The organism is Borreliella yangtzensis (assembly GCF_014201775.1).
Classification (GTDB): Bacteria; Spirochaetota; Spirochaetia; order Borreliales; family Borreliaceae; genus Borreliella; species Borreliella yangtzensis.
Genome location: NZ_JACHFG010000002.1, coordinates 173,014 through 221,356, shown reverse-complemented (window position 1 = coordinate 221,356; position 48,343 = coordinate 173,014). Strand labels below are relative to the sequence as shown.

The window sequence follows — 48,343 nt, the reverse complement described above, 5'->3', positions numbered from 1 at the left end:
AAATCCAAAAACACGTCAGCAAGCTATTAAAGATCTAAATGAATTCTTGACAACCAGTCCCAATGACACCCATGCCTCTAAAACTTTAGCTCAAGCTAATAAAATGCAACACTTAAAAGACCTTAAATCTAAGGTTTATTCAATAAAACCTATCGATCTTGAAAATCCAAAAACACGTCAGCAAGCTATTAAAGATCTAAATGAATTCTTGACAACCAGTCCCAATGATACCCATGCCTCTAAAACTTTAGCTCAAGCTTATGAAAATAATGGGGATTTACTAAAAGCAGAAAATGTATATGAAAAAATTACTAAACTCAAAAATACCAAAGAAGATTACTATAAACTTGGAATCATTAGATTCAAGCTTAAAAAGTTTGAAAACTCAATAAAATCATTTGATCAAACAATAAGACTAGACCCAAAGCATAAAAAAGCACATAATAACAAAGGAATAGCTTTAATGATGCTAAACCAAAACAAAAAAGCAATAGAATCTTTTGAAAAAGCAATACAAATTGATAAAAATTATGACACTGCCTACTACCAAAAAGGAATAGCAGAAGAAAAAAATGGAGATATGCAACAAGCATTTGAAAGTTTCAAAAATGCCTACAATCTCAACAAAAAACTCAATTACGCGTTAAAAGCTGGAATAGTATCAAACAATTTAGGCAATTTCAAAAACAGTGAAGAGTATTTAGGTTTTTTTAATGACAATACAAAAAAACCTAACGAAGTTGCTATTTATAACCTATCAATAGCAAAATTTGAGAACAATAAATTTGAAGAATCTCTTGAAACAATAAATAAGGCCATCAATTTAAATCCAGAAAAAATTGAATATTTATATTTAAAAGCATCTATAAATCTTAAAAACAAAAATTACCCAAATGCTATATCACTTTACAACTTAGTAATTGCAAAAAACCCTGAAAATACTTCAGCATATATAAACCTAGCAAAAGCATACGAAAAATTAGGAAATAAGACTCAAGCAATTTCAACTCTTGAAAAGATAATAAGCAAAAACAATAAATTAGCCTTAAACAATCTTGGAATACTTTACAAAAAAGAAAAAAATTATCAAAAAGCAATTGAAATTTTTGAAAAAGCAATAATCAATTCAGATATTGAAGCAAAATATAATCTTGCAACAACTCTAATTGAAATTAATGATAACGCAAGAGCTAAAGACCTTCTAAAGGAATATACGAAATTAAAACCAAACAATCCAGAAGCCCTACATGCACTCGGAATAATAGAATATAATGAGAATAACAATGACCAAACACTAAGAGAGCTTGTCAAAAAATTTCCAAATTATAAAAAAAATGAAAATATTAAAAAAATCATAGGAATATAAATTTCAATGAACAAAATAAGATTCTTAGATAAATACTTAGTTCAAAAAATAGCAGCAGGAGAATCAATAGACAGACCATGTTCAATATTAAGAGAATTACTAGACAATTCAATAGATTCTGGAGCTACTAAAATTGAGGTCTTTCTTGAAGAGGGAGGAATTCACAAAATTTTAGTAATAGATAATGGAAGCGGAATAAGTCAAGAGGATTTAAAAATTTGCTATCTACCACACACTACTTCAAAAATATCCTCAGAAGAAGATTTAAGAAAAATAGAAACCCTAGGATTTAGAGGAGAAGCTCTATCCAGTATTGCAATTTGCTCCAACATTTCAATAACAAGCTCAACAACTAGCAATGAGAGCTATCAAATAGAGGTAGAAAATGGAACTGAAAAATGCTTTAAAAAACAACCAGCCATAAACGGAACAATAGTAGATGTTACAAAAATATTTCACAACTTTCCAGCAAGAAAAAGATTTCTAAAACAAGAGCCCATTGAAACAAAAATGTGTTTAAAAGTTTTAGAAGAAAAAATAATAACCCATCCCGAAATCAATTTCGAAATTAATTTAAATCAAAAATTAAGAAAAATTTACTTTAAAGAGTCATTAATTGATAGGGTACAAAATGTATATGGAAATGTAATAGACAATAATAAATTTAGGATCTTAAAAAAAGAACATGAAAATATAAAATTAGAAATATTTTTAGCACCAGCTAATTTTTCTAAAAAAAGCAAAAGACATATTAAAACATTTGTTAACAGAAGACCTATTGATCACAAAGATCTCTTAGAAGCAATAACTAATGGACACAGCAGAATGCTTTCTCCAGGCAACTTCCCAATATGTTATTTATTTTTAGAAATAAACCCTGAATATATTGACTTTAATGTTCATCCTCAAAAAAAAGAAGTAAGATTTTTCAATCTTCCGTTTTTATTTAAACTAATCTCTGACAATATAAATAATTTTTTCAATGAAGACATAAATAACTACAACGACATAATAATAAAAAGACAATTAACAGAAGATCGTAATTTAATAGAAATGATAAGCCAACCAGAAAACTTTAATAAACTTGACACATATGACGTTCCACAAAACAAAAATTTAGAAACAAAAGATCATAAAAACGAGCCAAACAAAAACATAATACAAAACGATATTAACCTTATAAGGTATAATTCAATCATACAGAACAGACCATCACTTAAGGAAAACATTACAAACATTTTCTCTGACAACTTTTTAGAATCTGAAGAGCTGGACAAACCTGAAAAAGAAGAAATAAAATTTAACTACATTGGGCAAGTATTATCTGAATTTTTGATTGTTGAAAAAGTAAATGAAATTTACTTCATAGACCAACATGCGATTCACGAAAAAATAATATATGAACAACTTAGAAATTCAAAAAAAACTGTTCAAAAGCTTCTAATACCAATTGAATTCACAATAGCTGATAAAAGTATAGAAGAAATTGTAGATAGTGAAATAGAAGAATACAAAAAAATAGATATTATAATATCTAAAATAGGCCCTACAAAATATCAACTTGAATCTATTCCTAACATTTGCAATCAATATGAAAATACTCTTATTAGCTTTTTTCAATCAAGAAGAAGTAGAACAATAAATTCTCTTGAATCTGATTTATATGCAACTATTGCCTGCAGAAAAGCTGTTAAAACAAATGACATATTAAGTGTTGAATTTAGCAAATTCTTAATAAATGAATTTTTCAAACTAGAAATCAAACATTGTCCTCATGGACGAAAAATTTATTATAAAATATCTAAATTTGAGCTTGAAAAAAAAGTTGACAGAGCATAAAATAAAGCGGGGCTTCCATGATAAAAAAAATCAAATCAGAAATCAGCTCATTAAAACTAGAAAAAGAAAAAAGTTTAGTTGAACTTGGAAAAATATTAAAAAATAATAATATAGTAGAATTAAAAAATTTAAATCACTATCCTAATCTAAAATTAGCAGAAAAAGAATTATACCAAATGACAAGCAATTTAAGCAAATCAGAAGAAAATGAAAACACATTAAAAAATTTAAACAAAAAAATTTCTATTCTTAAAACAGAATATAAATCTGTCAGCAAATTATATAAAATAAAACTTAAAGAAATTGCTAAAACAATAATAAAAATTTATCCTCAAAATTTAGAATTAATATCAAAATACAATATGAATTTTTCTAAATTGAAACTTGAAAAATACAAAAAAATAGAATTGATAAGTGATTTTAAAACAAAAAATTCTTTACAAAAAGTAATACTTAAAATCAACTCAACAATAAACAACATTATAAATACGATAAATGTATATAAAATATCAAAAGAATTCGAAAAACAAATACTCACAAAATATTACCTTTCTGAAAACCTAGAAAGCATAATAAATGAATTTTCATTAAATAACGCAATTATTAAAGAATTTAAATTAATAAATGAAATTAACACAAATATAAAAAACATAAAAGAAGAAATAAGACAAATAATATATATAAGTAAAAAAGAAAAAACATACAAAAAAAATCAAATTAAAAATGAAATTAATGTTATTATACAAAATAAAGAAAATATTTTAAAAAAAATTGCTGAAGAATTTATTGAAACCATAAAAAAAGATAAAATTATAGCTAAAAACAATGCAATCGGCTTGTCAATCCAAAAAATAGAAAAAATAAACCAAAAAATATTAAGCTTGGATAATAATTTAATAAAAATAAAAAAACAGGAAGAAATAAAAAACATTCAACAAAAAATGCAAGCTCTTGCAAAAGAAAAAGATAAAATTAATAACAAATTAGATGCATTAAATTCTAAAATAAAAGTTATTCAAACCGAACTTGACAATGAATAAAAAATAAATATAATAAATTAAAGCTAAGGGCCTATAGCTCAGTTGGTTAGAGCACCCGACTCATAATCGGTAGGTCCCAGGTTCAAGTCCTGGTGGGCCCAATTTGATTTTTTTAATTGACCTTAAAAAAAAGGTTTGAGTTTTTTTCAACATAATAAAAACTTATGTAATTATCTAATGTTTTATCAACCTCTAGAGTATCTATCGAATCAATTCTAGTAACTGAAGATGCGGGATGCAGCTTGTCTTTTAAAGTTTTAACAAAAAATACTTTAGAGTTACTTAACTTATTTAACATTGCCATATCTTTAGACTTATATACATAATTGTGAACACCATCTAAATCATATTTTGACATACCCAAAGAAACAATAAGCTCTCTACTGTAAACCCTCATACCCTTATCAAAAAGACGAACACAAGAGGTAAAGTCTTCAAAAGTTGAATCAAAAAAATTAAACCTCAAATCTCTACAATATAGAATATCCTTGCCAAGACTAGAATCAATAAAAAAAGAGCTATAATTATTATTAATCACTTGAATAAACTCATTGGTGTTTTTATTCTCTATTGATAATTTAAAAACATCTTTTGAATTGAAAACTTTAATTGCAAAATCGAAACTCATAAAATAATCTAAACGATTCTCAGTAAAATAATAATTTACCTTATAATCAAGTTCTTTTATCTCCGGATAATTTATTTCGCAAGAACAAACAACACAACAAAAAAACAATATTAATTCAACTTTTAATCCGCTCTGCATACTCTTTAGTTTCAGAATTAACTAAAACTTTATCTCCAACGTTAATAAAAAGTGGAGCTTTTATTACAAGCCCCGTATTAAGAGTAATATTTTTCATTGCATTCGTTACAGTATCGCCTTTAATAGCTGCTTCAACCTCTATAACTTCAAAAGCGACCTTTGGAGCCAACTTAATATCAATAACCATATTGTCAAACATTACAAGAGAATATGTTTCCGACTCCTGTAAAAAAGGCACCTTATCTTGAAAATTAGCACTTTCCTTTAAGTCCAAACTAATCTGATCATAAGTTTCTAAATCCATGAAAACCAAAACATCTTTGTCTTTGTATAAATACTGAACACTAACTTCATAAATTTCAATTGCTTCTGCAGTATCTGCCCCTTTTAAAGTTTCTCTAATTACAAATTTGTTTTTTAAGTTCTTAAGCTTTAACCTTACTATTGCCCCTCCCCTACCTGTTTTTGAGAATTCTCTTTCAAGAACAAGGTGGGGAGTCCCTTTGATAAGTAAAAAAGAACCTTTTTCAATCTCACCAGATTTCACTACAGCCATTTAAACACCTCGCAAAACTTAACATACAAACCTAGTAGTAATTTATACCAAAAAATTAAAATATTTGCTATTATTCCCCAATTACAACTTAATCAATAAAGTTAATTTATAATTGACTTATTTTTAATTAATGCTATTATATACTTAAACAAAGGAGTTTACTTGATGAAAAAATTTATTATCTTAATTTTTATGCTATCAACGAGTTTATTATACAACTGTAAAAATCAAGACAATGAAAAAATTGTATCAATTGGGGGCTCTACAACTGTAAGCCCAATACTAGATGAAATGATTTTAAGATACAATAAAATAAAAAATAATACTAAAGTAACATACGATGCACAAGGAAGTAGTGTTGGCATAAACGGACTATTTAACAAAATATATAAAATAGCCATATCATCAAGAGATTTGACACAAGAGGAAATTGAACAAGGGGCAAAAGAAACTGTATTCGCTTATGATGCTTTGATTTTCATCACAAGTCCTGAAATAAAAATTACAAATATTACAGAAGAAAATTTAGCTAAAATATTAAATGGAAAAATTCAAAATTGGAAACAAGTGGGGGGGCCTGATGCTAAAATCAATTTCATTAATCGCGATTCCTCCTCTGGTTCTTATTCGTCTATAAAAGATCTACTTCTTAATAAAATATTTAAAACTCATGAAGAATCTCAATTTAGACAAGATGGAATAGTAGTAAAATCTAATGGAGAAGTAATTGAAAAAACAAGCCTTACTCCACATTCAATAGGATATATAGGACTTGGGTACGCAAAAAATTCAATAGAAAAAGGGTTAAATATACTTTCTATAAACAGTACATATCCTACAAAAGAAACAATAAATAGCAATAAATACACCATTAAAAGAAATTTAATAGTAGTTACAAATAATAAATACGAGGATAAAAGCGTAACTCAATTTATTGATTTTATGACAAGCTCAACCGGACAAGATATCGTTGAAGAACAAGGTTTTTTAGGGATAAAAATATAATTAAACCAAAGAAAAGATTACTTGACTTGCTATTAAGTCGAGTAATACAATATAACACTGAGATGAGCTTTAAGGGATTCTTTTAAAAAATGCATCTAAGCTTAAAGACAAAAAGAAAGATAATTGGAATTATTTTCAAATCTTTTATTCTTATATCTGCAATAATCAGCTCCCTATCAATAATGTTTTTAGGTGCGTTTATATTAAAAACCGGAATAACACCATTCATTAATAACAAAATTAAAATTTTTAACTTTTTATTTAGCACAAATTGGGATCCTACCAGTAATCTACAAAAATCTTACGGCATCTTATCATTCATTATTAATTCCTTTTTAACTACATTTTTTTCTATTTTAATCGCTTTGCCAATTGGATTGGGATTTGCAATATATCTGCTTGAAAAAGCAAAAGGATTTTATAGAAAATTTTTACAAACAGTAATAGAGCTTTTGGCAGGAATCCCTAGTGTGGTTTATGGATTTTTTGGAAGCACATTCATTGCCGCTTTAGTAAAAAACATTTTTCAAAGAGAAGACAATTTGGGATATAATTTAATAAGCTCATCACTCATATTAAGCATAATGATAGTTCCCACAATAATTAGCGTTTGCTATTCATCACTTAAAGCCGTTCCTAAATCATATAAATTTGCATCTCTTGCATTAGCAGCAACAGACTGGCAAACAATATATAAAATAACAATACCATCAGCCAGTAGAGGCATTTTGGCAGGAACAATATTAGCAATAGGAAGAGCTATTGGAGAAACAGTAGCGGTATTAATGGTTGGAGGAGGCTCTCCTCTTTTCATAAAAAATGTATTTTCTCCCATTAGAACGTTAACTGTAAATATTGCTATGGACATGGGATATGCCTCGGGAACACACAGAGAAGCCCTATTTTCTACAGCTCTAGTGTTATTGTTATTTTCAATAATTACAAATTTACTCAAAAATTTCATACTATCTTCAAATAAAAGGCTAAAGCAAAAGTGACCAAAACTCAAATAAACAAACTGATTAACGGGTTCTATTTCTTTATAATCAATTTTATTGCGTATTTTTTAACATCACTACTAATTTTTCTAATAGCGTATATATTGTACAACTCTTTGTTTTATTTCAAAAAAAAACAAACTTTATTTTTAAACAAAACTCAAAATTTTGTGCCATTTAAAACAGAAGACAACAAAGAAATACAAATTGCTTTTATTGTTAATAAAAATATAAATATAGATAAAATCTCAATAGAAGACATTTACAACATATATAACAATAAAATTTCACACTGGGGAAGCATTTCAGATCAAGGAATCGATATTATACCTATTGCCAATTCACTTGATAGTATATCTAACAAAGCTATTCTAAGAACAATAATCAAAAATAATGAATTTAATAAAAGGTACATAAAAATTGAACCATCTACACAAAAAATACTTCAAACAATAAATAGTACGATAGGTTCTGTAAGTTATTTAACAAAAGAAGAATTCAAATCCATAAATTTTAAGCTATATCCTAACATTAAAACTTTAAAAATAAAAACCATGTCTGTACTAATAAGTAAAAAAACTTTAACAAAAAACGAGAACGAAATAATTAATACACTGGGTATTGATGAGATTGAAAAACTTATTAAAGGTAAAGAAAAATGGGTTAATTTAATATCAAAAGATATTGAATTAAAAATAATAAAATATCTTGATCAAAAAGAAAAAATAATACAAACTATAGAAAAAACAGAAGGTTCACTAGCAATTGTGCCTTGGCATTATTTTCAAAGTATTAAAGCGCCCTTTATTAAAATGCATTACTTTGATAAAAGTAACCCTTTGAATTTAAATTTTATACTATCCATTCCAAGAGATTCCGGTGCATATGGCGGAATTTCTTATTTAATCTTAAATACTTTTTATGTAATATTACTAACAACTGCTATTTCAATATGCATTGGGATAGGGACTGGGATAATGCTTGCCGAATACACTTCTAACAAAATATTTTACAAAATACTATCTATGAGTGTTGACATACTGTCCTCAATTCCTGCAATAATTTTTGGACTTTTTGGACTAATATTTTTTGTACCAATTTTTGGAATGGGAATACTTTCAGGAGCAATAACAAGTTCCTTAATGATATTACCAATGATTGTTAAAACAACCGAAGAAGCATTTAAAACAATTCCAAAATCATACAAGTATGCTTCATTCGCCTTAGGAGCAAACAAAACAGAAACTATAATTAAAATCATGGTTCCAGCGGCTATTCCTGGAATACTAACAGGAATAGTTCTTGCAATAGGACGAGCTTTAGGAGAAACGGCTGTATTGCTTTTTACAATGGGAACAAACTTGGGACTTGCAACAAATTTAAATGAACCATCAAGAACATTAACTGTACACTTACTGATGTTATTCCAAGAAGGACACCTGGACAAGGGATTTGGAACGGCTTCAATACTTGTAATAATGGTACTCATAATAAATTTAACATCAAAATTTTTAATAAACAAATTATATAGGATTAAATAAGTGGTAAAAGAAAAAGATACACCAAAAAATGAAATTATAATAGAAACAAAAAATTTAAATCTATTTTATACAGACTTTAAGGCTTTAAATAAAATAAATATCAAAATACTAAAAAATAGCATTACCGCTTTAATAGGCCCATCTGGCTGCGGTAAATCAACATTCTTAAGAACTCTCAACAGAATGAATGACCTTGTTGAAGGCATTAAAATAGAAGGTAATGTAATATATGAGGGGAAAAACATTTATTCAAATAATTTCGATGTCCTAGAGCTTAGAAGAAAAATAGGAATGGTATTTCAAACTCCTAATCCATTTTTAATGTCTATCTACGACAATATAAGCTATGGCCCTAAAATTCACGGAACAAAAGATAAAAAAATATTAGATGAAATAGTAGAACAATCACTAATAAAATCTGCACTCTGGAACGAGGTCAAAGACAAACTTAATACAAATGCCTTAAGCCTCTCGGGGGGTCAACAACAAAGGCTCTGCATCGCAAGAACTCTTGCAATAGAACCAAATGTAATATTAATGGATGAACCTACTTCTGCACTCGATCCAATATCAACAGGAAAAATTGAAGAACTTATAATAAACTTAAAAGAAAGTTACACAATAATCATTGTAACCCACAATATGCAACAAGCCGGTAGAATATCTGACAGAACCGCATTTTTCCTTAATGGGTGTATTGAAGAAGAAAGTCCAACTGATGAGCTATTCTTCAATCCTAAAAATACTAAAACTGAAGAATATATCAGTGGAAAATTTGGATAATTTCAACCTAATGAAACATCAAGAAACATCATTAATGTAAAACCAATAACGCCAAATATACTTGGCACTTTATTATCAATGTCTTTTCTCTTAGCTTCAGGTATTAATTGTTCAATTGACACATAAATCATAGCTCCTGCTGAGAAAGCTAAAGCAAAAGGTAAAATTCGGGTAAAAGAATAAACCGCATAAGCACCCATAAGGCCTCCTACAATTTCCACTAATCCCGACATTTGTCCATAATTAAAGCATTTTATCAAAGCAACATTACCTCTTCTTAAAGGTAGAGAAATAGCGGCTCCTTCAGGTATATTTTGAATACCAATGCCAAGCGTAAGAAGCATAGCCCCAACTAAAGTTTGAATATCCGGATTCGAAGCCAAGGCTCCAAAAGCAACGCCAACAGCCAATCCTTCTGGGAAATTGTGCAAAGTAACAGCAGTAAAGAGTAAAAAATCTTTTTTACCGTGTTTAGTTAAATCTTCATCAATAAAAGTAAGTTTGTCAAGATCTGGAACAAATACATCTACAATATATATAAAAAATGCTCCAACAAGAAATCCAAAAACAGCCGGCATCCAAGTAATGTATCCAAGCTCTTCAGCTCTTTCTATAGCTGGCTGAATAAGAGAAAAAAAACTGGCCGCTATCATAATACCTGCTGAAAAACCAAGCATAGCGTCCATTATTTTATTATCTACCTTCCTAAAGAAAAAAACTGCTCCTGCTCCAAAAGCTGTAGTAAACCAAGTGAAAGTAGAACCTAAAAGTCCTAGTAGTACAGGGTGCAAAGTCAACAAATAATCTAAAATTGAGTTTATCATAAAGCCTCCTATTACAATAAATCAACAAATAATAAACAATTTTACTTATCAATCAAAATAGCTTTTATTCTTCTTATACCTGAAGATGAGGATTGTTCTTTTTGTATTTTAAAAGTGCCAAGTTCATTGGTATTCTCTACATGAGGACCCCCACAAACTTCAAGTGAAAATCCATCTATCTCGTAAACGCTCACCAAATTATCATATTTTTCTCCAAAAAGAGCCATAGCGCCTCTTTCTTTAGCCTCACTTAATTCCATTATAGATTTTTTTACAGATAAAGAATTTTTTATCTGCAAATTAACAATATCTTCAACTTTTTTTATCTCATCATCTGTCATCTTTTCAGAATGAACAAAATCAAACCTTAATCGCTCAGCAGTAATATTGCTTCCTTTTTGTCTAACATGATCACCTAGTACTAATTGAAGTGCTTTATGAAGCAAATGCGTCGCTGTATGCAATTTAGTGGTTTCATAAGTATAGTCAGCAAGCCCTCCTTTAAAGACTTTGTCACTTCCTTTCTTTGAAATCTTTTGATGATTTTTAAAATACTCATTAAAACCTAACTTATCAATATTAAAGCCATATTCAAAAGCAAGCTCTTCTGTTACTTCGTATGGAAAACCATAAGTATCGTAAAGTTTAAAAACAATATTGCCAGGAATAGTCTTAGAAGGTAAATTTCGTGTTATTTTAATAAATTCCTGCTCACCTTGAAATAAAGTTTTAAAAAACTTTTCTTCTTCTGCACTCAACTCCTTTTTGATAAAATCTTTTTTTTCTGTTAGCTCATTATAAAAAGACCTATAAATAGTCTCTACAGAATCAACAAGATCAGCTAAAAAATGAGATTTTATTCCAAGTTTCTTCGCATATCTAATTGATCGCCTTATTAGTCTTCTTAAAACATACCCTTGGCCCAAATTAGAGGGAACAACAACAGAACTATCGGCAAGGATAAAACAGGCCGCTTTAACATGATCAGAAATTATTCTGATACATCTATCATCGTCTTCTTTTTGTCCATAAATTTTACCAGAAATAAATTCTATTCTCTTTATTATAGGTATAAATGCATCTGTATCATAAACTGAAGATTTGCCCTGCAAGAAAGCAATTGTCCTTTCAAGGCCCATTCCCGTATCAACACATTTTCGATCCAATTCTATGTAATTACCATTTTCATCTTTATTGTATTGCATAAAAACATTATTCCAGATTTCAAAATACTTGCCACAAGAACACGTAATATTGCAGTCAAGAGAACACTTAATTTTTCCAGTATCCACATATATTTCAGTATCTGGTCCACAAGGGCCTTTAGATCCAACAGGTCCCCAAAAATTATGGTCCTTAGAAAGATAGTATATTCTATCTTTAGAAATGCCCAAGCTTTCCCAAACTTTAGCCGTTTCTGTATCGCAAGGAATCTCTTGATCGCCTTCAAAAACACTCACATAAAGACTATCTTTTGGAATATTTAAATAATCAGAAGACGTCAAAAATTCAAAACTACACCTTACAGAATACTCTTTGAAATAAGCTCCAAGAGACCAATTTCCAAGCATTTCAAAAAAGGTTAAATGAGTTAAATCTCCAACCTCATTAATGTCTCCTGTTCTCAAGCATTTTTGAACATTAACAAGCATGTCTCCTGATGGATGTACTTCCCCAAGAAGATAAGGAATAAGGGGCTGCATACCAGCTGTATTGAAAAGAACTGTAGGATCATTTTCAGGAACCAATGATTTACCCCTTATTTCAAAATGTTTTTTTGATTTAAAAAAATCAATATATTTTTTACGCAACTTTTCAAGTGTCATTAAATAAATTCCTCATTTTTTCTATATATTACTAAATCGCCTTTTAAAGTTAAATTTTTAATATAATTAATAAAAGATAATGTCATAGTTTTTAAATCTTTTTTACTTATTTTTCCCAAAAAAGCTTCTTCATCTAAAATAATTTCTTTACGCCTTTTTGAAACATTTGAAAGCATTTTATCCCTAACCTCATCGGTTTTATCTTTAATAATAATTGCAATCTCTTTATCTGTAAACTCTCTTAAAATATTATGTAGATCATTATCCATGATTCTCAATATTACATTGATATCAAATATTTTCTCTCGAATTTCGCTGTCCACAACAGGATTTAAATCTCGCATATTAATCTTATTAAGCAGATTTTTCTCTTCATTAGAATCCATATAGCTTAAAATATCAACAAGTATCTTAGATCCATCAAGCTTGTCTGTCTTAAGACTACCTTGTATTTTAAATCTATCTTTAAGCTTATTTGAAATTGCCTCCACTGTCTCCATGCTTAATTGCCTTGGTTTAGCAAGATCTTTTACAAATTCTCTCCTATCTTTTTCTCCTAGCATCGAAAAAACATACTTTTTTTGATCTTTATTTAAATAATTATATAATATAACAAGCGTTTTAATGTTCTCATCTTTAATTAATGCCCAAAGTTGTTCATGCTCAATTTGAGATAAATAATCAAAAGGAATAAAAATATCATTGCCAGTAACTTTTTTATAAATTGATTTTGCCTTAGATTTTCCTAATGTTTTATTCAATAATTCATAAGCAAAATTATCATCAACCTTAACATACCTCTTTTCATTCTTTAACAATTCTTCAAATTCTTTAATAATATGATCTTTTTCTTCTGGAGCAATATAACTAATCTTTGAAATTTCTCTGGTGATCAATATTATATCCGAATCATCAAGCTCAGACATAATCTTTGCAGATTTTTCAAGTCCAATAGCCAAAAAATATTTTGCAATCTTTGTAACCTTACTCTCTTTGCGAATAAATCCTGGCTTTAAATCATTAATATTGTTAGATTTAGACTCAACAGGTGCTTTATTTTTATTACCCCTAACTAGATTTATCCAAGATCTAAGCATAGAACCTTGAATCTCTGAATCGGAAAAGTTTTTATTTAAACTTAAAGTATCAATTTCTTCAACAGTTTTTTTGCTTAAATTTTTAGTATTTTTATATTTAGAAAGCCTAGGATCCTGCATAACCTTCGTCTCTTTTAATGTTTGTAAGAACCAATAAATTGGGATGCTCTTTAAGGAGTCTGGCTGGACATTCATTAATAGAACTATTAAAACCTAAAAAATTTTCTAAAGCACGCTTTTTGTCAACTCCCATAAATAACAAAACAACAGCTTTTGAATTAAACAAAGATTTTGGCGTCAGGCTTATTCTTTTACTAGGAAATTTAGGAGAATTGTATTCATATTGATAACCTTCTACGTCTGAAAACAACAGTTTGCTTGAAGGAAAAAGAGATGCAATGTGACCATCCTCTCCAGCAGAAACCAAAATAAAATCAAAAATATTAAACCTAGAATTAAATTCAATATTATAATCATAAATAGCTGTGGTTTCGTCTATTTCGTTATAGGTAAAAGCATGAAATTTAGAAATGCTTATTAAATTTTTATCAACCATTTTGGAAAAAAAATTTTTATTTAAAAGACTATAATTGCTATTCTTGTCATTCAATGGAACACACCGTTCATCAACTAAAAAAAAATGTGATCTTTTAAAAGAAAAATTTTGTTTAAGAAAAACACTTAAAAAAGCAACTATGCTTCGACCACCACAAATTCCAATACTTGTATATTTATCTTTATCTATATTCATATTAAAAAAAGCAAAAAATCTATTTTTTAAATAATTTTCTTCATCAGAATATAAAAATTCCATTTAATTTCCTTTAATACATATTAATCTAAATAATAAAAAACGGTAAATAATAAGAAATGGTTGCAACCATTCTTATTATTTTTTGCGGATAAAGCTTTTGGTTACCAAAGCTTCTATCAAATGAAAAAAATTCAAAGTACTTTCGATTTGCATTTTTAATTTTACCTAATTTGGAAACAGAATGCTTTACAAATTCCAAAACTGCCAATTCTGCATTTCTTATTGAATTTGTTAACATTTCGGACCTTATACCATTGATTTTATTAAAATGATATTTTAAACCTCCATTGTTACTAACCAATAAGCCTTGATCATAAAGCTTAATAATATTTTTTTCTACTATTTTCATTTCCTCAACATCAATTTTATTGACAATTAAAGAAAAATACATGCTGTACCTACAACAAAATTTTTTATAACTCTACTCATTAAACATAAGTCCTATTTATTATATGGTCTTCATTAAATTCCCATTTAATAAAAAAGCTTTTAATCTTATTAAATAAATTTAAATTATTTACCTTAATGCTGCCCATACCCGTATTAACATCCAAATCATATTAATTCTAACTTAAAAATGTTAAAAACATTTTTTCCACTTATACCTTTAACTGAAATATAATTACCATTTTCGGTGTTAATGTTTTCTATTATATAAGAAATTATAATTTACAATGCTAGGAAAAGCAGTAAAAAAAATAAATCTTTTCCTCTAAAACAAAGACAATTCCTCCTAAAAACGAGAACAAATAATTGTTAAATTAGCTCGTTTATTTTAACATATTATGTAATGTTAATGAATCGTAAAATATCAATAGCTCCAATGGTAAACATTACAAACGAGCATTTTAGATATTTAATAAGACTTTTATCAAAAAAAGTTACATTATATACACCAATGATTTCTGCAAAGTCAATAATTATGGGTGATGTAAAAAAAATTGTAAAACAAACGACTTTAGAATCACCAATTGCAATTCAAATAGCAACAAATTCTAAAAATGATGCTCTTAAAGCCATTCAAATTCTTGAAAAACACTTCAATTTTGATGAATACAACCTTAATGTTGGGTGTCCATCTCTAAAAATTCAAAATGCAAATTTTGGAGCTTGTTTAATGAGCAATGCTAACAAAGTAGGTGAAATTTTAAAAACAATGAAAGAAAACACAAATAAGCCTGTTTCAATTAAGCATAGATTGGGCATAAGGCTTTTACCTAGTGATTACAAAAATGAAAGTTACTCTGAGGTAAAAAATTTTGTAAAAATAATTTCAGATTTTGGCATCAAAAATTTTATTGTACATGCAAGAGTTGCAATATTAAAAGGATTTTCTCCTAAAAATAATAGAAATATCCCAAAATTAAGGCATGAATTTGTATATAATCTTAAAAAAGAGAATAAAAATTTATTTATTGAAACAAATGGGGGAATTAACAACTTAGAGCAAATTCAAAAACATTTGTCTGTTGTTGATTCTGTTATGATTGGAAGAAGCGCTTTTGAAAATCCATACTTTATTGCAGAAGCCTCAAGAGAATTTCTAAACGAAACTGATGAAATCCCAACAAGAAAAGACATATTGATGCAAATGGTAGAATATGTTAAAGAATACGAAAATTATTTGTCAATAAATATATTATTCAAACATATTATGGGAATAACATTTTCTAAAGAAGGAGCTAAAAAATTTAGACAAAATTTAACAGCACCATTTCCAAAAAACTTTAAAAAACATGAAATATTGCTAAAAGCTATAGAAACATTGTCAGAAAAAATACTAAACTCTAATTCTTAAAAGGAATGTAATCAAACCCTGTATACTTAACCAAACTTTTAGGAATCCTAACTCCTCCCTTTTCATCTTGAAAGTTTTCAAGTATAGAAATGATGACTCTAGTTGTAGCTATCGCTGTTCCATTTACCATATGTGCAAATTTATTTTGCCCATCTTGATCTTTATATCTAATCTTAAGCCTTCTTGACTGATAATCCGTACAATTTGATGTTGAGGTAACCTCCCCATAGCTACCTTTGCCATCTCTTCCAGGCATCCATGCTTCGATATCATATTTTTTATATGCCGGTGAACCAAGATCAAAAGAACAAATATTTAAAACCCTATAAGGAATCTCAAGTTCAGTAAAAATTTGCTCTTGGATACCCAAAAATTCATCATGAATAACTTGAGATTCTTCTGCTTTACAAAAACAAAACATCTCTACCTTGCTAAATTGATGAACTCTATAAAGACCTTTTGAAAGCTGCCCATATGCTCCAGCTTCTTTTCGAAAACAATGTGAAAATCCTGCCATTTTTATTGGCAAAGTTAGATCTATTATTTTATTATAATAGTATCCACCAAGTGTAATTTCAGAAGTACCTACAAGATATTTATCTGTACCTTCAATTTTATAAATATTGCTCTCAATACCACGAGGATTAAAACCAATCCCATCAACTATAAACTCTCTTGCAACATCAGGAGTAATAAAAACATCAAAACCTTTTTCTCTCAATTTATTTAAAGAGAAATTAATTAAAGCAATTTCTAAAAAAACTGCCTCATTTTTTAGATAATAAAATTTATTACCGCTAACCTCACGTGCTCTGTCGAAATCTAAAAGATCTAAATCTCTACCAATCTCTAAATGATCTTTTGGCTTAAAATCAAAATTTGGAATAATTCCAACCTTTTTTATCTCAAAATTACCTTCCTCGCTATCACCAATAGGCACATCAAGCGACAAAATATTGGGTACTTGCCTATTTTCAAGGTCAAAATCAAAAGATACTCTCTTAAGCTCTTCTTCTAGATCAATAAGCTGTTTTTTTAAAATCTTTCCAGTTTCTATTAAAGAAATTTTCAAATCCTCATTAAGATTTTTTCGCATTTTAAAGGAATTTTCATTTCTTTTTGCATTAAGCTCACAAATTTTAGTAATTATTTTTTTCCTTTTATCATCAAGATAAATTAACTTATCAATATCTAAAACAAGGCCTCTTGCTTTAATACTTTTCTTAACAAGATCAAGATTATCTTTAATAAATTTCAGATCAAGCATCTTATCTCCTAAGATATGTCATAAATAAAATTTTTAAACAAAATTACAAATAATATTAATTCATATCAAGGTTATTATATAATATCTTATAACAGGATTAGAATAAATATGGCAGGGAGAAATCGTAGTATGCTAAATCCAATAACAATAAAAGTAACTTTTGTGTTAATATCTACATTAATGATTTTTAACGGATGTGCAAAAAAAACTACCAAAATCAATTTTAAAGATATTAACTCAAATAGCAACGAAATGAATTCTTTAATAATAACTTCAATGAGTTCAAAAGAAGAATCAAAATTTTATGAATACAATATTAGAATACCTAAATTAATAATTGAGGGAAAAGAAAAAGGAAACCTTGAAGAATTTAATACCGAGCTTAACGAATATATCAGTCAAATTGTAGCAAGACTTGATATTGTTAGTAACGAACTTAAACCTGAGGACAAAAAATTTAGCTTAAAAATAGACTATGAAATCCACTATGGTTACAACACTTATACAATAATACTTATTGCAACTCAAGAAATACATGACAGTCCTATTACAAATTACAGAACTTATTACATTCAAGATAATGGGCATTATATTCATAACATTGACGACATAATTAAAACAGATGAAGCATTCCCATTTTTTATAAAAAAAATTAAAGAAAAAATTTTACCTAACGAATTATTATTTGATTTACAGCAAGCAGTAATTTACTTTGAAAACAAAAAAATTATTATTAAATTCCCAGAATACACGTTTAAACTGGACGACTCAGAAGAGCTTCAAAACATATTTGAATTTAATGCCAGCGAAATAGAACAATTTGTAAAATAAGGATTAAAACCGCAAATGAAAAGGAAAAAAATTTTTAAGCTAATTTCAAAAACTTATCTAGAAGAATATGATGCAGAAGGATCTTATTTTAAACACGACAGCGGGCTTGAAGTATTTCACTTAAAAAGCGATTCTTTTAAAGAACATGCATTTTGCATAGCTTTTAAGACAATACCTTCAAACAATACAGGGGTTGCACATGTTTTAGAACATACAATTTTTTGTGGTTCTAACAAATATAAAATAAAAGATCCATTTCTTTATCTATTAAAGGGCAGTCTAAACACATTTTTAAATGCAATGACATTCCCAGACAAAACCATCTACCCAGCAGCATCAACAATCGAAAAAGACTATTTTAATTTATTTCATATCTATGCTGATTCTATATTTCACCCACTGCTTAAAAAAGAATCATTTATGCAAGAAGGATACAATATAAATCCAAAAGACTTTAAAGTATCTGGAATTGTTTTTAATGAAATGAAAGGCAGCTACTCAAATAAAAATTCTCTAATCAACGAAATAGTAAGTAGTTCTCTTTTTGAAGAAGGAGCATATAAATACGATTCGGGTGGAATTCCAACAAATATTATTGATCTTACCTATGAAAATTTTTTAGATTTTTATAAAAAATATTATACACTTGATAACTGCAAAATATTTTTATGCGGAAACACTCAGACTGAAAAAAATCTAAATTTCATTGAAAAATATATAATAAGGCCTTATAAAAAAGAAAAAAGTAATGTTAATATTGAAATAGAAAACGTTAAAAGATGGGAAAAAGGTAAAAAATTAACATACAAAATTCCTAAAGAAAACGATAATACTCTTGGGGTATACACAATAAATTGGCTTTGCACAGAAATTAACAATATTGAAGACAGTATTGGTCTTGAAATTCTCTCAGAAATACTCTTAGATGATTCTTGTTCGTTCATAATCAATATCTTAAAAAGCGGGATTGGCGAAGATATCGCTCACATTAGTGGAATAAATACGGATTTAAAAGAATCCATTTTTTCATTTGGACTTCAAAATGTTGTTGAAAAAAAAGAAAAAGAATTTAAAAATTTAATTTTTAGTGAGCTTAAAAATTTAGTAAAAAATAAAATTCCAAAAGAGCTAATAAAAGGAATTCTTTTTGGCTATGAATTTGCTCTAAAAGAAGAAAAAGGACAAAATTTCCCCATTGCTTTAATGATAAAAAGTTTTAAAGGATGGCTAAATGGCATGCATCCGATCAAAACATTGCAAACAAGCTACTATATAAATGAAATTACAAATAAATTAGAAAAAGGAATTGATTACTTCGAAAATTTAATCGAAAAATATTTAATACTTAACAATCATTACACACTAATAAGCTTTATTCCATCACATGATACAGAAAAAGAAATGGAAGAAGAAATTGAAAAAAAATTAATGACAAAGGAAATTGAAATTAAACAAAATCCAGAAGAATTTTTACAATTTAAAAAAGACTATAATCAGTTTAAAAAATACCAAAATAAAAAGGATTCTAAAGCAGATATAGCAAAACTCCCTTTACTAAAAATAGAAGATTTACCAAAACAAATAGAAAAAAGTTTAGATCTTAATGAAATAAAAGAACTAAATCTACATTCTTTTAAATTTAAAAATAACAATATTTTTAATGTAAACTTATTTTTTAAACTAAATCTTTTGGAAAAAGAAGACTATATATACCTTTCCTTATTCAAAAGAGCTCTACAAGATTTATCTACAAAAAACTATTCTTACATAGATATTAACAACAAAATCCAAAATACTTTGGGACAAATAAATATATCTGAAAATTACGATGAAAATATTAATGAAAAAATTTTAAATTCATTTAATATTAGCTTTAAATCTTTTAATCATAAGGTTAAAGAATCATTTGAACTGATCAAAGAAATTTTAATTAATATTAACTTCCACGATTATGAGAGGTTAAAAGAAATATCACTGAGCTTAAAAAACGATTTTAAATCCTTATTAATCCCCAAAGGACATCTTTTGGCAATATTAAGGTCCAAATCAAAGTTAAAATTAAATGAATATTTAAAAGAATTACAAAATGGGATAACAGGTAGAGAATTTTGGCAAAAAATAAAAATAGATACAGAATCTTTGAAAGAAATCGCAAATAAATTAGACAATTTAAAAAATAAAATAATTTCAAAAAACAATCTATCCGCACTAATAATGGGAAACACTGACGATATTCTTAAAACATTAGAAAATGAATTTTTTAATCTAAAAGAAAACCTAAAAGAAAATAATTATTACGATGGATTGCTCAATATTGAAACAAACAACAAAACATTAAAAGAAATAATAATTATCCAATCAAAAGTAGCCTTCAATGCCATATGTTTCCCTACTTACAAAATCAAAGATGAGAATTACCCAAAAGCAAACTTTTTAGAGCATATATTAAGAAGTGGAATTTTTTGGGAAAAAATAAGAGTAATAGGCGGTGCATACGGAGCAAGTGCATCGATCGCTAACGGAATTTTCTCTTTTGCATCATACAGAGACCCCAATTTTATTAAAACGTACCAGACTTTTGAAAGCTCTTTAGAAGAACTAGCTAATAATAAAATGACAAATGAAGAAATTTACACCTACTTAATAGGCTTAATAGGAACCAATATCTATGTAAAAACTAAAGCTACAGAAGCTTTGCAAAGCTATAGAAGAAAAATGTTAAATATTAGTGATAGTTTAAGACAAACCATTCGAGATGCCTACTTTACAATTACACCCCAAGATATTAAAGAAACATCCGAAAAGATTTTAACACAATTAAGACAACACAATAGCATTACATCTTTAGTAAATAACCAAACATATGAAAAAGAAAAAAACAATCTGGAAAAACTAATAGGAAAAGAATATAACGTAAAAAAAATTTATTAATATTTTTTCAAAATTTCATGCAAAAAACTAATAAATTTTTTAAATTTTTAGGACTTTTTATACCTTTTATTAAATTTATCAATCCTTCCTGCAGCATCAACAAACTTTTGTTGACCAGTATAAAAAGGATGTGATTTGCTTGTAATCTCTACAGTAATCAGTGGATATTCCTTTCCATCAATATATTTAATAGTTTCTTTTGAATTTAAAGTAGACCTGGTTAAAAACATTGCTCCATTTGATCCGTCTTTAAATACCACTAAATTACTTTTAGGATGTATATCTTTTTTCATAAAACTCTCCTTTTAAACCTTCACTAAAGTTTAATTGACATTAAAAATAATGTCAATTTTTTAATTACCATTGCTCATTGTCTTTAAAAAGATCTCATTATTTTTGCTTTTTTTCATCTTTTCTATCAAAACTTCAACTCCCTCATAATCATCAACACCTCCTAGTATTCTTCTAATAAGCAAAATCTTAGAGCGCTCCTCTTCACTAAGAAGTAACTCTTCTTTTCTAGTGCCTGACTTTTTAATATTAATAGCAGGAAAAAGTCTTCTGTCTGCTAAACTTCTATCAAGAATTAATTCCATATTACCGGTACTTTTAAATTCCTCAAAAATAACTTCATCCATTTTACTGCCAGTATCAACCAAAGCAGTAGCTATAATAGTCAAACTTCCCCCTTCTTCAATATTTCTAGCAGATCCAAAAAATCTCTTTGGCTTATGAAGAGCATTAGAATCTACTCCTCCCGACAAAATTTTACCAGAAGTTGGCATAGTTTGATTATATGCCCTTGCAAGCCTTGTAATAGAATCAAGCAAAATAACAACATCTTTTTTGTTTTCAACAAGCCTTTTTGCCTTTTCGATAACCATCTCTGCTACCTGAACATGCCTACTAGCCTGCTCATCAAAATTAGATGCAATCACCTCACCTTTAACGCTACGAATCATATCTGTAACTTCTTCTGGTCTCTCATCAATAAGCAATATCATCAAAATAACATCCGAATAATTAGTAGTTATTGCGTTAGCTATTTTTTGAAGCAAAGTGGTCTTTCCTGCTTTTGGAGGAGACACTATTAAAGCCCTCTGCCCCTTACCTATAGGTGAAAAAAGATTAATAAGCCTTGTAGAAATATTGCAATTTTCATATTCAAGATTCAATTTAACATTAGGATAAAGGGGAGTTAAATTATCAAAAGGTATTCTGTTTTGAGCAAACGTAGGATCTTGATTATTAATAGACTTAATTTTAACCATGGCAAAAAATCTTTCACCATCCCTAGGCGATCTAATTTGGCCATATAAAATATCACCGGTTCTTAAATTAAAAAGTCTAATCTGAGAAGGAGAAACATAAACATCATTACCTCCCGAAAGATAAGAATTTGATGCGGTTCTCAAAAATCCATAGCCATCACTAAGTACATCAAGAACACCTGTAAATAAAACATTAATATTATTTTCACTTAATATTTTTACCAACAAAAATATTAATTCGGTTTTTTTCATTGTTACAGCAATAGTATGATTGGTTCCAAGACCTTCAACAATTTTTCTAACCTCTGTAATTGGCTTGCCATAAAGTTTTTCAATCTCTAAATAATCTTTCCCATTAAAAAACTTAATGATATTGCTTTGCTCTAAGGTTTTAATGTTATTTTCCAAACCTGAAGCAGGAATATCATAATCAAATTCAGGAAATGCTACACCATTTGAATCCTTTGCATTATTTAAATCTAAAGATTTTGTCACGTTAGATGCAGAATCCTTTTTGGCAACAACTTTAATCACTTTTTTTTTCAAATTATCTTCAATCTTAAACTCTTTAGAAACATCCAACCGCCTTATTTCACTTTCTAAATCAAATCCACCATTTTTTTTATCCATAATTTCCTCTACGAATTAAATTTTTGAGAAAGGATTTTATAAAAATCTACTTATTATTAATTAATAAAAAACACCAACCCTATTGCAAAGTATCTTTTATTTGTGAAACGGTGAAAGAAAATAAATCTATAATTTCATTAGATTTTATCATTTCACACTTACCATCAAAAATTATATTATCATTAATAAATATTTTTTTTGTCTTTACATCCCCATATATTTTACAACCACTGTTTAAATAAACTTTACTAGCAGCATTTACATTACCCTTCAAAATTCCTTCTACTATTAATGTATCACAAATTACCACATCGGTGATAACCTTGCTGTTTTTACCAATAAAAAGCACACCTCCTTTCGAAGATATTTCACCTTCAAAAGAAGAATCGAGATACAAAGTTCCTTCAAATTTTAATTTTCCTCTAAAAGTTAAACTAGAATCCAGCTTACAATCCCATTTATAAGAATCTACCACATTAACCGGCATTTAACCTTTAATACCCCAAACTCTCTCTTTCAAATCTTTGCCTGGACGAAAATATGCAACATGATGATCTAAAACTTTAACATATTCTCCTGTTTGAGGATTGCGAGCATTTAAACGTCCCTTTCTTTTTCTAACTTCAAATGTACCAAAAGATCTAAACTCAATAACATTATTTGAACAAAGATTACTCTTAAGCTCTTCAAAAAAAGCATCTATTACAAGTCTTATGTATTTTTTTTCTAATTTTAGATTATTATTTCTAATATTCAAAGATATTTGATCAACAATATCTGACTTAGTAATCTTTGGTCTTCTTGGAAAAGACATAAACTAATTTCCTTACTTTAACAGCAAAACATTTAAACGAGATTTTTTTCTAGCGGCCTTATTTTTATGAATTATTCGCTTTCTAGCAGCAGTGTCTAGTTTTTTTGCAACAAACTTAAAAAATTCAATAGCTTCGTCTTTTTTACCCGATTTAATCATATTGATACAGCGTTTTTCTATTGTCTTTAATTCACTTTTTACACTTACATTTCTAATCTTTCTTTTTAAATTTTGACGAGAGCGCTTCAATGCAGATGCATTTTTTCTCAAGTGATACTCCTTAATTTATTAAACAATGAATTTAATATACCAACTAATTTAAATATAGTCAATCAAAGCTTAAATTAATTCAGTATTATAATTTTGATTAATATACTCAAAAACCTTTTGCATGGAATAAGAAATTTTTTTATTCAAGATATATACTTTTTTTGCCGAATGATTCCTTTTATAGGAAAAACATAAATAACTTTTATTGTTAAATTCAAATTCCCTAGTAACAAAAATTTTTTCAAAAAATTCATAAAAATAAATTTCACCTTTAAAGATTTTTCTTTCATAAATTGAATCTTGCCTAAATTCATAAAACAACACTATATTGCTAATAACCGAAAGATCACCTAATAAAACTTTAATATCAATAAAACAAATAAATAAAAAAATAAATATATTGCTTAATGAAATATAATAAACAAATAAACTAATTATAATACGAGCCAAAAACATGCAAAGATAGACATAAGACAAATAATATCTTATTGGGAAATTTTCCAATTTTGGAATAAATAAATCTTTTCTTCGAAATTTAAGCTCTTTGAATAATTCACTCGAACCATTGCCTATCCAAAAACAAATCTTAATCTTTTTTTTATTTTTTAATTTTAAAATCAAAACATTGTCTGACAATCTTTTTTCAAACGAAATAATATCATTAAAATCAAAATTATAACTTAAAAAATTACTCTTATAATAAATCTTAGAACCCTTAAAAGAAATAGAACAAAAATATCTTAAATAAAAAAGAATTACAAAAAAATTTACTAAAAAAATCCCCAGAACAAAATAAAAAAAAATAGTATCATACAAAAATAAATAAAGCAAACAAATTGCAATATTGAAAACAAACAAACTAACTAATTTTATATTATTTAAAAATAAATAACCCATAATATAAAATAAATCTAAACATTAAATTTAAAAAAGATTACATCTCCATCTCTTACCAGGTATTCTTTACCTTCAATTCTAACAAGTCCTTTCTCTTTTAGTCTTTGAACACTTTGAAATTTAAACAAATCCTCACAAGAATAAACTTCTGCTTTAATAAAACCCCTCTCAAAGTCGCTATGAATTATTCCAGCGGCTTTAGGAGCTTTAGTGCCCTGTTTAAATGTCCAAGCTCTAACTTCTTGCAATCCTGCTGTAAAATAAGTTCTAAGCCCTAAAGTATAATAGGCTTTTTTTATCAAATTACTAAGGCCGCTATCATTTATCCCAAATAATTCTAACATTTCATTTTTATAAGATACATCCTTTATTCCAGCAAGCTCGGCTTCAATTTTGGCACATAATATTAAAAAATCATTTCCTTCTTTCAAAGCAATATTTTTTACAATATCTGTATATTTATTGCCACTAAGTGAATTTTCATCGACATTACAAACATACAAAACTTTTTTAAAAGTCAAAAGATTTAACGATCTAATAAAATTGTATTCGAAATCATCAAATTTAAACTCAATAGCAGGATTCATATTACCTAAATGATCTTCAAGCCTTTTTAGCATTAAAACAATTGCCTTAGAAGATTCGCTAATTTTTTTATCAGTGCTTTTCACATTTTTTTCTTGCTTTTGAAGACTTTTTTGAACAGTTTCAAGATCTGATAGACAAAGTTCAATATTGATTGTAGTTATATCTTTTTCAGGATTAATTTCATTATTAATATGAATAACTTCTTTTTCTTCAAAGCATCTTACAACATGAACAATAAGAGAAACCTCGCGAATATTAGCCAAAAACTTATTACCAAGCCCCTCACCTGTTGATGCCCCTTTAACAAGACCTGCAATATCCACAAATTCCATAACAGCAGAAATAATCTTTTGTGGAACAATACACTCTGCAATTTTTAACAGCCTTTCATCAGGAATCTCTACTATTCCTACATTTGGCTCAATAGTACAAAAAGGATAATTAGCAATCTCAACCTTAGATGATGTTAACGATGCAAATAAAGTAGATTTGCCCACATTGGGAAGTCCCACAATTCCTGCATTAAGTTTCATATCTCAAACCCCTAATAAAATTAAAAAGCAATCTAATTAATAAAATATGCAAATTCTCCCCTTCCCGTCTGTTGATTCATATTTACCTCAACAGATAAATTAAAATATTTATTAGGCTCTTGAGGACCTGGATAATAATATTCTAGCAAATAAGTACCTGTTTTTTGTTCTAAAATTAAATCATAAACTTTAGATACTCCTTCATAAGATGAAAAGGGAATTATGGCGCCACCTGTCTCATTAACTAAATACTGAAGCTTGCTATTAACAGGATCATTGCCAAATAATATTAAGTAAAACCTTATATCATTATTTTTATAATAGCTTACTATTGTATCTAAAGAGTATTTCTCAAAAGCTTTGCGATTTAAAACACCGCCACTAAAATAGACTACTGCTCTTCTTGAGCTTTTTGACATAAGCCCAGAACCTGCCAACTTTAAACTAACATCTGTTTTTATAAAATCTGTACTATAAGGACCAAGAGAACTTGTATTTTTAATACTATTTGTTAAGCTTTCAATATTATCTATAATAGGCACATTTGTTGCATTTATAAAACTAAAACTTTTATTTTTTGACGACTCCATTAAAGCATTTAAACTTACAATTTGATCTAGATCATAATTTTTCATATAAGAAGATTTATCAAAAACAACTGCTATATTAATGTCTTTTGAAGCATTTACATTGTACGCTACTTTAGGATTGACAATGTAATAATTTTCATTTGCAATTGAAAAATTTTCACTTTTAAGTCCAACAACAGGCAGCCCGCTTTTGCTGCTTACATTAAGCTCAACGTAAATTTTAGGGCCCCCAAGTCTAACTATTCTTCTAACATCAACATTTAAACTATCGTAAAGACTTGAATCACTTTTGTAAACTGAAACTTTGGCATTATTAAAATCTGAGACAATCATCTGATTATTAGCATCCAAAACAGATGAAGAAATTTTAGAATTCACTTTATCTGCATTTAAAATTTTTGTAATTGTCTTTTTAGCAATATTGTAGCTATAAACACCATATTTTGAAGATACTATAACATTGTTACCGGTAAAATCGCTACTAAGACCCTCTATCCCTTCAATAGAAGTAAAAACTGAATACAAATGATTGCCACTAGTATCAAAAACTTCAATAGTATTTCGCAAAGAGTCTGCAACATAAATATTCTCATTCAAATAAGTTATACCTGTAGGACCCAAAAGCCCCTTGTAACCTGAAGTTCTATAGCCAAAATGCAAAATAAAATCGCCATCAAGTCCAAATTTGCTAACTCTTTTATTTCCCCACTCGCTCACATAAATATAGTTTCTCTTATCAATAGCCATATACTGAGGAGCAAGCAATTCGCCATCTTTTGTGCCTTTTTTCCCAATAGATTTCCTTTTAACTCCTAGAACTTTGTCGTAAACACCAACTTCATCACTTGAATAAAGAGTAACATAAAGCAAATTATTAGCTTCAATAACATCATAAGGCGATTTTAAATAACTAAATCCATCTTTAACCAAAATATTAACATTATTATTGACATCAAAATACAATATTTCATTACCTACAAAGTTAGCAGCATAATATCCACCGTATTTATCAGCTCTCAAAGATGTAATCTGATACCCGTGCGGCCTTTTGTAAATAGAATTATCAAGAGAAGCCACTTTTACAAGTTTTTTAAAATTAAGTTCGTAATTTGAAAAAATCCCTCTCCTTTGCTCAATAGTAGAAATCAAATGTCTAAGATAAGAAACCTTATAACCTTGATCTTTTAAATTTCTCCATTCCATTAAAGCTTCTTCAACATAACCCAATCTGTAATAAACATTACCAGTCCAAAAATGATAATCAAGGTTATTAGGATCAAAACTTAAAATTTTTTTAAAAGACAAAAGAGCATCATCATAAATTCCATTGTTATAAGAATTAAGAGCCCATTTAAACTCTTCTTGAGCATCTTTATTGGTAACTATTCCTTGAGCAGGTAAACTAAAAAAATTTAAAAAAAACAAACCAATAAAAACAAAAGCTAACATAATCTCCCTTACTCTCTAAAGACCTATTACAAGCATAAATTTCACAAAAAATACAAAAAATTAATACTATTCATATAAAATTATTAATGATAATGTTTTAATAATATTACATCATTATGCTACTACTAATAATAGTAAAAAAGAGGAAAAATGAAAACTAGATACCTTTGCCTAGCCGCATTTTCAGGAATTCTTACAACACTTGCAATTCCAAATGAAATTAAAGAAACCGGATATTCAATCCTGGGATTTGTTGCTTATGTACCGTTTTTTTTAGCCTTAAATAAAATAAAAGATAAAAACACATTAATAGGATTAACCGTATTTTACTTCATAATAGCCAACTGCTTGCAAAATTTTTGGCTTGGATTTTTTCATGCATTTGGATGGATTACATTCATAGGAGTGGTAATAGGATACATTCCATATTCATTAACTTTAGGCTATTTTCTTTATTACTCTTTAAAAAGCTTTAAAAATAAAGCAATAACAATAACAATGCTTTTCACATTTTATGATTACTTAAGATCAATTGGATTTTTAGCATATCCTTGGGGACTTGCAGCTTTTACAGTAAACAACTTCAATAATCTAATTCAAATAGCAGACATTTTCGGTGTATTTTTTGTATCATTTGCAGTTTACTTTTTAAACTCAGGAATTGCAGATTTTTTAATCCATAAAAACAAAACAAATTTGCTAAACACAATATTTCCAATAATGTTAATAACAACATCTTTTACTTACGGAATACTTAAAAAAACAGAACTACAAAGCTTATTATCAAAAGAAATAGATAGCATAAACATTGCAGCTATTCAGCTTAATATTGACCCATGGTTGCCTGGAAATGACGAGAAAGGAATAAGGGATTCTATTACAATTACAGAACAAGCCTTAAAAGAAAACCCACAAATAGAATTTGTAATTTGGAGCGAAGGAGTACTAACCTACCCCTTTAGCAAAGAAGACCAATACTTTAAAAGCTATAACTTGCATAATGAGCTAAAAAATTTTATAAAAGAACATAAAATCCCATTTGCCATTGGTGCTCCCTCAAATGTAGATAAAACCATAAGGATTCAACAAAATTCTATTTATATGATAGAACCGGACCTTAACATTGCAAACATATACTCTAAAATATTTTTAGTCCCTTTTGCAGAAAAAATTCCATTTTACGAATATGAATTTGTAAGAAACTTTTTTTTAAAAAATTTTAGAATCTTGGGACAAATTGAAGGCAATAAAATTGAAATATTGAAATTGAAAAAATTTAAATTTGCTCCCTTAATATGTTATGATGATGCATTTCCAGAACTTTCAAGATTTTATAAAATCCAAGGCGCTAATATATTGTTAAACTTTTCAAACGACTCTTGGTCAAAAACAAATTCAGCAGAATGGCAACACTTTGTTGTGTCTAAATTTAGAAGCATTGAAAATGGAATCAAAACCATTAGAGCTACAAACTCAGGAATCACTGCGGTCATCAACGAATATGGAGAAATTACTGAAAGACTAAAAACTTTTACAAAAGGCTACTTATTATCAACCGTAAAACTGTCTCCAACATTTACAACCATTTATGAAAAAATTGGAGACTCGTTTATATATATATTAATAATGATGTTTGCAATTACAACACTAAGATTTTACTTTATAGAAGATAAAAACCAATTATTATCATCCTCTTTAGTAAAAATTAAAGTCTGACGTTCTTTCCAAAATGGAAAATTTTTAGTAAAATCATTGTTTCTAGTAAATACATTAACAACAAAAGAAGTATCGTTGGACTTTGAAATTTTTAAAGAATTTAAATCGTAATAATCATCAACTGATATATACTCTCGCTCATCCGGATCAATTTTAGATGAAGCACTTGATAAAATTGATATAAAATCATCTTTTGATTCAAATTTACCCATAACATTAACTTTATCCGCAATAACAGATCCAAACAAATCAAAGTTTTGAGAAATTAAAGCCCTTGCAAACTTTCCAAATTGAAATTTAATAATTTTGTCTTGATTTTTACTTCTCTCTCTTTGAGCAATATATTCTATTTTAGGAGCATTTGTAAAATCATTGATTTCTATTTTTTCATGCACTATCCCAGGTATCTCCTCAAGTTTAACATCCTCAAGCATAACAACCTTGGAATTGTCATCCTTAATTCTAGCATCAAGCTCTTTAACTGCAAGCTTGATATTAACTCCCTTTTTCAAATCTGGATAAATCTTTAAAGCTTTTGCTTGGAAAAGTTTTCCCTTTTTAACTTTACCAACATTTATATACCTTTGACCAACCTCATAATAAAAAATAGCAAGCTCTTTTTGCTTATCAACATAAGAAGAATTATCTTGAGCAAATAAATTCAAAAAAACAAAAGAGAATAAAAAATATAGAAGAAATAATCTCCCCATAAGAACCTCCATTAACACTTAACCTTTAAAATAAAAGAATGTCAATCTACTATAAGTAATTATAATACAAGTTTATCTCTAATTAAAGAAATCACTTTATTCTTATCTTCTTCGTTAAAAATATTTATATCATCGTAAGAAAATTTTATCTTTGAAGATAAGCTGTAATCATTATACCACTTCAAATATTTCCTATTAAGACCTTCAAGATAATCTCTGGGAATATTCATTTCAAAGCTTCTATTTCTATTTTTAATTCTGCGTTCAACCTCATCAATACTACAATCAAGATAAACAAGCAAACTTGGTCGCTGAGAATGCTCAAGCATATTATCAAGAAGATCAATATATATTTTATACTCTTCGTCAGAAATATATCCATCGCAATTTAAAAGAGACGCAAAAACACAATCACCATAAATAGATCTATCAAGTATGCCCCCTTTTGTTCTAAACACACCTTTTATTAATTTAAACCTTTCATTGAGAAAATTAATTTGCACTGGAAATGCCCATCTGGATTTATCCTTATAAAATTTACCTAAAATAGCCAAAGTAAAATCATTATTCAGCTCACTGTAAAAAGGAACTTTCAACTCCTTTGATAAAATATTTCCAAGAGTAGTTTTTCCTACTCCAATTAAACCTTCTATTACAATCACCAAGTCTACCTCCAAAAATAACTTAAATAAGTTGCATATAATCTAAAAAAGAATTGCTAAAACATAAAACTTAATTAATCAAAAAAATCCAATGTAAAAATTTTAATATAAAATAAAAAAACCTTAAATAAATTTTTGGAAAAGAAGTCAATAATTTAAAAATTAAAATTTTTAAATTATTGACAATAATATTAATTAGAAATAATATATTAAATATAAAGTTTATAAACTTATAATTAAAAATATTAATTTTTAATCTAGAAAGCTAAAATATAAAAATCGTAACTATTTTTAAAAAAATTCTAAATATGATTGAAAAAATTTAATATATCTAAATTCAAAATTTTAAAATTAAAACTTTTAAAAAAATAAAATTATTATGAAAATAAGGAGATAAAATATGAATTATACAAAATTCCAAGAATTTATATCGGAATTTTTGGGAACATTTATACTATTAGCTCTAGGAACTGGATCTGTCGCAATGACAGTATTATTCCCCTCAAGCCCTGAAATATCAGGAGAAATAATAAAAGGGGGATATACAAATATAGTATTTGGATGGGGATTGGGTGTAACATTTGGTATTTATACATCAGCAAGAATTAGTGGAGCTCATCTTAATCCAGCTGTTAGCATAGGATTAGCAACTATTGGAAAATTTCCCGTTTCAAAACTTTTTCACTATATTGTAGCGCAAATATTAGGAGCATTCACAGGTGCATTAATGACACTTATAGTATTTTACCCCAAATGGATAGAAATAGATCCCGGCCTAGAAAATACCCAAGGCATAATGGCGACTTTCCCGGCTATTCCTGGATTTTTGCCTGGATTTATTGATCAAATTTTTGGGACTTTTTTGCTAATGTTTTTAATTTCTGTTGTTGGAGATTTTGTAAAAAAACATAATGATAATCCATTTCTTCCATTTATTATAGGGGCAGTAGTTTTGGCTATAGGAATAAGTTTTGGGGGAATGAACGGCTATGCTATTAATCCTGCAAGGGATCTGGGACCAAGAATTTTACTCTTATTTGCTGGATTTAAAAATCATGGCTTTAACGACCTAAGCATATTTATTGTGCCAATAATTGGCCCAATAATTGGAGCAATTTTAGGCGCTACAACTTACGAATTTACATTAAAAAATAATAACGATTAAAAGATATCTATCTTTGTCAAAGTAAAAAGGAAAAATTATGAAATATATTTTATCTATTGATCAAGGTACTACTAGCTCAAGAGCAATAGTATTTGATAAAAATGCAAACATAAAAGGACTTGCTCAAAAAGAATTTACTCAAATTTATCCACAGCCAAGTTGGGTGGAACATGATCCTACCGAAATATGGGGATCACAACTTGGGGTCATAACAGAAGCTCTTGCAAATTCAAGGATTTTACCGGAGGATGTTGATGCTATTGGCATAACCAATCAAAGAGAAACTACAGTTGTGTGGGAAAAAAAAACAGGAAAACCCATTTACAATGCAATAGTATGGCAAGACAGAAGAACTGCAAAAATTTGTGACCAATTAAAACAAGAAGGTAAAGATAAAATTATTTTGGAAAAAACAGGCTTGGTGTTAGATTCTTATTTTAGTGGAACAAAAATAATGTGGATCTTGGATAATGTTGAAGGTGCTAGACAAAAAGCTGAAAATGGTGAATTATGCTTCGGAACAATAGATACCTGGCTATTATGGAATCTAACTAAAAAACATATACATGCCACTGATTACTCAAATGCTTCAAGAACATTATTGTTAAACATTAAAACATTAGAATGGGATGATGAACTCTTAAACATATTAAATATTCCAAAATCAATTTTGCCCGAACTTAAAGAAAGTTCTACAATATATGGCAAAACAGACATATCGATACTTGGAGCAAAAATTCCTATTGCAGGAATTGCTGGAGATCAATTTGCAGCAACATTTGGGCAAGCTTGTCTTAAAAAAGGCATGGCTAAAAACACATATGGAACTGGCTGCTTTTTAACAGTAAATATTGGTAAAGAACCAATTATTAACCGTGAAAAGCTTTTAACCTCAATTGCATGGGGAAGAAAAAAATCCGTAACTTATGTTCTTGAAGGAAGTGTTTTTATTGGTGGAGCCGTAATCCAATGGCTAAGAGATGGTCTTGAATTTTTCAGAAAAAGTTCAGATGCAGAATCATTAGCAAGCTCTGTTTCAGATAATGGGGGAATTTATTTTGTGCCCGCATTTGTTGGACTTGGTGCACCTCATTGGGATTCTTATGCAAGAGGAACAATCCTCGGAATCACAAGAGGATCAACAAAAGCTCACATTACAAGAGCTGCCCTTGAGAGTATTGCATTTCAAAGTTTTGACATATTAAATACAGTAAAAAAATCCATTCCCAACTTTGAAATTCAAGAATTAAGAGTAGACGGAGGAGCAAGTCAAAATAATTTATTAATGCAATTTCAAGCTGATCTTTTAGAATGTAAAGTTGTAAGACCCAAAATAACAGAAACAACCGCCCTTGGGGCTGCTTATCTTGCGGGGCTTGCATCGGGTTATTGGCAAAGCGCCGAAGAAATCATAAGCCTTTGGCAAGTAGATAAGATATTCGAACCTTCAATGCCAAAATATCAAAGAGAAACACTTCTTGAGAACTGGAATAGAGCAATTGAAAGATCAAAATCTTGGATATAGGATTCTCATAATCTATAAAAGTTAAAAACAAGGCTTTAAAGATTGTAACAAACAATAAACCGAGGACAAATTATGCATGATTTATTTGATTTTTTAAAATTAAAACAACATATAAAAATACCTGGTAAGCAAATAAATCGATTATACGGGCAAATCTTAACTAAATTTGCTCATCGATATCTATTGGTGTTACACATGGACTTAAAAAATAAAATATTTACACCTTACAAAAAGGGCCCAATTCATTGGAGAAATACAAAAATGGTTAATAATATATTAAAAATCGAAAAATCACAAAAAATTGAAAATTTACCAATGCAATTAATTTACAGTGCTATTTAATAAACTTAAAACAAGTTATCTTTGTGAATTTCTCAAATTTAGCATTTAATTTAAAAAATTTAAAAAAAAGAAATTAACTAAAATGGAGGAAGATTTAAATTTCATGAATAATAACAAAGAAACAAAATTAAAAGATCTTGAAAATCAAGAATTCGATCTTATAATAATTGGAGGAGGCGCAACAGGTCTTGGCATAGCAGTAGACGCAATCACAAAAGGATATAAAACAATACTTATAGAAAAATTTGATTACGCAAAAGGAACTTCTTCTAGATCAAGTAAATTAATTCATGGTGGAGTAAGATATTTAGCTCAATGGAATATTTCTTTAGTTAAAGAAGCTTTACAAGAAAAAGCAATTCTTGAAAAAAATGCACCTCATTTAATTAACGAATGCCCGCTTATTACACCTATTTATAATGTCTTAGAAATACCTTATTATTATTTTGGCCTATGTTATTACCATAATCTTATGGGAAAGGAAAAGAACAGCAAATATAAAACTAAATTACTATCAAAAAAATCTACTATTGAAAAAGCTCCCAATATTAAATCAGAAGGTCTTAAATGCTCTGTTTTATATTACGATGATTCATTCGATGATGCGAGAATGGCAATAACATTATTAAGAACCTTTACCAAAAAAGGAGGCATTGCTCTAAACTACACAGAGCTTAAAAAATTCAACAAGGAAAACGGAAAACTTTCGGGAGTCATCATACAAGATAAATTATCAAAAGAACAAATTTCACTGAAAAGCAAATGTATAATAAACGCAACAGGAATATTTTCAGACGAAATAAGAAAATTAGATGATGAAAAGGCTTTAAACATTATCAAACCTTCCCAAGGTAGCCATTTAATAATCAAAAAAGACAAATTCCCAAAAAATTATGCAATATTGATGCCTAAAACTAGTGATAATAGGATCTTATTTGCTATTCCTTGGTATGACAGTGTTGTTTGCGGAAGTACCGACATCCCCATAAAAGAGATAGACGAAGAACCTAAAAGATTTGATGAAGAGATTGACTTTATAATAAATAATTTAAACAACTATTTAAACATTAAAATAGAAAAATCAGATATAAAAAGCGTATATACTGGAATAAGACCATTAATAATGGATCCAAAAGCTGAAAGCAACACTTCAAAAATTTCAAGAAATGAAAAAATATTTATATCAGATTCAAATCTTATTACAATAGCAGGGGGAAAATATACTACATATAGAAAAATGGCAGAAAAAACCTTGCTCAAAGCCATAGAAAAAAATTTAATACCAAGTATTATATCAACTACAGAAGATTTAAAGTTACACGGGTATCTTAAAAAAGAAGATGCACTAAAAATTCCTGAACCTTTTAGGGCTTATGGAAGTGACTTTGAAATTCTAAAAAATATGGAGGGTTTTGACAAAAAAATACACGAGGGCCTAGATTTAAATGAAGCCCAAATAATTTTCTCAATTGAATTTGAGCAAGCAAAAACTATTGACGATGTTTTAGCAAGAAGAACAAGGTCGCTACCTTTAAATCCTCAAGCTACAATTGAGGCTGCTCCAAAAGTTGCTGAAATCATGATGAAAAAATTAAATAAATCTGAAGAGTGGAAAAACGAACAAATAAAAAGCTTTTCAGAAATAAGTAAAAAATATTTAATTGAAAGTTAATTTAACATTTGCTATTAAAAAAAGGGATTGTTTAACAATCCCTTTTAATTTTAAGTTTCAAGCATTTTATATTTCTAAAACTTAAAACTAATTCACATTAATAAATTCACAAGCAAACCTTGAATCTCCTCAATGCTATCTAACAGTTTAATCTGGGTCATCTGATTTTGTAAAACAGAATAAGCAAGTTTGTCCAATTTGTCGTTAATAATCTTAATAATTCTATACTTGGGCCGCTTAGGATCCCCCAAGCGTCCCCCTTTTTGTTCTTTCAAACAAACAGAAGATGATATAACGATGGATAAAAATTCCGAAATAACTTTTTTGTAAAAAATCACATTTTGCCTAGAAGGCTCGCTCAAAAGTCTCTCCCCAATCTCGTTAATTCCATCTAACATATTCTTAATCAAATCAAGATTAAATTCACCATTTTCAAGTAAAATAAATTGCTTATCCGCTTTAAAACTTTCAATCTCAAACACCGAAGAAAAAACATTACCTTTATCAGAAAATACTTTTTTACCACCTTTTTTATAATCTTTCGAATTAAGATTTAATGCTCCAGAAATCAAATTATTTACTTTCATCTATTTTATTCATAACACTTAAAAAGTATTTATTATCTTCATTCTCTAAAGATTGAAAAGACTTTTTTTCTTCTTGATATTCTTTATCGATTTCAATTAAAAGATCTTCGTTAACCTTATAAGAACCAGTATAAAAAAATGTATTTCTTTCAGGAGTTCTAAGATAATCCACGCCAATATTCATATACCCATCAATAATAGCGCCCTCTTCAACTTCAATTGACTTACAAGAAATATTCCCAATAACACATCCCGAAGCAAATATTTTAATCTTGCTTTTAGCATAAATATTGCCCACAACCATTCCGGAAATAACAAGTTCATTAGCATCAATACTAGACTTAACCCTCCCACTCTCTCCAATAATTACTCTTTTCGTAGAACTAATAGTACCCATAAAATCGCCATCAAGTCGAATAAAATTATTTGAAACTAAGTCTCCTTTAAAAAAATCACCAACACCCACTATTGTTTTTATTTCATCAAAAAGAAACAAAGGCGATACCTTTCTTTCTTTTTTTACAGTCAAAAAATTTAACATCTATTTTGAAACTCCTGTTGCTAAATTTAAATACATATCAGGATTAATAACTTGAGAACCTACACGAACTTCATAATGAACATGCGGACCTGTTGCATAGCCTGTCTGTCCCATAAATCCAATTATTTGCCCCTTTTTAACATAAGATCCTTTAGAAGTATTAAGGCGCGACATATGAGCATAAAGAGTAGCAAGTCCATACTTATGCTTAAGCTGAACAAAATTACCATAGCCTGCTGATTGATAGCTTGCCCTAACAACCTCCCCATCAGCAGTTGCAACAATAGGAGTTCCAATTCTAACCCCTCCAAGATCTATGCCTTTGTGAATGTACCACTGCCTAGTAAAAGGTTCAATAGCAGGACCAAAATGCAAAGTAATAATTCCAGCTCCACCTGCAAGAGGCCATAGAGAAGGAATATCATTTAAAAGCTTATCCTGAGCATGCAAGACCTTAACTATGCTTTTAAGAGGAGGAATTGAACTTTCTATTTTGTTTTTAATATTTTTAAGATCACTAAGCTCTTTTATTGAATTAGCCTCTAAAATTTGTAAATCAATAAAATCAGAAAGATCTCCATCTAATTTATTTTTATTTAAATCAACACCATTAGAATTGATTTTTAAAGAAGTTTTAAGCTCATCTAAAATTTTGGAAAAATTTTTTGCAACAGAATTAATTTCCACAACTGTATTTCTAAAATCTTCAATCTCAGATTCTGCTAAAGAGTAATTTTTCTCTGTAGATTTTACAATTGACGAGAGAGTAACATAATTGACAGCAAGCAAAACAAACCCTATAAAACCACCTAAAAAAAAAGTAGAAAAGAAAAATAAAGTCAAAAAAGAAATTTTAATATTTTTTACATTCCCTTTAACATGGGGAATAATCATAAAGCTAATATTTTGCTTTAAAAAAGAACGTATAACTTTAAGGGCTATAAACAAATAATTATAAATAACCAAAAAAAACTTGATAATTCCTTTGAAACCTAAAATAATTTTAAATTTAATTCTTTTCTTCATAACAAACCTTAAAAAAAATTACCACGCTCAAACAAAAAAATTAAAAATTAATATTTTAATATCTTAGACAAAAATCCAAATTTTTCGATAAAAACCTGGTACAAAAATACTCAACAAATGCACATAATCAAAGAAAATAATACTTAAAGCAAATATTATTATACAATTAAACTCACAAATACTTTATTATTATATAAATGAAAACACTATTTTTTGCAACAACAAATGAAAATAAAATAAATGAAGTAAAAAGTATATTAAATATACCTAATTTAAACTTAATAGTCCCTCAAAATTTTAACATAAAAGAAACAGGAAAAACATTTAAAGAAAACTCTTTGATTAAAGCAAAAGCACTGTTTGAAATTTTAAATAAAAATCAAAATGTTTTTGGAGAAGACTCTGGATTGTGCATCGAAGCACTAAACTTAGAGCCTGGGATTTACTCCAAAAGATATGACATTTATAAGCTACGTAAAAAATTAAGCGCTAATGAAAAAAATCAACTTATCCTAGACTTAATGAAAAATGAAAAAAACAGAAATGCATATTTTATATGCAACATAAGTTATATATCAAAAAATAGGCAAATATCAAATTTTGAAGGAATTCTTAAAGGAAAAATTGCATTAAGCTTAAATGATAATAAAAACTATGGATTTAGTTATGACTCAATATTTTTAACTAAAAATAACAAAAAGCTTAGCGATCTAAAACTTGAAGAAAAAAACAAAATATCCCATCGAGGAATAGCATTTTTAAAATTTAAAAAATTTTTATTAGAATCTTTATTCAATAGTTAAACTTAAAATCTTTTTATACATAAAGTTTAGACTTTATTGTAAAATAAAAAGCATAAGTTTATAAAATTTCAATGTACTATTTATTTCCAAACAATGAAAAAAGGAAGAGGAGATTTTAGTGATAAATAGAAATGAAATCAATGAGAATGATAAATGGGATTTATCTTTTCTATTTGCAAATGAAGAAGAATATGCAAAAGCAATCAATGCTATTGAAATCAAAACCAAAGAATTTAACAAATATGAAAAATTGGAATTAAATTTTGATTTGTTTAAAGAAACTTTAAACAAATACTATGAAATTATGGAAGATTTAGAGAAAATCTCTTACTATGCAATGCTTAAATTAGAAACAGATGTAACCAACAAGGATTCGAATAAAATATATTCTATATGTGTCAATTTAACTACAAAAGTATCTAATGCCACATCCTTCTTTATGCCAAAAATACTAAAAACAGATGAAAAAAAAATTCGATCTTGGATAAATGAACCAGGGCTTGAGGAGAAAAAAATTGCAATTGAGAAAATATTAAGAGAGAAAAACCATATTTTAAGCGAACAAGAAGAAGAAATACTTGCTAACTACACCCCCCTTTACTCATCTTATCAAAATATATTCTCAGCATTAACAAATGCTGACATGGAATTCGGAGAAATTAATGGACACCCTTTAACCAATTCTACCTACACACTGTTTTTACAAAACGAAAATCAAAAAATACGAAAAAAAGCTTTTTTAAAATTTTATCAAAAATACAAAAACAATGAAAATACACTTGCTAATCTTATTATTTCAGACCTTAAGAAGAATCACTTCATTGCAAAGACAAGGAAATTTCAAAATACTTTTTCAATGCAACTGTTTTCAAATAATATTGATAAAAAGGTTTATACAAATTTAATCGAAACTGTCAATGAAAATTTATCTGCGCTTAATGATTATTATGAATTTAGAAAAAAAGTTTTAAACCAAGAAAATTTATATCATTATGATGTTTATGTACCATTAACAAAAGGAATAACATTTAAACATTCGTTTGAAGAAGCTTGTGAAAAAATATTAAAATCTTTAAAGATATTGGGAAATGAATATACAGAAATTTTAAGAAACGGTCTTTTAAAAGAAAGATGGGTTGATAAATACGAGAATGCTGGAAAAAGATCGGGGGCTTTTAGCGCTGGGTCATACAATGGGAAACCTTATATACTTCTTAATTACAAAGACGAATCAATAAGAGATATGTTTACACTTGCACATGAAGCAGGACATTCAATGCACTCTTACTTTAGCATAAAAAACAACCCATTTCCGCACTACAATTATTCTATTTTTGAAGCAGAAATAGCATCAATAATTAACGAACAAATATTAGCAGAATATTTACTTAAAAATGAAACCGATACTAACAAAATAAAATATATAAAACTCACACAAATTGACGATATGATTTCAACATTCTTCCGACAAACAATGTTTGCTGAATTTGAATACATTATTCATGAAATGATTAGCAAGGAAGAACCTATAGTAAAAGAAACACTAACAGAAACTTATATGAATTTGCTAGAAAAATATTTTGGACCTAGTCTAAAATTTGATAAATTAAGTGCCCTTGAATGCCTTAGAATTCCTCACTTTTATTCACCCTTTTATGTGTATCAGTATGCTACAGGTATTGCAGCCGCACTATCAATATACAAAGATATTAAAGAAAATAAAAAAAATGCAGTAGAAAATTATATAAAATTTTTAAAAACAGGTGGTTCTAAATATCCATTAGATTCCTTAAATATTACCGGAGTAGATTTAACAAAAAAAGAAACAATAGAAAACACCATTAACATTTTTAAACATAGACTTGAAGAGATAAAGAAAATATTCCAATAAAAGGAGATTTACTGTGAAAAATATCAATTTGATTTTAGCTTGGCTTGTGCATATTTTTACAGCATCTGGCTTGATTGTAGGACTTTACTCAATAATTTCAATTGTAAATGGCAGCTATTCTCTTCTTTTAAAGTTAACAATAATAGGACTTATAATAGATGGAATTGATGGAACTATGGCAAGAAAACTTAGGGTAAAAGAATTAATACCTAAAATTGATGGAACTCTGCTTGATAACATTACAGACTACATAAACTACACATTCATACCCGTTATATTTTTTTATTTAGGAGAATTCATTGGGGAAAAATATAAAGTCGTCATTTGCATTGGAATATTACTCTCATCAGCATACCAATTCTCAAGAACAGACGCAAAAACAAATGATGACTACTTTAGAGGATTTCCTTCTCTATGGAATGTATTTGTAATATTAAACATAATCTTTAAAATAGAGCAAACAACAAACCTTATTATGATATCAATATGCATTATTACAAGCTTTATCCCAATGAAATTTATTTACCCGTCAAAAACTAAAGAATTACGGAAAATTACTCTACCAATAACAATAATAAGTTGTCTAATATTTGTTGTATCAATATTTTTAGAATTATCCACAACAGCGTTAAAAATAGCAAAAACAGTTCTCATACTTTATTTTACATATTTAACTTTAGCAAGCATATACTTAACCTATAAAACAAGAAATAGATGACAACAATGTATATAAACAAAATAATAGAATCTATTGATTCAAACATAGCTTATTCCCCAATAGTATTTTTTTCTTTACTGATTTTAGCAGGGCTTAATGTTCCCATTTCCGAAGATGCAATAGTGTTAATGGGTGGAATTTTATCTAGTCGAAAAAATGAATACACTATATTAATATTTTTAGGAATTTTTTGGGGAGCTTATCTTGGAGACATAATATCTTTTTACATTGGGAAATTAATGGGAAATAAATTGTTTAAAAATAAAAAAGTCAATAACCTGCTTGACAAAATAAATTACTATTACGGTCAATACGGAGTGTTGACTTTATTTATAGGAAGGTTTATACCCTTTGGAGTTAGAAACGCAATATTTATATCAGCAGGAATGGGAAATATGAAATCCAATCTATTTATTGTTTCTGACTTTTTTGCAACCTTACTCTCAATAATAGTTTACTTTACTCTAAGCTTTAAACTAGGACAATCATTTGAAATAATATTTTCAAAAATAAAAATAATTATATTTACAATATTTATTACTGTAATTACAACAACAATAATAATCTGCATAATTAAAAAAAATAAAAACGTTGACAAAAATTTAAAATAAAAAATATAATGGTTAGTAATGCTGTGGTGGTGGAAGTGGTAGACACGCTAGCTTGAGGGGCTAGTGGGCATAAGCCCATGCTGGTTCAAGTCCAGTTCACAGCATAAAAATTGTTAGTAGCTTATTAAATAAAATTAACAACAATGTGATCTAAAAGTGTACTAAAAAATAAATTGTAGATTAATTTTCAAGAGGACAAATGTCTAAATACGAATTCATAAAAATTGAGAAAAAATGGCAAGAATTTTGGGATAACAACAAAACATACAAAGTAGAAGAAGATCCAAGCATTCCCAAAGAAAAAAGATTATACATACTTGACATGTTCCCCTATCCTTCTGCTGACGGACTCCATGTTGGCCATCCAGAAGGATACACAGCTACTGACATATTTGGAAGATACAAGCTTTTGAATGGATTTCATGTACTTCACCCAATAGGATTTGATAGTTTTGGGCTTCCTGCTGAAAATTATGCAATACAAACAGGAACTCATCCTCAAAAAAGTACAGAAGAAAATATTAATAAATTTAAAAAACAAATAAAAGCTTTGGGATTTGCCTATGATTGGGATCGAGAAATTAGAACTCATGACGAGAATTACTATAAATGGACACAGTGGATTTTTTTGCAATTATATAAAAAGGATCTAGCTTATGCAAAAGAAATGCCTGTATGGTATTGTCCTGAACTTGGAACAGTATTGGCAAATGAAGAGATTATTCAAACTCCAAATGGACCAAAATCTGAGAGAGGATTTCACAACGTAGAAAAAAAATATTTAAGACAATGGGTTTTAAAAATTACAAAGTATGCTGAAAGATTGTTAAACGACCTTGAAGAATTAGAATGGCCTGAATCTGTAAAAGAAATGCAGCGAAATTGGATTGGCAAATCAACAGGAGTTGAAATCGATTTTGAAATTGAAGGTTACAATGAAAAAATCAAAGTCTTTACAACAAGACCAGACACAATATTTGGTATCACATATCTAGTAATAGCACCAGAAAATAAACTAATAGAAAAAATAACAAAAAATAACTTTAAAAAAAATGTCCTAAAATATGTAAAGCACGAAGAACTCAAAAGTGATCTTAAAAGGACTTCTCTTGAAAAAGATAAATCGGGAGTTTTTACAGGATCTTATGCATTTCATCCAATAACAAATGAAAGAATTCCAATTTGGGTTGGAAGCTACGTACTAGGAACTTATGGCAGTGGAGCTGTAATGGGTGTTCCGGCACATGATGAGAGAGACTTTCAATTTGCTAAAAAGTATAAATTAAAAATTTTACCTGTAATATCAAAATTGGGGAAAAATGAAATATTAGAAAAAGCATTTATTGGTGATGGGATTTCAATAAATTCTCCTAATGAATTTAATAATCTTAAAAATTCCGAAGTAAAAGATAAAGTAATCGAATGGCTTACTAAAAACAACAAAGGAAAAGAAAAAGTAACCTATAAGCTTAGAGATTGGATTTTTTCAAGACAAAGATATTGGGGAGAGCCTATACCCATTTTGTTTGATAAGCTTGGAAATACAATACCTTTAGAAGAAAATGATCTTCCCTTAAAGCTTCCAGAAACCGCAAACTATGAACCTTCTGTAACAGGTGAATCTCCTTTATCAAGGATTAAAGATTGGGTAAAAGTAAAAGATACAGATTTTACAAGAGAAACAAACACAATGCCTCAATGGGCAGGTTCTTGTTGGTATTATTTAAGATACCTCGACCCTAAAAACTCAAAAAAATTTGCAAGTAAAAAAAAAATTGAATATTGGATGCCGGTTGATCTATACATAGGTGGAGCCGAACACACAGTATTACACCTACTTTACTCAAGATTTTGGCACAAGGTCCTTTATGATCTGGGATATGTAAATACCAAAGAACCTTTTAAAAAACTAATAAATCAAGGCATAATAACAGCTTTTTCTTATCAAAAAGAAAATGGGTGTTTAATACCCAATGACCAAGTTATAGAAAAAGACAATAAATTTTTTGACAAAAAAGATAATAAAGAAGTAATCCAAGTAATTGCCAAAATGTCAAAATCTTTAAAGAACGTAATAAACCCAGATGCCATTATTAAGGAATTTGGAGCAGACTCAATAAGGATTTATGAAATGTTTATGGGACCACTAACAGATTCTAAGCCTTGGAACACTAAAGGAATAATTGGTGTTTTTCGATTTTTAAACAAAATTTGGAGCTTAAAAGAAAAAGAACTGTCAACAGACAATCCTCCAAAGGAAATAATATCTCAACTACATAAAGTAATAAAAAAAGTCACAGAAGACACAGAAAAGCTAAACTTTAACACAGCAATCTCTGCCATGATGATATTTACAAATGAGATTCTAAAGTATAAAAAAAATTATTTAAATATATTCAAGCCATTTATCATTATTTTATCCCCATATGCGCCCCATTTAGCAGAAGAATTATGGGAATACATTGGAGAACCTCCTAGTTTATTCAAAAATTCAAAATGGCCAAAATTTGATGAAACCCTTATTATTACAGAAACAAAAGAAATTGTCTTGCAAATAAATGGAAAAATAAAAGACAAAATTTTACTAAACAAAGAGATAGATGAAGAAGAACTAAAAAAAATAGCACTGGAAAATAGCAAAATAAAATCAAACTTATTAAATAAAAAAATAGTAAAAATAATTGTGGTTAAAAACAAGCTTGTCAACATAGTGATAAAGTAGAAAGAGGCATAATATGGACTTTGAAAGTCTAAGCATTAAATATAAAGAAATTATATTTACAATATTTATATTAATTACTATTTTTTTAGGATTTTTTTTAAAAAATCTTAAATTCGATGCAAACATCTTAAAACTTATTCCCAAGACTAAAGAAACCGAAAGCCTAATAGACATTGACAAAAGTAATTCACTTTTATCTACAATAGTAATATTTCAAGATAAAAAAAATATTTTCAATAAAAAAAATTTTGAAATAATAAACAGTGTAATCAATGAAATAACCAAAATTTTGAAAGTATCTCCAAATGCCGTTACAAGCATATTTTCTTATTTTCCGCAATTTAAAAAAGAAACCTATACAGATAAAGACATAGAAGAAATAAAAAATAAAATAAAATCAACTCCATTTGTAAAAAACACATTCCTGGGTAACTCGGAAAATTTAATATACTTCATAATAATTCCATCAGAAAGTGATAAAATCAATTTCAGTAGAAATTTAAAAGCCGAATTGGATGAAATGGAAAAAACAATTAAAAAATATGAAACAAACGATCTAAAGTTGTATCTTACAGGAGATTTAATAGTAAGAGAAAAAATATTAAACTATATGGTTGAAGACTTCAAGATCTTAGGCCCACTTGCTACTTTTGTAGTAATAATTTCACTTTATCTTATTATAAAAAATCTAATTGGTGCATTAATTCCCATTTTTATCGCATTATTATCATTAATTTGGACTTTTGGAATTAAAGGGCTTGTACAATCCCCCATTACAGTGCCCGAAACTTCAATGATTGTTCTACTTATTTCAATCGGATGCGCTAATGCTGTACACATAATAAATGGAATATTTAAATTAATAAAAAAAGAACAACTCTCAACAGAATCAATAAAAAAAACAATTAAAAAACTTAAAACGCCTATTCTGCTAACATCTCTTACAACTGCATTTGGATTTTTATCTCTTACAACCTCTTCAATTAATGCCTACAAAACAATGGGTATTTTCATGTCAATTGGAGTAATTATATCAATGACAATCTCATTAACCGTTTTACCCGGAATAATAACATTAATCCCATTTACAAAAAAAAAGTCTCTTGAAAAAAAAAGAGAAAATAACCTACATAAAATATTTTTCCTTGAAAAACTTGCCAAACTAAATACACGAATAACAAAGTCTATATTAAAAAGAAAATATACATCCTCCATAATAGTCCTCATCATACTAGGAATTTCTATTGCGGGTCTTTTAAAGATCGAAATCAATTTTGATGAAAAAGATTACTTTAAAGAAACTACAAATGTAAAAAAAACATTAAATCTAATGCAAAAAGAAATGGGAGGAATATCGATTTTCAAAATAGAACTTGAAGGCAAACCTGGTGAATTTAAAAATGCTAAAGCAATGCAAACCTTAGATTTAATTACAGATAAGCTTGACGCTTTTTCTGCAAAAACTCAATCCAGCTCTATTAACGGAATTTTAAAATTTACAAATTTTAAAATTAAAAAAGAATCCCCACTAGAATACAAATTACCTGAAAACGAAATTATACTAAACAAGCTAATAAATTTAATAGATAGAAGCGATTGGACTAAAGACAATAAAAAAATGTATATTAATGATGATTGGTCATTAATATCTATTATAGTAAGAATTGAAGACAATTCAACCGAAGGAATAAAAAAATTTGAAAAATATGCTATTAAAACAATTAATGAACATATGGGAAATAATAAATATCATTTCTCAGGAGTATATGATAAAGTATTAATAGCTAAAACAATGGTAAGAGAGCAAATTGTAAACATTATAACAACTCTTGGATCAATAACACTATTACTTATGTTTTTCTTTAAATCTATATGAACCGGAATAATTATTGCAATCCCAGTGGCTTGGTCAGTGTTTTTAAATTTTGCTGTAATGAGATTATTTGGGATAACCTTAAACCCCGCAACAGCAACAATTGCATCTGTAAGTATGGGAGTAGGAGTAGATTATTCAATCCATTTTTTCAACACATTTATTTTAAAATACCAAAAAAATCAAATCTATAAAACTGCACTTCTTGAATCAATACCAAGTGTATTTAATGGAATATTTGCAAATTCCATTTCTGTTGGAATAGGATTTTTAACACTAACATTTTCGGCCTATAAAATAATATCAACCCTGGGCGCAATAATTGCTTTTACAATGCTAACAACATCTCTTGCATCACTAACTCTTCTTCCATTATTAATTCATTTATTCAAGCCTAGAGTTAGGCTAATTTCAAACAACAATTTTAAAAAATTAAAACAATAATTTAATGACCTCACGCATATTATCCACAAGATAAAAATTAATGCCATTCTTAATGTTAATAGGAATCTCTTCTAAGTCTACTCTATTTGCCTGGGGAACAATAATGTGTTCCACACCACTACGCTTTGCTGCAATTATTTTTTCTCTAAGCCCCCCTATCATCATTACATTCCCAGTAAGAGACAATTCTCCCGTCATAGCTAAATGGGGCCTAACAACCTTATTAAGAGCAAGAGAAATAAAAGCACTAGCTATTGTAATTCCTGCAGAAGGCCCATCTTTTGGAGTAGCTCCTTCTGGAATGTGCAAATGAATAATATTTTTTTCAAAAAAAGATTTACTAATGCTTAGATCTTCCTTAATACTATTAACATAAGTATAGGCAATATTAGCAGATTCCTTCATAACATCTCCAAGGCTACCAGTCAATTTAATTCCACCTACCTTAGACTCCGTCTTTACAGTCTCAATCATTAAGGTTGAACCCCCATAATTCGTCCAAGCAAGACCCATTACCATTCCCGAATACATAGCATTAGACATGCTCTCTTTTCTAAAAACAGGCACACCGACATATTCTTCTAAATTGTCATTAGAAATTTGATAGGATTTAATCTCAGTATTCTCAATAAGCTTTCTTGCAACTTTTCTTACAATTTTGTTTAAATATTTTTCAAAATTTCTTACTCCATTATCTCTCGCATACTCTTGCGCAATTTGAACAAGAGCTGAACTTTGAAATTTTAAAGAATCTTTATCAACTCCATTTTCACTTAAAACCTTAGGAATTAAATACTTTCTTGCAATCTCTATTTTTTCGTTATCAACATATCCAGAAATTTCAATAATTTCCATTCTATTTAACAAAGGTCTTGGGATTGTTTCAACAGAATTAGCAGTTAAAATAAAAAATACATTTGAAATATCAAAAGGAAGGTCAAGATAATGATCTCTAAATTTAACATTCTGTTCAGGATCTAAAACCTCAAGAAGAACTGAAAAAGGATCTCC

Annotated in this window: 42 protein-coding genes, 2 tRNA genes and 1 pseudogene (1 of these 45 cut by a window edge); 23 read left to right on the top strand and 22 right to left on the bottom strand. The window is 28.2% G+C overall.

The features are described from left to right. From HNP68_RS07080 to HNP68_RS03220, 4 genes are all read left to right on the top strand, one after another. On the top strand, window positions 1–1,366 hold a 1,366-nt coding region (locus HNP68_RS07080; RefSeq protein ID WP_235684930.1), incomplete at its 5' end, for a tetratricopeptide repeat protein. A 6-nt stretch (window positions 1,367–1,372) separates the two neighbouring features. Next, the gene (gene mutL, locus HNP68_RS03230) at window positions 1,373–3,205 is read left to right on the top strand and encodes a DNA mismatch repair endonuclease MutL (protein WP_183220394.1); all 1,833 of its coding nucleotides are present in this window, start codon (window positions 1,373–1,375) and stop codon (window positions 3,203–3,205) included. Window positions 3,206–3,222: 17 nt separating this feature from the next. Next, entirely contained in the window at window positions 3,223–4,245 is a 1,023-nt protein-coding gene (locus HNP68_RS03225; RefSeq protein ID WP_183220377.1) for a hypothetical protein, read from the top strand. A gap of 27 nt (window positions 4,246–4,272) precedes the next feature. Beyond that, window positions 4,273–4,346, top strand: a tRNA-Ile gene (locus HNP68_RS03220). 11 nt (window positions 4,347–4,357) lie between these two features. Here the strand turns inward: HNP68_RS03220 and HNP68_RS03215 are convergent. Both HNP68_RS03215 and efp read right to left on the bottom strand, forming a co-directional pair. Continuing rightward, window positions 4,358–5,011 (bottom strand): hypothetical protein, encoded by a 654-nt coding sequence (locus HNP68_RS03215; RefSeq protein ID WP_183220376.1) that lies wholly within the window; start codon window positions 5,009–5,011, stop codon window positions 4,358–4,360. Then, window positions 4,989–5,567 (bottom strand): elongation factor P, encoded by a 579-nt coding sequence (efp, locus tag HNP68_RS03210; RefSeq protein ID WP_183220374.1) that lies wholly within the window; start codon window positions 5,565–5,567, stop codon window positions 4,989–4,991. The genes HNP68_RS03215 and efp overlap by 23 nt, the downstream gene beginning before the upstream one ends. Window positions 5,568–5,732: 165 nt before the next feature. Here efp and HNP68_RS03205 point away from each other — a divergent pair, with 165 nt between their 5' ends. The 4 genes from HNP68_RS03205 (at window position 5,733) to pstB (ending at window position 9,894) form a co-directional block, all read left to right on the top strand. Further along, on the top strand, window positions 5,733–6,572 hold the full coding sequence (locus tag HNP68_RS03205; protein WP_183220372.1) for an extracellular solute-binding protein: 840 nt from the start codon (window positions 5,733–5,735) through the stop codon (window positions 6,570–6,572). Window positions 6,573–6,661: 89 nt separating this feature from the next. Continuing rightward, window positions 6,662–7,570: a phosphate ABC transporter permease subunit PstC gene (pstC, locus tag HNP68_RS03200; RefSeq protein ID WP_183220370.1), complete on the top strand. Its 909-nt coding sequence runs from the start codon at window positions 6,662–6,664 to the stop codon at window positions 7,568–7,570. A 104-nt stretch (window positions 7,571–7,674) separates the two neighbouring features. Beyond that, window positions 7,675–9,111 (top strand): phosphate ABC transporter permease PstA, encoded by a 1,437-nt coding sequence (pstA, locus tag HNP68_RS03195; protein ID WP_183220368.1) that lies wholly within the window; start codon window positions 7,675–7,677, stop codon window positions 9,109–9,111. Next, a complete protein-coding gene (pstB, locus tag HNP68_RS03190) occupies window positions 9,112–9,894 on the top strand; it encodes a phosphate ABC transporter ATP-binding protein PstB (protein WP_183220366.1) in 783 nt (260 codons plus the stop codon). 2 nt (window positions 9,895–9,896) lie between these two features. Here pstB and HNP68_RS03185 read toward each other — a convergent pair whose 3' ends face one another. The 5 genes from HNP68_RS03185 to HNP68_RS03165 are packed head-to-tail and all read right to left on the bottom strand — an operon-like array spanning window position 9,897 to window position 14,846. Beyond that, complete coding sequence (locus tag HNP68_RS03185) at window positions 9,897–10,718, bottom strand: ZIP family metal transporter (RefSeq protein WP_183220364.1); 822 nt, start codon at window positions 10,716–10,718, stop codon at window positions 9,897–9,899. 41 nt (window positions 10,719–10,759) lie between these two features. Next, complete coding sequence (locus HNP68_RS03180) at window positions 10,760–12,544, bottom strand: alanine--tRNA ligase (RefSeq protein WP_183220362.1); 1,785 nt, start codon at window positions 12,542–12,544, stop codon at window positions 10,760–10,762. Further along, window positions 12,544–13,761, bottom strand: a complete 1,218-nt coding sequence (locus HNP68_RS03175; RefSeq protein WP_183220360.1) for a flagellar motor switch protein FliG — start codon at window positions 13,759–13,761, stop codon at window positions 12,544–12,546. Before HNP68_RS03175 ends, HNP68_RS03180 begins: the two co-directional genes overlap by 1 nt. Continuing rightward, window positions 13,748–14,455, bottom strand: a complete 708-nt coding sequence (gene pgl / locus HNP68_RS03170) for a 6-phosphogluconolactonase (protein ID WP_183220358.1) — start codon at window positions 14,453–14,455, stop codon at window positions 13,748–13,750. Before pgl ends, HNP68_RS03175 begins: the two co-directional genes overlap by 14 nt. A 25-nt stretch (window positions 14,456–14,480) precedes the next feature. Further along, window positions 14,481–14,846: an SIMPL domain-containing protein gene (locus HNP68_RS03165; RefSeq protein ID WP_183220356.1), complete on the bottom strand. Its 366-nt coding sequence runs from the start codon at window positions 14,844–14,846 to the stop codon at window positions 14,481–14,483. A 399-nt stretch (window positions 14,847–15,245) separates the two neighbouring features. On the opposite strand from HNP68_RS03165, the gene dusA reads away from it, so the two are divergent. Next, window positions 15,246–16,253 carry a tRNA dihydrouridine(20/20a) synthase DusA gene (gene dusA, locus HNP68_RS03160; RefSeq protein WP_183220354.1) on the top strand — a complete coding sequence of 336 codons (1,008 nt, stop codon included), beginning with the start codon at window positions 15,246–15,248 and terminating at the stop codon, window positions 16,251–16,253. Here dusA and serS read toward each other — a convergent pair. Further along, window positions 16,243–17,520, bottom strand: a complete 1,278-nt coding sequence (gene serS / locus HNP68_RS03155) for a serine--tRNA ligase (RefSeq protein WP_183220352.1) — start codon at window positions 17,518–17,520, stop codon at window positions 16,243–16,245. The two genes, dusA and serS, sit on opposite strands and share 11 nt — an antisense overlap. A 129-nt stretch (window positions 17,521–17,649) precedes the next feature. Between serS and HNP68_RS03150 the strand changes: the two genes are divergently transcribed. Next, window positions 17,650–18,351, top strand: a complete 702-nt coding sequence (locus tag HNP68_RS03150) for a hypothetical protein (protein ID WP_183220812.1) — start codon at window positions 17,650–17,652, stop codon at window positions 18,349–18,351. Between the two features lie 15 nt (window positions 18,352–18,366). After that, on the top strand, window positions 18,367–21,282 hold the full coding sequence (locus tag HNP68_RS03145; protein WP_183220350.1) for an insulinase family protein: 2,916 nt from the start codon (window positions 18,367–18,369) through the stop codon (window positions 21,280–21,282). A 47-nt stretch (window positions 21,283–21,329) separates the two neighbouring features. Here the strand turns inward: HNP68_RS03145 and HNP68_RS03140 are convergent, their stop codons facing one another. The 8 genes from HNP68_RS03140 to HNP68_RS03105 form a co-directional block, all read right to left on the bottom strand. Then, on the bottom strand, window positions 21,330–21,575 hold the full coding sequence (locus HNP68_RS03140) for a type B 50S ribosomal protein L31 (RefSeq protein ID WP_183220348.1): 246 nt from the start codon (window positions 21,573–21,575) through the stop codon (window positions 21,330–21,332). A 60-nt stretch (window positions 21,576–21,635) separates the two neighbouring features. Further along, the gene (gene rho / locus HNP68_RS03135) at window positions 21,636–23,183 is read right to left on the bottom strand and encodes a transcription termination factor Rho (protein WP_183220346.1); all 1,548 of its coding nucleotides are present in this window, start codon (window positions 23,181–23,183) and stop codon (window positions 21,636–21,638) included. A gap of 79 nt (window positions 23,184–23,262) precedes the next feature. Further along, entirely contained in the window at window positions 23,263–23,670 is a 408-nt protein-coding gene (locus tag HNP68_RS03130; RefSeq protein WP_183220344.1) for a bactofilin family protein, read from the bottom strand. Further along, complete coding sequence (locus HNP68_RS03125; RefSeq protein ID WP_006068623.1) at window positions 23,671–23,997, bottom strand: HU family DNA-binding protein; 327 nt, start codon at window positions 23,995–23,997, stop codon at window positions 23,671–23,673. A 12-nt stretch (window positions 23,998–24,009) separates the two neighbouring features. Beyond that, window positions 24,010–24,267 (bottom strand): 30S ribosomal protein S20, encoded by a 258-nt coding sequence (rpsT, locus tag HNP68_RS03120; RefSeq protein ID WP_183220342.1) that lies wholly within the window; start codon window positions 24,265–24,267, stop codon window positions 24,010–24,012. 69 nt (window positions 24,268–24,336) lie between these two features. Then, a complete protein-coding gene (locus HNP68_RS03115) occupies window positions 24,337–25,164 on the bottom strand; it encodes a hypothetical protein (protein WP_183220339.1) in 828 nt (275 codons plus the stop codon). A 14-nt stretch (window positions 25,165–25,178) separates the two neighbouring features. Beyond that, on the bottom strand, window positions 25,179–26,285 hold the full coding sequence (gene ychF / locus HNP68_RS03110) for a redox-regulated ATPase YchF (RefSeq protein ID WP_183220337.1): 1,107 nt from the start codon (window positions 26,283–26,285) through the stop codon (window positions 25,179–25,181). Between the two features lie 32 nt (window positions 26,286–26,317). Further along, window positions 26,318–28,324, bottom strand: coding sequence for a hypothetical protein (locus tag HNP68_RS03105; RefSeq protein ID WP_183220335.1), 2,007 nt, complete (start codon window positions 28,322–28,324; stop codon window positions 26,318–26,320). Between the two features lie 150 nt (window positions 28,325–28,474). On the opposite strand from HNP68_RS03105, the gene lnt reads away from it, so the two are divergent. Beyond that, window positions 28,475–30,040, top strand: a complete 1,566-nt coding sequence (gene lnt, locus HNP68_RS03100) for an apolipoprotein N-acyltransferase (RefSeq protein WP_183220332.1) — start codon at window positions 28,475–28,477, stop codon at window positions 30,038–30,040. On the opposite strand, the gene HNP68_RS03095 is transcribed toward lnt, so the two are convergent. Together HNP68_RS03095 and HNP68_RS03090 are read right to left on the bottom strand one after the other, a co-directional pair. Then, the gene (locus HNP68_RS03095) at window positions 29,980–30,750 is read right to left on the bottom strand and encodes a hypothetical protein (protein WP_183220330.1); all 771 of its coding nucleotides are present in this window, start codon (window positions 30,748–30,750) and stop codon (window positions 29,980–29,982) included. The genes lnt and HNP68_RS03095 overlap by 61 nt on opposite strands. Before the next feature lie 59 nt (window positions 30,751–30,809). Further along, window positions 30,810–31,412 carry a deoxynucleoside kinase gene (locus tag HNP68_RS03090; protein WP_183220328.1) on the bottom strand — a complete coding sequence of 201 codons (603 nt, stop codon included), beginning with the start codon at window positions 31,410–31,412 and terminating at the stop codon, window positions 30,810–30,812. A gap of 400 nt (window positions 31,413–31,812) precedes the next feature. On the opposite strand from HNP68_RS03090, the gene HNP68_RS03085 reads away from it, so the two are divergent. The 4 genes from HNP68_RS03085 to HNP68_RS03070 all read left to right on the top strand — a co-directional run bounded on the left by HNP68_RS03085 (window position 31,813) and on the right by HNP68_RS03070 (window position 36,116). Further along, window positions 31,813–32,577, top strand: a complete 765-nt coding sequence (locus tag HNP68_RS03085; protein WP_183220326.1) for an MIP/aquaporin family protein — start codon at window positions 31,813–31,815, stop codon at window positions 32,575–32,577. Between the two features lie 37 nt (window positions 32,578–32,614). Beyond that, a complete protein-coding gene (glpK, locus tag HNP68_RS03080) occupies window positions 32,615–34,102 on the top strand; it encodes a glycerol kinase GlpK (RefSeq protein ID WP_183220324.1) in 1,488 nt (495 codons plus the stop codon). Window positions 34,103–34,297: 195 nt separating this feature from the next. Continuing rightward, on the top strand, window positions 34,298–34,444 hold the full coding sequence (locus HNP68_RS07075; protein WP_235684929.1) for a hypothetical protein: 147 nt from the start codon (window positions 34,298–34,300) through the stop codon (window positions 34,442–34,444). A gap of 82 nt (window positions 34,445–34,526) precedes the next feature. After that, entirely contained in the window at window positions 34,527–36,116 is a 1,590-nt protein-coding gene (locus HNP68_RS03070) for a glycerol-3-phosphate dehydrogenase/oxidase (RefSeq protein ID WP_183220320.1), read from the top strand. 92 nt (window positions 36,117–36,208) lie between these two features. Here HNP68_RS03070 and HNP68_RS03065 read toward each other — a convergent pair whose 3' ends face one another. From HNP68_RS03065 to HNP68_RS03055, 3 genes are read right to left on the bottom strand one after another with little or no spacing between them, the layout of a single operon-like run. Then, complete coding sequence (locus HNP68_RS03065) at window positions 36,209–36,703, bottom strand: YaaR family protein (protein WP_183220318.1); 495 nt, start codon at window positions 36,701–36,703, stop codon at window positions 36,209–36,211. Next, the gene (locus HNP68_RS03060) at window positions 36,690–37,244 is read right to left on the bottom strand and encodes a bactofilin family protein (RefSeq protein WP_183220316.1); all 555 of its coding nucleotides are present in this window, start codon (window positions 37,242–37,244) and stop codon (window positions 36,690–36,692) included. The genes HNP68_RS03065 and HNP68_RS03060 overlap by 14 nt, the downstream gene beginning before the upstream one ends. Next, window positions 37,245–38,270 (bottom strand): M23 family metallopeptidase, encoded by a 1,026-nt coding sequence (locus HNP68_RS03055; protein ID WP_183220314.1) that lies wholly within the window; start codon window positions 38,268–38,270, stop codon window positions 37,245–37,247. It abuts the gene before it with no gap. 197 nt (window positions 38,271–38,467) lie between these two features. Between HNP68_RS03055 and rdgB the strand changes: the two genes are divergently transcribed. The 7 genes and pseudogenes from rdgB to HNP68_RS03020 all read left to right on the top strand — a co-directional run bounded on the left by rdgB (window position 38,468) and on the right by HNP68_RS03020 (window position 47,332). Then, window positions 38,468–39,073 carry an RdgB/HAM1 family non-canonical purine NTP pyrophosphatase gene (gene rdgB / locus HNP68_RS03050; RefSeq protein ID WP_183220312.1) on the top strand — a complete coding sequence of 202 codons (606 nt, stop codon included), beginning with the start codon at window positions 38,468–38,470 and terminating at the stop codon, window positions 39,071–39,073. Between the two features lie 118 nt (window positions 39,074–39,191). Further along, entirely contained in the window at window positions 39,192–40,964 is a 1,773-nt protein-coding gene (gene pepF / locus HNP68_RS03045) for an oligoendopeptidase F (RefSeq protein ID WP_183220310.1), read from the top strand. 13 nt (window positions 40,965–40,977) lie between these two features. Beyond that, window positions 40,978–41,682, top strand: coding sequence for a phosphatidylcholine synthase (pcsA, locus tag HNP68_RS03040; RefSeq protein ID WP_183220308.1), 705 nt, complete (start codon window positions 40,978–40,980; stop codon window positions 41,680–41,682). Next, the gene (locus HNP68_RS03035) at window positions 41,679–42,293 is read left to right on the top strand and encodes a DedA family protein (RefSeq protein WP_183220307.1); all 615 of its coding nucleotides are present in this window, start codon (window positions 41,679–41,681) and stop codon (window positions 42,291–42,293) included. Before pcsA ends, HNP68_RS03035 begins: the two co-directional genes overlap by 4 nt. Window positions 42,294–42,313: 20 nt before the next feature. Further along, window positions 42,314–42,397, top strand: a tRNA-Leu gene (locus HNP68_RS03030). A 95-nt stretch (window positions 42,398–42,492) separates the two neighbouring features. Next, window positions 42,493–45,015, top strand: a complete 2,523-nt coding sequence (gene leuS, locus HNP68_RS03025; protein ID WP_183220305.1) for a leucine--tRNA ligase — start codon at window positions 42,493–42,495, stop codon at window positions 45,013–45,015. A gap of 13 nt (window positions 45,016–45,028) precedes the next feature. After that, window positions 45,029–47,332: pseudogene (locus HNP68_RS03020) on the top strand (efflux RND transporter permease subunit). On the opposite strand, the gene lon reads toward HNP68_RS03020, so the two are convergent. After that, window positions 47,321–48,343, bottom strand: partial view of an endopeptidase La gene (gene lon, locus HNP68_RS03015; RefSeq protein WP_183220303.1) — the final stretch only. It continues 1,398 nt past the right edge of the window; the window shows 1,023 of its 2,421 coding nt (coding positions 1,399–2,421); its start codon lies off the right edge, out of view; it ends in the stop codon at window positions 47,321–47,323. The pseudogene HNP68_RS03020 and the gene lon sit on opposite strands and share 12 nt — an antisense overlap.

Excerpts from the sequence above, each read along its gene's own strand:
- mutL (WP_183220394.1), top strand. The coding sequence starts at position 1,373 with ATGAACAAAATAAGATTCTTAGATAAATACTTAGTTCAAAAAATAGCA.
- HNP68_RS03225 (WP_183220377.1), top strand. The coding sequence starts at position 3,223 with ATGATAAAAAAAATCAAATCAGAAATCAGCTCATTAAAACTAGAAAAA.
- HNP68_RS03215 (WP_183220376.1), bottom strand. The coding sequence starts at position 5,011 with ATGCAGAGCGGATTAAAAGTTGAATTAATATTGTTTTTTTGTTGTGTT.
- efp (WP_183220374.1), bottom strand. The coding sequence starts at position 5,567 with ATGGCTGTAGTGAAATCTGGTGAGATTGAAAAAGGTTCTTTTTTACTT.
- HNP68_RS03205 (WP_183220372.1), top strand. The coding sequence starts at position 5,733 with ATGAAAAAATTTATTATCTTAATTTTTATGCTATCAACGAGTTTATTA.
- pstC (WP_183220370.1), top strand. The coding sequence starts at position 6,662 with ATGCATCTAAGCTTAAAGACAAAAAGAAAGATAATTGGAATTATTTTC.
- HNP68_RS03185 (WP_183220364.1), bottom strand. The coding sequence starts at position 10,718 with ATGATAAACTCAATTTTAGATTATTTGTTGACTTTGCACCCTGTACTA.
- HNP68_RS03180 (WP_183220362.1), bottom strand. The coding sequence starts at position 12,544 with ATGACACTTGAAAAGTTGCGTAAAAAATATATTGATTTTTTTAAATCA.
- HNP68_RS03175 (WP_183220360.1), bottom strand. The coding sequence starts at position 13,761 with ATGCAGGATCCTAGGCTTTCTAAATATAAAAATACTAAAAATTTAAGC.
- pgl (WP_183220358.1), bottom strand. The coding sequence starts at position 14,455 with ATGGAATTTTTATATTCTGATGAAGAAAATTATTTAAAAAATAGATTT.
- HNP68_RS03165 (WP_183220356.1), bottom strand. The coding sequence starts at position 14,846 with ATGTATTTTTCTTTAATTGTCAATAAAATTGATGTTGAGGAAATGAAA.
- dusA (WP_183220354.1), top strand. The coding sequence starts at position 15,246 with ATGTTAATGAATCGTAAAATATCAATAGCTCCAATGGTAAACATTACA.
- serS (WP_183220352.1), bottom strand. The coding sequence starts at position 17,520 with ATGCTTGATCTGAAATTTATTAAAGATAATCTTGATCTTGTTAAGAAA.
- HNP68_RS03150 (WP_183220812.1), top strand. The coding sequence starts at position 17,650 with ATGCTAAATCCAATAACAATAAAAGTAACTTTTGTGTTAATATCTACA.
- HNP68_RS03145 (WP_183220350.1), top strand. The coding sequence starts at position 18,367 with ATGAAAAGGAAAAAAATTTTTAAGCTAATTTCAAAAACTTATCTAGAA.
- HNP68_RS03140 (WP_183220348.1), bottom strand. The coding sequence starts at position 21,575 with ATGAAAAAAGATATACATCCTAAAAGTAATTTAGTGGTATTTAAAGAC.
- rho (WP_183220346.1), bottom strand. The coding sequence starts at position 23,183 with ATGGATAAAAAAAATGGTGGATTTGATTTAGAAAGTGAAATAAGGCGG.
- HNP68_RS03130 (WP_183220344.1), bottom strand. The coding sequence starts at position 23,670 with ATGCCGGTTAATGTGGTAGATTCTTATAAATGGGATTGTAAGCTGGAT.
- HNP68_RS03125 (WP_006068623.1), bottom strand. The coding sequence starts at position 23,997 with ATGTCTTTTCCAAGAAGACCAAAGATTACTAAGTCAGATATTGTTGAT.
- HNP68_RS03115 (WP_183220339.1), bottom strand. The coding sequence starts at position 25,164 with ATGGGTTATTTATTTTTAAATAATATAAAATTAGTTAGTTTGTTTGTT.
- ychF (WP_183220337.1), bottom strand. The coding sequence starts at position 26,285 with ATGAAACTTAATGCAGGAATTGTGGGACTTCCCAATGTGGGCAAATCT.
- HNP68_RS03105 (WP_183220335.1), bottom strand. The coding sequence starts at position 28,324 with ATGTTAGCTTTTGTTTTTATTGGTTTGTTTTTTTTAAATTTTTTTAGT.
- lnt (WP_183220332.1), top strand. The coding sequence starts at position 28,475 with ATGAAAACTAGATACCTTTGCCTAGCCGCATTTTCAGGAATTCTTACA.
- HNP68_RS03095 (WP_183220330.1), bottom strand. The coding sequence starts at position 30,750 with ATGGGGAGATTATTTCTTCTATATTTTTTATTCTCTTTTGTTTTTTTG.
- HNP68_RS03085 (WP_183220326.1), top strand. The coding sequence starts at position 31,813 with ATGAATTATACAAAATTCCAAGAATTTATATCGGAATTTTTGGGAACA.
- glpK (WP_183220324.1), top strand. The coding sequence starts at position 32,615 with ATGAAATATATTTTATCTATTGATCAAGGTACTACTAGCTCAAGAGCA.
- HNP68_RS07075 (WP_235684929.1), top strand. The coding sequence starts at position 34,298 with ATGGACTTAAAAAATAAAATATTTACACCTTACAAAAAGGGCCCAATT.
- HNP68_RS03070 (WP_183220320.1), top strand. The coding sequence starts at position 34,527 with ATGGAGGAAGATTTAAATTTCATGAATAATAACAAAGAAACAAAATTA.
- HNP68_RS03065 (WP_183220318.1), bottom strand. The coding sequence starts at position 36,703 with ATGAAAGTAAATAATTTGATTTCTGGAGCATTAAATCTTAATTCGAAA.
- HNP68_RS03060 (WP_183220316.1), bottom strand. The coding sequence starts at position 37,244 with ATGTTAAATTTTTTGACTGTAAAAAAAGAAAGAAAGGTATCGCCTTTG.
- HNP68_RS03055 (WP_183220314.1), bottom strand. The coding sequence starts at position 38,270 with ATGAAGAAAAGAATTAAATTTAAAATTATTTTAGGTTTCAAAGGAATT.
- rdgB (WP_183220312.1), top strand. The coding sequence starts at position 38,468 with ATGAAAACACTATTTTTTGCAACAACAAATGAAAATAAAATAAATGAA.
- HNP68_RS03035 (WP_183220307.1), top strand. The coding sequence starts at position 41,679 with ATGACAACAATGTATATAAACAAAATAATAGAATCTATTGATTCAAAC.
- leuS (WP_183220305.1), top strand. The coding sequence starts at position 42,493 with ATGTCTAAATACGAATTCATAAAAATTGAGAAAAAATGGCAAGAATTT.